Here is a 57,671-nt window from a genome sequence, read left to right as displayed (position 1 = left end):
CTCCTGGGGGCCGACGCCCCCTTTGAGCTGGAATGGGTCAGTATTTACACCTTTGCCTGCGAGCGCATGGAACGCTTCCGCCATGGCCGTATTCTGTTTGCCGGGGACTCGGCCCACCGTGTCTCGCCTTTTGGCGCACGCGGCGCCAATAGCGGTATCCAGGACGCCGACAATCTAGCCTGGAAGCTGAATCTGGTTCTGAATGCCCAGGCTCCCGACAGCCTGCTGGACAGCTATAGCCATGAACGTGAACTGGCCGCGGACGAGAACATCCGCCACTCCAGCCGTTCAACCGATTTCATTACCCCTAAAAGCGAAGTCAGCCGCCTGTTCCGTGATGCGGCCCTGATCCTGGCACGTCGCCACGCCTTTGCCCGTGTACTGGTCAATAGCGGCCGCCTGTCTTTGCCCAGCGCCTATCCGGACAGCCCCTTGAATACGGCTGACACACACGAGTTTTCTGCAAGTGCCACCGCGCTAGGCGCCTGCGTGCCCGATGCACCTGTTCAAAAGAACGGTCAGGACGATTGGTGGCTCGCTCAATTAGGAGCCGGTTTCACCCTGCTGGAGTTTGGCGAAGGCCAGGTCAAACAACCTGAAGCAATCGAGGAACTGGTCGCCCAAGGGCTGTTGACCCGCCTGCGCGTCTGGCCCGCAGGCACTAGCGCAGCCCAGGCCCAAGGCGGCATCATCGACAGCCAGGATATGCTGCGCCAACGTTACGACGCTCAGCCCGGTTCCTGCTATCTGATCCGCCCTGATCAACACCTGTGCGCCCGCTGGCGTCATCTGGACGGACAAGCTGTCCAGACTGCCATACACAAAGCCTGTGGCCATTTCCTGGAGAGTGCTTCATGTCTACACTGAATACCGATACCCCCCTGGAACGGGCTGACGATTTCTACCAAATGTTGATCGATGCCCACCAAGGCCTGAGCACGGCACAAAGTCATGCCATGAATGCCGCTTTGGTACTTTTGCTGTGCAATCATGTCGGCTCGCTGGATGTGATCAAGCAAGCCTTGGATGCCGCCCGCCAGACCTGCCTGGAGCAGGCTGCCTGAATCTGGAGACCCCTAATGAGCTCGTTGAACTATCAGATTGGTTTTGGTAACGCTTTTGCCACCGAGGCGCTGCCCGGTGCGCTGCCCATTGGACGCAATTCGCCCCAAAAGTGTCCGTATGGCTTGTATGCCGAGCAGTTGTCCGGCACAGCCTTTACCGCGCCGCGTGCCGACAACCGCCGCTCCTGGCTGTACCGCATTCGCCCCAGCGCCAAGCAAGGGGCATTTACGGCCTTTGAAGGCGCTCCTTATTGGAATGAAGACTTCGGACAAGGCCCGGCCAACCCCAACCGTTTGCGCTGGAACCCGCTGAATCTACCCGGCAAGCCAACCGATTTTCTGGCCGGCGTCCATACCTGGGCAGGCAATGGCAGCAGTGATTCGCAAAGCGGCATTGCCATCCATCTGTACGCCATCAACCAGTCCATGGGACGGCGCGTGTTCTATAACGCCGACGCCGAAATGATGTTCGTGCCTGAGCAGGGTCGCCTGCGTCTGGTCAGCGAACTGGGCATCATGGAAATCGAGCCTTGCGAGATTGCCGTCATGCCGCGTGGCGTACGCTTCAAGGTCGAGTTGCTGGACGACGTGGCACGCGGTTATCTGCTGGAAAACTTCGGTGCTCCCCTGCGTTTACCTGAACTGGGCCCGATCGGCTCTAACGGCCTGGCCAATGCCCGTGACTTCAAGACACCCGTGGCCTGGTATGAGGACGTGAACGAGCCTCATGAGCTGGTCACCAAATTCACAGGCGGCTTCTGGGTTGCCCAACTGACGCACTCACCGTTGGATGTGGTGGCCTGGCATGGCACGCACGCCCCCTACAAATACGATTTACGCGACTTTAACGTGATCGGCTCGATCAGCTATGATCACCCCGACCCGTGCATTTTCAGCGTACTGACCTCGCCCTCCGACACCCCCGGCACGGCCAACCTGGACTTCGCCATTTTCCCGCCACGCATTCTGGCCATGGAAAACACCTTCCGCCCACCGTGGTTCCACCGTAACTTCGCCAGCGAATTCATGGGACTGATACACGGTGTGTACGATGCCAAGGCCGACGGCTTTGCACCGGGCGGCTCCAGCCTGCACAATTGCATGAGCCCGCATGGCCCCGACGCCAACACCTTTGACAAGGCCAGCTCTGCGGACCTGAGCAAGGCGGACTATCTGCGCGGTACCATGGCCTTTATGTTCGAGACACGCAAAGTTATCCGCCCCTCGCCACAGGCCTTGCAAAGCGGCAGTCTGCAAGCCAATTACGATGCCGTCTGGGACGGACTGGAAAAACACTTCTCTACGGAACAAAAGGCATGACCCGACCTTATCTGAATGACACTCACGACCCCAAGCTGCAAAGCTGGGTGCCCGGCGCGAACGAGGCCGATAACGGTTTCCCCATCCAGAACCTGCCCTTTGCCGTGGCCCGTCGCCGTGACAGTCAGGAGGACTTTCGCGTCATGGTGGCCATTGGCCCTTACGCGCTGGACCTGGGGCTGTTGGCCAGCGATACTCCCTGGCACGGCCAAGCCGCCGACGCCTTGGCCGCTTGCGTCAAACCTGCACTCAATGAGCTGATGGCCTTGGGCCAGGAATACTGGAGCGCGCTACGTGCGGCCTTGTCGCATGACCTGCGCCAGGGTGCTTCGGCCGAGTCGCGCCTGCGCCCCATGCTGATCGAGCGCAGCAAGCTGGAATACGCCCTGCCCGCCCAAATTGGCGACTACACCGATTTCTACATTTCCGTGCACCACGCAACGGCGATAGGAAAACAGTTCCGCCCCGATGCGCCCTTGCTGCCCAACTACAAGTGGGTCCCGATTGGCTACCACGGTCGCGCCTCCAGCATCGGCGTATCCGGCCAGCAGTTCCCACGTCCTGTCGGCCAGACCCGCCCACCCGAGGGGCAGGAGCAGCCCAACTTTGGTCCTTGCCAACGCCTGGACTTCGAGCTGGAAATGGGCATTCTGATTGGCAAAGGCAACGAAGCGGGTCACCGTATCCCTATCGCTCAGGCAGACGAGCACGTTTTTGGTCTGTGCCTGTTCAATGACTGGTCGGCCCGCGATCTGCAGGCTTGGGAATACCAACCTTTGGGCCCTTTCCTGGCCAAGAACTTTGCCTCGACGATCTCCCCTTGGGTGGTGACGCTGGAAGCCCTGGCTCCCTTCCGTCGCCCATTCAACCGCCCCGAGTCCGATCCTCAGCCTCTGCCCTATTTGCAGGATCAGGCCAACCAAGAAAGTGGCGTTCTGGACGTGGAACTGGAGGTGTACCTGAGCACCGAGCAGTCTCGTCAGCAAAAGAAAGATCCGGCCTTACTCTCGCGCAGCAACTTCAAGGAAGCCTATTGGACCGTGGCCCAACTGGTCGCCCACCACAGCGTCAACGGCTGCAATCTGCAAACCGGCGACCTGCTGGGTACCGGCACCTTGTCCGGCCCAGCCAAAGGTCAGGAAGGCTCTTTACTGGAGATGAACCAGGGCGGTAAAAACCCCATTGATCTGCCTTGGGGCGAACAACGCAAGTTCCTGGAAGATCAGGACGAGATCATCTTGAAGGGCCAGTGCCGTCAAGAGGGCTACCCGACCCTGTCTTTCGGTGAGTGCGCCGGACGCGTATTGCCTGCCATACCTTAAGCACAGGCGGTCCATGCCTGCCAAGGTCTGATTGGCAAGAGACGCTTGCTTGTGAACGACACCCCGAAGCCCGCATCTGGCTTCGGGGTGTTTTTACGTACCAGCTCTCAAAAACAGGACTCGTTAAAATGACAAAGGGGACTTGACGTCCCCTTTTGCAGATTAAAAACCACTAAGCAGGCAATTGCTTGCGTCTGGCCCAAGACCACAGGATATAAAACAGCCCACAGCCGTACAACCCTAAAACAGCACCGGAGGCCAGCACTTGGCTAATGAAATGGTAGCCCTGCATAATGCGCAAAAAACCAAACAGCAAACCTGCGCTGATACCCAGCACAAAGCCCCCGATGGCCAACTTGCGGCACCCTATCATGAGGCCTACAAAAAACAGGGACAAGAGCACAAAGCCAGATGCGGCATGGGCACTGGGCAAGGCATTGCCCGCCTGCGCCCAAGAGTGCGCCCAAAAATAGTCAGGCATGGATTCTGTACCACCAAACATGGCCAAATTAAAGGGACGCGGCATAGCGGTCAGATGTTTCAGCACACCCACTAACAAGGGGCCACTGCCCATGAAGAAAGCCGCCCCCGCCCAAGCCAATTGGCGGCACGAGCCCTTGGGCTGGCGCCAAGCCACCATCGTCCATATGACTGCACCGCCAAAAGGGACGAACCACACCAGTCTGCGCCCGAACAAATCCACAAAAGGCTGCAGACGCCAGGAGAAGTCCTGGACTTGCGAATCATAGAAATAGGCGCTGAGTGACAGATCCGTTGCCGAACCCATCGTCACTGCCGCGACGATTCCCAAAACCGTAAACAAGACGGCACTGGCAACGATATAAGGACGAAAAAACATCTACACACCAAGTAACTTCGGTCAGTCGGGCAATACCTTACCGGGGTTCATGATTCCCAAAGGATCCAGCGCCGTCTTGATTTGCTTCATCAAGGCCAGGGAAACGGGATCTTTATAACGTGGCAGCAGTTGGCGCTTGAGTTGACCCACACCATGCTCGGCGCTGATCGAACCATTGAAGCGGTGCACGCTGTCATGTACCAGGGCGTAAATCTCGTCCTGGCGCTTTAACAGCTCTTGTTCCGTGAAAGCCGTCCCACGCGCCACGTTGTAGTGCAAGTTGCCGTCGCCCAAATGCCCGAACGTTACGTTTTCCAGACCGGGGAAGGCTTCCTGCAAGGCCTTGTCCGTCTCATGCACAAATTGGGACATCACAGACACGGGAAGGGAAACATCATGCTTGATGCTTTTGCCATAGGTTTTTTCAGCCAGCGGAATGCTTTCACGCAAGTGCCAGAGCGCCTTGCTTTGTGCAATGGTCTCGGCAATGACGGCGTCTTGCACCAAGTCTTGCTCCAGGGCCTGACCGATCACGCTTTCAAAGCGCTCGCGGGCATGCTCCAGGCTCTCGCTGTCGGACAGCTCCAGCAAGGCATACCAGGCCGCTTTTTCTGCCGGGCCCTGGAAAGGCATGCGTTGATCAGGGTAGCAATGCAGCACGGCTTGCAGGCAATTGCCTGCAATCAGCTCAAAGCCGGTCAAGGAAGCGGCCAGACCCTGACGGGCCAGCGCCAACACTTGTATGGCATCTTCAATGGTGTTCAGCGCCAGCAAGGCGGTACATGCCGCTACTGGCTGGGGATAGAGCTTGATGGTGGCGGCGGTGATGATGCCCAGGGTACCTTCGCTACCAATGAACAGGTTGCGCAGGTCGTAGCCGGTATTGTCTTTACGCAAGCCAAGCAGACCATGCAGGATCTCGCCCTGGGCCGTCACGACCTCCAGCCCCAAAGTCAGGTCACGAGCATTACCGTAACGCAGAACCTGTGTACCACCCGCATTGGTGGCCAGATTGCCACCAATGGTGCAACTGCCTTCTGCGGCCAGACTTAAGGGAAACAGGCGCTGATGGTCGCGAGCAGCTTGCTGCACGTTTTGCAAAATGCAGCCTGCTTCCACCACCATGGTGTCGTTTTCCGTATCCACACTGCGAATCTTGTTCAAGCGCTCCAAAGACAGCACTAGTGCTGTCGCGCTATTGTCCGGCGTCGCCCCCCCACACAAGCCGGTATTGCCGCCTTGAGGGACGATGGGCACACGATGCTCGGCGCATAGACGCACGACCTGGGCCACTTCTTGCGTCGTTGCAGGCCGGGCCACCGCCAAAGCAGTACCGATATAGCGTCCACGCCAATCTTCCAGGTACTGCTGCATGGATTGTCCCGTCAGCACGTGTTGCTGACCAATACGCTGTTCAAGTTCGTTCAGAAAAGTCATGACCCAAGCCACTCAAGAAAAACAATCAGGCGCTCTTGCTGTCGCGCTACAGCTCTTAATGGTAACTCACGAAAGCCGGGGACATTCGCGCTAAACTGCTTTCTTTGTTTATCCCCTTCAGGACGCGACGTGACCCAACTTCCTGCCCTACCGACTGCCGTATTCAAAGCCTACGATATTCGAGGCACGGTCCCCGAACAACTGAATCCTGACTTTGCCTACCAGCTCGGCCTGGCGTTGGCCGCCTCTGCCCGTGAACAAGCCGTCCAAACCTTAGTCGTGGGCTATGACGGCCGTCACAGCAGCCCGGCCTTGTCTCAAGCCCTGCAAAAAGGCATTCAGGCCGGTGGGGTCAATACCGTAGATCTGGGCATGGTTCCTACTCCCGTCGTCTATTTTGCGGCCAATGTGCTGGAAACCGGCTCGGGCGTGGCCATCACGGGCAGCCATAATCCGTCCAACTACAACGGCTTCAAGATGATGATGGCTGGCAAAACCTTGCACGGCCAGGACATCCAGAGCCTGATGAAGCGCATGCAAGCCGGTATTGAACCAACGGCTCAGGCAGGCACGGGCGAGAAAAAGGACTTGCTGGGCCAATATGTCAACACGATCGCTGAACGTGTCAAACTGGCCCGTCCCATGAAAATTGCCCTGGACTGTGGCAACGGCGTGGGTGGCGTTGTGGCCGCCCGCCTGTTCAAAGCTCTGGGCTGCGACGTGGATATGCTGTTTGAAGAGGTAGATGGCAGCTTCCCCAACCACCACCCTGACCCGGCCGAGCCGCACAATCTGCAAGACCTGATCGCCCATGTTCAAAACACGAACTGCGAAGTGGGCCTGGCCTTTGACGGCGATGCCGACCGCCTGGGTGTGGTGACACGCTCCGGTCAGATCATCTGGCCCGACCGTCAATTGATTCTGTACGCACGCGACATTTTGCAGCGTGAACCCGGCTCCACCATTATTTTTGACGTGAAATGCAGCCGCCACGTTGCCCTGGAAATTGCCAAGGCCGGTGGTGAACCTTTGATGTGGCAAACCGGCCATTCGCTGATCAAGGCCAAACTGGCCGAGACAGGCGCTCCTTTAGCTGGCGAGATGAGCGGCCACGTGTTCTTCAAGGAAGGCTGGTACGGCTTTGACGATGGCCTGTATACCGGCGCACGCCTTCTAGCGATTCTTTCACGCGGCGACAACCCGACGGCCGAGCTGGAAGCCTTGCCACAAGACCTGTCTACACCGGAACTGAAGCTGCCTCTGGCCGAGGGCGAGCCGCATGCCTTGATTGCCCGCCTGCAAAAAGAAGGCCGTTTCCCCAGTTCCAATCAACTCAATACGATTGATGGTGTACGTGCCGAGTACCCGGATGGCTTCGGCCTGGCTCGTGCCTCCAACACCACACCGGTCATTGTGCTGCGCTTTGAAGCGCAGTCCCAAGAGGCGCTGGATCGAATTCAGGGTGAATTCCGCGCGGCACTGCTGGCCTTGAAGCCGGATGCTGCTTTGCCTTTCTAAGATTGCTGCCCCCAAGGGGGCACTTTTTACCAGGGGCGACTAGCCTTGGCGCGACCCGGCGGTAAGAAAAGAGCTGAACTGTCTCTGAAACCGTGGATTCAACCCCAAGTCACAGCAAACAGTTCAGCCCGTTTTTGATGCCTTGGTCCAGAACCAAGGCAGTCCAAGTCTTAACGACTCAAGTACTGATACAGATTCAGATGAGCCGCACTGATGCGGTCAATATCAAAAGCCTCTTGCGCCAGGCGGCGGCTTTCCGCCCCCATGGCTTGTCGCTTGGCCGTATCCTCGCCCAGTTCCATCACGGCTGCCGCCAAGGCCTGTGCATTACGCACTGGTACCAGCACACCCGTTACTCCAGGCTCAATGGCATCCCGACAACCGGGTACATCAGTCGTCACCACCGCCCGCCCGCAAGCCGCAGCTTCCACCAAGGATTTAGGCAAACCTTCACGATAGGACGGCAGCACGGCAATGTGCGATTGAGCATACAACTGCGCAATATCGCTACGTTCACCCAGGCACTGCACCACACCCTGCTTTTGCCAGCTCTGCCACTCCTGCTCGCTGATACTGGCGGGGTTGCCGGGATCCGGGCTGCCCGCCAATACCCATTTCACCGGGCTGCCTTGAGCAGCACTGATGCGTGCTGCTTCAACGAACTCTCGAACCCCTTTGTCCACCAATAGGCGCGACACCATCAAAGCGACGGGGGGGCCTTCTGGCTCTGGCACCGCCTGAAACTCGTTCAGATCTACGCCGGAACCACGAATCAGGACACACTGATCGCGTTTGACCACACGATCCTCCAGCAAGACATCACGGTCATTGCTGTTCTGGAAAATCACTCGGCTATTGGGATGTCCCAGAGCAATGCGATAAAGCTGCAGAGCAATCCAGCGCACGGGATCAAATGATTTGTCGCGCTTGGTAAATACATAACCCAAGCCAGATACGGCAGCCAGAAAACCCGGCACACCGGCCAGTCGCGCAGCAATACCGCCGTACAAAACAGGTTTGATGGTGACCGCGTGTACCAGTTCGGGGCGCTCCCGACGAAACAGACGCCACAAGGCCCAGATGGTTTGCAATTCTTGCAAGGGATTGGTTCCGCTACGCGTCATGGGCAAAGCATGGTGGTGCAAGCCGTGACGCTCGATCTGGGCGACTGCCGGGCCATCCATGGTGGCCACATGCACGTCATAGCCTTCACGCTGCGCGGCTTGCGCCAAAGGCAAACGGTGTGACAGGAAAAAAGCGGGGTTATTGACCACGAACATCAGCATGCGTGTTTTCTTGCTGGAATCGTCCGTCAACACATTCAAGGCTTGCCGACTACGCTTGCGTTTGGGCGGATACTGCGCTGTCAGTGTCTTCCAGGCCTGTGTGTAGTTCTTGACCATGCCTTCCAGAGAAAACAGACGGGCAACCCGTTCACGGGCATGCTCATGGCGAGCCTGCCAGGAAGGCGCACCCAGCTCATCAACCGCACTATTGATGGCACCAGCCAAGGCTTCGGCATTACTGGGAGGCACAATCCAGCCCTCATTGCCCACGATCAAGGCAGCATCGCCCACATCGGTAACGACATTGGACACACCGGCAGCCATGGCTTCACATACCACGTTCGGAAAACCCTCCGCCGAGCTTGACAGTACATGCACGTCCAGCGCATTCATCAAGCGGGGTACGTCGGTGCGTCGCCCCATCAGGATGACGCTCTCGCGAAGTTGATGCTGATCCAGCAAGCGCATCAAGGTTTCGTTATCGCTGTCCATACCGTCACCAATCAGCAGGCAACGCAAGCCAGGATGACGATGCAGACTACGGGCTAAAGCGGCCAGCAAATTAGGGTGGTCTTTCAGTGGATTCCAGCGGGCCACACTACCGATAACAGGCGTATCCAGTGACAACCCCAATTCATCACGTACTTCCTCGCGTGCTTGCTGATCGGGGTGCCAACGGCTCAGGTCGTAGCCATTGGGGATTACCTTCATGATGTCGGCGCGATAACCCCATTGCTTATGGCGTCGGGCAGCGTTTTCTGCGCAGGACACAATCAGGTTAGGGATAAAGCGTGACAAACGGGCACACAACCAGGCCACCATACGGGCCTTCGGGCTGCCTTGATACAGATTCGCGCCGGAGTTGCGAATACCCCAGGACACTGCGGGAATGCCAACCAGTCGGGCGGCGGCGCCACCAATCAGGTCGGAGTGATACATCCAGGTCTGCACCACATCGGGCTGCACCTCACGCAACACGCGTGTCAAGGATCGCAAGCCCTTCAAAAAGCCCAGCGGCGAGTGCATATGCAGGCAGTACAAAGGAATGTCAGCAGCACGCAATTGCGGTCCAAAAACATCCTCCTCGCCCAGAGAAATCACAATATGTTCGGTATCTTGGCCAGGAGCCGTCACCAGACGGAACAAGACCGTCTCTGCCCCGCCCTGCCCCAGTCCCGCAATAATGTGCACGACACGCAAAGGCGGCGTTGTTTTCTCCAGCGCGCCATCCACGGCGTTTGTTTCCTGATTCAACGACCTTGGCTGCAATGCACTCATGCTTTGGCTCCTTCTTCTATACCGCCACGGGCGGCCTGAAAGACCTGGTCCCAGTTACGCAAAACCTGCTCTAGTTCATAACGCTGGCGCACCGCTGCAGCGGCACGTCGGCCCAATACACCCCGAAACACGCCATCACCCATCAATTCGGCCAGGGCAGCGGTCAAGGCGCCTTCGTCCCCTACCGGAACCAACAAGGCGTCTTTGCCATCGGAGCTGATCTCGCGCGGGCCGCTGGGGCAATCAACCGTCACGGTGGGCAAGCCCATCGCCATGGCCTCCAGCAGCACGTTCGGGAAACCTTCCACTTCCGAAGTCATAACAAAAGCATGGGAGCGTGCCATTTCCTGCCAGGGCTGGGCTGTTTTTCCAGCCAGCTCGATACGGTCAGCAGCACCGGACATGGCAATCTGCTGCACCAATTGGGCCCGCTGCGGACCATCGCCCCAGATTTTCAATTTCCATTCCGGGTACTCGGCAGCCAGTCCTGCAAACACGCGGATCAAAACATCAAAGCGCTTGGAAGGCACCAGACGCCCCATCGCCATCAAGGTGCAGTGTCGGTTCTCTTCTACCCGTACCTCGCGTTGCACGGCATCCAAAGCCTGCGGCAAAGGGTTGGGCACGACCATGACCTGTTTCATGCCCGGCACCATGGCCTGAAACGCCGCGACACTGGCTCGGGTCTGAACGGTGACCACCTGAGCCTTGGGATACAGACGACGGCGCAGACTTTGCAACAGCTTGCCCGCACTGCTGCTAAAGGCCGGGTTGGTACGCTCGCCCACCACAATAGGGACGCCCATGCCGCCCAGTCCCAGCAAAACATTGATATTCACATTGGTCAGAAACGACACGATGACATCGGGCTGTTTTTCACGCACCAACTTGCGCATGGCGCGCAGCTTGGTCAAAGGTTTAGGCAGCCAACTGCCACGCATGCGGTGGGCCAACCACACCAGCTCCACCTTGGAGTCGATAGGGTAAAAGGCACTGCCCCCACCGCTGTAGGTCGGCACCAGGGTGACCTGATCGCCTCGCAGCCCCCAGGCATTGGCCAAGGTAGAAGCGACACGCTCGGCACCGCCTGCGTTCAGGGAGCTGACGAAAAACAGAATATTCACTGGGCCTCCATGGGCTCATCGACCAGGTAGTTTGAGCCTGCTGGCACTAAGAAAAGCGCCATTTTAAGGCCGACGCCAACACTGTTCCAACACTTGCTGCCACAGCGCCAGAACGCGGGCCGAGGAAAAGCGGTCGCGCACATCTATGGCACGACGCGCCAACCTCTGGCGTTTGTCCTCGTTGGACATCAGATCGGATAAATGGGCGGCCAGCGCTTCCACATCTTCGACCGGACGTACCAAGACACCGTCGATATTGGCGCGAATGATCTCACGCGGGCCGGTGTCGCAATCAAAGGCTACCGCCGTCAAACCACTGGCCATCGCTTCCAACAAACTGTTGGACAAGCCTTCCATTCGGGAACTGAGCACATACAGATCAGACTGCTCGTACCAGTCCGCCATATTGCCGACCCGACCGGGCAGCGCAATCCGCTCTTGCAGCTCCAGCTCTTCAATACGTGCTTCCAAAGGAGCGCGCTGCTCGCCTTCGCCCAGAATCACCAAATCCCAATCGGGGAAATAGTTGGACAGCATGGCAAACGATTCAATCAGGGTGTCAAACCCCTTGACCGGGTGCAGTCGCCCTACGGCCAATAAGCGTTTACGCCCTTTTGGCAGCTCGGGCACGGGCACAACAGGTTCGGTGCTGTCCATAGGCCAACGCACGGCATTGGGGATCACCTGCACCTGACTGCCGGGCACATGCTCGCGCAGCCAGTCTGCCGTACCGGCAGTCAGGGCAATCACCGCATGGGCTTGGGGATAAGTACGCAAACGGGCCTTTTGCCAGAAAGAAGACATGGACTGGGAGGGAGGATGTGTATGCTCGGTCGCAATCACCTTGCAGGGCAAGCCTTTGGCGGCAGAAATGGCCAGAACCGAGGAGGTTGTCATCATACCCAGCACCACATCGGGCTTGGTTTTGCGTATCAGCGAGCGTACTCGACGTACTCGGCGCCAGTTCTTCCACAAGGCATCCAGACGCCCACGACTGCTACCTGCCGTCCCGAGCACATGGCGCTCCACGCCTTCTGCCACGGTATACGCATCTTTATCACGGCCAGCCTGAGTCACCAAAGACACTCGATAGCCACGCGCCACCCAGGCTGCGCTTAAATCGACGGCAACACGTTCTGCCCCGCCTCCACCCAAAGAGTGGATAAGCAGCATGATATGAGGGCGAACGACCGAATGACTACTGTGCACGTTTTCCTATTCCTGCGAACCAGACGCGAAGGCACTGGCTGGCCTCAAGGCCAAGATGAAATAACAAGTGAAAGAAGCCGCATACATCAGACTGGTCGCCAGCATGATGCCCGACGGGCCCATGCGCGCCGCCAGAATCGGGTTCAGGGCCGCTTTCACCAAAAAATTGATCACGGCAATGATTGCCATGGATTTATAACGGTTCTGACTGGCCAGCAACTGCACCAGAATCAGCACCCCAAAATAAAAGGGCAGTTGCACCAACCCCCAGCTAAACACCTGGGCGACAGTGGCCGTATCCTGCGCCGTGAACGCACCACGCTCAAACAGCAGTGCCACCCCCCAAGGAGCCAACAGAACGCCAATAGCGGCAGCCACCCCACCGGCCAGCAACATCATGACCGACCACTTCAAGGCCATGGAGCGAGCACGGGCGTTATCACCCCGACTTTGAATATCAGCCAGTACAGGCAAGGCAGCACGGCCTACGGAGGCAGCACCCACCCCCAGCACCAGAGCCAGCAAACGAGTGGCGTAGCCCAACGTCGCGTTGGCATTAGCCCCCAAATTGGCCGCCGTATATTGGTCGATAGGGCCGACAAAGCTCATGGCAACCTGCCCCACCAGCATGATGGTGGCGGCCTTGAGCAAATCCGGCCACTGCTCGGCACGCAGGCTGATTGTGGGGCGAGCCCAGATCTGATCGGCCCGTGAGGCCAGAATCATCAGCCACACCGCCTGAATGGTCATGCCCAGTAAGGTGCCCCAAAGCAAGGGACCAATACCGGCATTCCCGCCCGCTGCCAGCACCCAGATCAGAATGACAAAGGCTGGGACACTTTCCAGCAAGGTATTGATATGCCGCTCATGTGCCCGCAAGCGGGCGGCACTCAGGCCAATCATCAGCGTTAGAACCGCCGCAGGCGCAAAGGCAAACAACAACTCCCGGCTCATTTCATGAACGGCAGGGCTTAGCCCTTGTCCGGTCCATTGCAGCACCCAGGGCCAGCTAATCCAGATCAAGACTCCCAATACGCAGCCCAGCACAATGCACCAGGCTTTGAGCTCACCCAGAAAACGGCTGCGCGCAGCCGGTTCCAGACGATGCAAGCGCACCAGCACGGGAATCAACACCACAGACATAGAGCCGACAATCGTCACTGGCAACCAGTTGGCCATGACCATTGTGAACTGGTAGGCATCGACGACATCGCTTACACCGTAGCGATAGGCCACCGCCATTTCTTTGAAAGCGCCCGCTGCCTTGCCCAGCAATAGAAAAAACGCCACCCGCATCGCCCCCAGGGCGATGCGGCGGTGGTCGTCATGCAGACTAGACAGACGTGCTTTCAGGCCGGCCCAAATCAACTCAGGAACGCCACGTACCAGGGCATGGCTGTATTCAAGCCCTGCAACATCGTGTGAGTCGGCTCGTAACCCAATTGTGTACGAGCCTTGGTGATATCCGCTTGGGAGTGCAGTACATCACCGGCGCGAAAATCGGCATAGATGGGCTGCTTGGTGTAATTCACACCATTGCTGCTCAAGGTCTGCTTCAAGTGCTCGAACAACTCGTTCAGGCTGGTGCGGGCATTGACAGCGACGTTATACACCTCAGCCACAGCCGGCTTTTGCTGCACGGCGGCCAGGATATTCATTTGAATGACGTTGTCGATAAAGCAGAAATCGCGGCTGGTTTGGCCATCCCCATTGATTTGCACATCCTGGTTCTGGATCATGGCCGAGACCCATTTAGGAATCACTGCGGCGTATGCACCGTTAGGGTCCTGACGTTTACCAAACACGTTGAAGTAACGCAGGCCCACGCTGGAAAAGCCATAGGCACGGGCAAACACATCCGCATACAGCTCGTTCACGAATTTGGTGACCGCGTAGGGGGACAAAGGGCGACCAATCGTATCTTCCACCTTGGGCAAGCCGGGGTGATCACCATACGTAGAGCTGGAAGCCGCATACACAAAGGCTTTAACCTGTTCGTCACGCGCTGCCACCATCATATTCAGGGCACCGCTCACATTGACCTCGTTGGACGTGAGCGGATCGTTCAAGGAACGTGGTACCGAACCCAGAGCCGCCTGGTGCAGCACATAGTCCACGCCCTTGACGGCTTCGCGACAGGTATCCAGGCTGCGAATATCGCCTTCAATAAAGCGAAAACGGGCCCAGCGCTCGGCACCGACCTGATCACGCACTTCATCCAGATTGTATTGGTGGCCGGTTGCAAAGTTGTCCAGACCCACCACCTGCTGATCCATTTTCAGCAGAGCTTCCAGCAGGTTGGACCCGATAAAGCCGGCACAGCCCGTCACCAGCCAGGTTTTGGGCTGGTGACGCAACTGCTGGTTCGCCTGTTCAAATGTAGAGCTCATAATGCTTTCCGAAATTAAAGGCGCAGATCAGACTGTTCGCGATCGAACACATACTTCAAGTCATAGAGTACATGCTCGGGCTTGCCCCATTGGCGCACGCCTTCCACACCCATCTCTTTGAACTGCTTGTGGGCAACAGCCACGATCACGCCGTCGTACTCACCTGCTTGGGGAGTCTCGACAGGCGTAATACCGTATTCGTGCTGGGCTTCTTTGGGGTCAACCCATGGGTCATACACGTCTACATGGACATCGTATTGCTTGAGTTCATGCACGATATCGACAATTCGGGTATTACGCAGATCCGGGCAGTTTTCCTTAAAGGCCAGACCCAACAACAGGACGCGCGCACCTTGCACCTGGATGCGGCGCTTGGTCATAGCTTTAACCAGTTGTGAAGCCACGTAGCCGCCCATCGAGTCGTTCAGACGACGACCAGCCAGAATAATCTCGGGGTGGTAGCCGATGGCTTGCGCCTTGTGGGTCAGGTAATAGGGGTCTACGCCAATGCAGTGACCGCCCACCAGACCGGGACGGAAAGGCAGGAAGTTCCACTTGGTGCCCGCCGCTTCCAGCACGTCCAGGGTATCGATGCCCAGACGGTTGAAAATCAGGGCCAATTCGTTGATCAGAGCGATATTCACGTCACGCTGGGTGTTCTCGATCACCTTGGCAGCCTCAGCCACACGAATGGAGCTGGCCTTGAAGGTGCCCACCACAATGATTTCGCGATACAAGGCATCCACTAACTCAGCCACTTCAGGCGTCGAGCCGGACGTTACTTTTTTGATGGTGGAAACGCGGTGTTCCTTGTCACCCGGATTGATACGCTCCGGACTGTAACCGGCGTAAAAATCCTCGTTAAAACGCAGACCCGACACTTGTTCCAGCACGGGCACACACACTTCTTCGGTAGCGCCAGGGTAAACCGTGGATTCGTATATGACGATATCGCCACGCTTGAGCACTTTACCGATCGTCTCGGAAGCACGGACCAGCGGGGTCAGATCAGGCTGCTTGAATTGATCAATAGGTGTCGGCACGGTCACGATGAACACATTGGCCTGAGCCAGCTCATCAGCCTCGCAGGAATAGCTCAGACCACTAGCCTGGGCCAGCTCTACGCTCTCGACCTCCAAAGTACGGTCTACCCCTTCCTTGAGTTCGGCGACACGACGCGCGTTAATGTCAAAACCAATAACGGAACGCTTTTTGCCAAACTCTACCGCCAAAGGCAAACCGACATATCCCAAGCCGACTACGGCCAGTTTCACATTCTCAAGTTGCAACTTCATTCTCCAGTTAGCGCTATGCGCAAGGAATAATCTTGAACGCCTGACAGTATCAGTCCCTGTCTACTCGCCGCCGTACCGAGGGCAACAGCAACCAGGAAGGGCGACGCCACGAAACCAGACGTGAATAGAGCCAGATATAAACCAATGAGAAGGCCAGCATGCTGGCACACAACGCCCAGGTATTGTCCCACCAGATCGTGGCCGGAACCAAACCGATCAAGGCCAAAACCCATAAATAAGGCGAAGTCATGGCATTACAAAACGTGGGCAAGGCCCCACCGCTGTCACGACTGAACGTGGAACGCACCAGACGACGAAACACCAGTTGGTGCAGATGCAGTGCATCGGGCTGATCCACGGGCACGCCACGCTTGAAGCGGCGCCGCCAGATCGAAAACATCGTTTCAAAAACAGGATAAAACAGCACGGCCAAGGCGTAAAACGGCGACACACTGGGGTTGCGCACCACCAGTTGCACAGCCAATTCAGCCAGCATGAATCCCAGGAAATACGCGCCGCCATCCCCCAGGAAAACTCGTCCGAATGGAAAATTCCACACCAGAAAGCCCAAGGTGGCCGAGGCCAGTGAGGCCGCAATCAGGAAAATAGGAATGTCCTGCACCTGCAAAGCCACCAACGCCAGCGACAGAGCCATCAAGGTGGCGATCATGCCCGCCAGGCCGTTCATCCCGTCAATAATATTGAGGGCATGTGTACAGCCGCCCACGGCAATCATGGTAAAGAGCAGCGAAATGGGCCAGAAGCCCAGAACCCAATCGGCCCAGCTGACTCCAACGCGCGACACGCCACCCAGCAACCACCAGGCAATCGCCGCCGACAGGAAGGCAGCCAGCAAACGCTTCAAGGAGCCGACGTCCTTGGTAATGTCCTCGACCAGACCCGCCACAAAGACCGGCATGGCTGCCAGAAACAAGACCGGCCACAGCCAGGTCAGTGTCATATTGCTGGGACCCAGAACCAGCAAACCGGCCAAACTGCCTGCAACCACGGCCAGCCCACCCACGCGAGGGGTCGGGCGGGAGTGGGACGCTTGAGGTTTACTAAGGTCGCTGTCCCCAGTCAGACGGCCATGCCAACGCTCGGAGGCCACAATAAGCCCGCCGACCATAAAAGCCACGACACAGATATACAACCAAGTTAGGGACTCCCCCATCTGAGGTAAAGACACCGCAAAACACCCTGCAAGGTTAGGAACTACATCATTATCAACCTGCCTTCCGGCTTGTGTCCGTGACCAGTCGCTTTAAATGCAACAATTTCCGTCAAGTTCCGTATCACTTTTGTGTCGGCAGGAGTAGCTCGCTAATTTGCCCGAGCACGGGCCTGAAAGCAAGTATTTTAGGGGTTTAGGGCTCAGGAATCGGGTTGCGACAACGGTTCTGTCGAGGCCAACTGATTCCCGCACTCGGTCAGGAGCCGCCGTAACCAGCGATGGCTGGGCGAATGCCGATTACGTTCATGCCAGAGCTGATAAAAACGCATGGGAGGAAACTCCAGCGGTGCCTCCAAAATAGCCAGGGGCAATAAACGGCAATAGAACTCGGCAAAATGACGTGAAGTCGTAAAAATCAGGTCTGTATTCTGTAGCAAATACGGCGCTGCCGAGAAGGACTGCACCGCTACGCTTTCATCGCGCTGAATACGCAAGCTGGCCAAGGTCGTGTCGATCACACCGCGTTGGTTGATGGAGTACGGCATGGGCACCACGTGACGCGCCCGCACGTAATCGTCCATGGTCAAACCCTTACGCGCCAAAGGATGCGTCGCGGCAACCAGGCAGACGATCTGATCTTCCAGCAACACGGACAAGTGCATGCGATCCGGCGGTTCGGGCCAGTTGCCAATGACCATATCCAGATCGCCTTCAGCCAAAGAACGCTCGAAATCAAAACTGGCATCCAGAGAGTGCAGATTCAAACGCGCGCCCGGTGCCTCACGGCGCATGCGCTCGACCACACCACCGATAAAGACAGGGGCCAGATAGTCCGGCGCTCCGATATGAAACTCATTGCGGCTGACCTGAGGATCAAAACTGTCTGGCGCGTTGACCATGCAGTCGATCTCGGCCAAGGCTCCTTTGGCATGAGCCAGCAGACCCATGGCACGCTCGGTGGGCACCATGCCCCCATTTTCGCGCACCAGCAAAGGATCGCCAATAATGTCACGCAAGCGTCGTAAGGCCGCACTGATAGCAGGCTGCGACTGGTTCATTTTGAACGCGGTACGCGAGACGCTGCGCTCGGTAACGAGTAAGCAAAATACCCTCAAGAGATAGGTATCAAGCGGGTTATCCCCACGTCGGGCGGCCATCTTATTCTCTCCTTCTTATGCTTTTTTCCAGCATGATAATGACATACATGCACAATACGAGATGGCGTATATCATTTATACGCCTAATTCTATTTTATTTATAAACAGAAAACTTAAACTGGTCCCATATAAGAAAATCATAGCCCACAGGCGGTGGTTTATAAGGGTTTGAATACATCAAACAGACTGTATAAACGTCCACCCACCACCCTTGATAAAACGGTCCCCAGGCCTGATCCTGGAGCCGCCTGGGCTCGCACTCTTTACGCTTAGACAATCGGACTGACACATGACCACTCAAACCCTTACCACCACACATGCGCTAGCTGAACTCTCCAGCCTGGATCAGAGGCAATTTGTGGATAGACTCGAAGGTATTTTCGAACACTCCCCTTGGGTCCCTGAGCGTAGTTGGAACCAGCGTCCGTTTGACAGCGTGGATCAACTGCATGCCTGCATGGTGCAGGTGGTCCAGGACGCCTCGTACGAAGAACAAAAGAACCTGATCTGTGCTCACCCCGAACTGGCTGGCAAAGAAGCCGAGCAAGGGACACTGACCAGCGCGTCAACCGGAGAACAACGTGGCGCCGGCCTGGACCAATGCTCGGCCGAAGAATTGGCCCGCCTACGTGGCCTGAACGCCCAGTACCGTGAGCGTTTCGGCTTTCCCTTCGTGATTGCCGTCAAGGGTTTGAGCCGTTACCAAATCATGGATACAGTAGAAGCCCGCCTGAACAACGATGCTGAGCTTGAGTTTCAAACTTGTCTGACCGAAATCGGCAAGATTGCCCGTTTCCGTCTGGATGCGCTGCTGGCCTGATTTTCCCGCCTGCTGGCTCGTCCAGAAGATCCATCCCGTTCACGGGGTAGCACCAGCCTTCGGGTACGCTCCCCCTTGTTTGCTCTGAGTTTTCGTGGCGCGGCTGCCTACCGCCCCACGCGAGTCTGTCTTATCAAGGACCTCTGCCATGACAATCACATTGAAGTTGGAAACCCTGACAGCCGAAGCCTTCGCCCCTTTTGGTGATGTCATCGAGGCCTGCGACACGGTTCAGCACTTCACCATCAACGACGGCAATACCGAGCGCTACCACGATCTGGCCAAGATTGAACCGGGCCCAGAGGGTCACGCGATTGTGTCCATTTTTCGTGGCCAGCCACGCACCCTGCCCTTTACCGTGGAAATGATGGAGCGCCACCCCAAGGGGAGCCAGGCCTTCATTCCCCAGTCCGGCCAGCCATATCTGGTGATTGTGGCCCCCGCCGGCCCCACTCCCAAGGCAAGCGATCTGCGCCTGTTCCTGGCTCGTGGCGATCAGGGCGTGAACTACGCAACCGGCGTATGGCATCACCCCTTGATGGCCCTGAATCAAGTAGCCGACTTCATTGTGATTGACCGCAAAGGCCCTGGTGACAACTGCGATGTGATTCAGTTGGAAGAAAAAGCCACCATCGCTGAACTGGAAACCACGACAGCGTGAGCCAGTCCTGTCCTATCACGCCGGACATCGAGGCCATTTATGCCCATCGTCCGGCGGATATTGATCCCGAGCACTGGCGCGCCCGCGTCAATCTGGCCGCCGCTTACCGGCTGGCGGCCCGCCAGGGCTGGGACGATATCATCTACACCCACCTTTCCCTGCGCCTGCCCGGCCACGACGACATTTTCCTGATCAATCCCTTTGGTCTGCGCTTTGATGAAATCTGCGCCTCCAATCTGCTCTTGATTGATACCCAGGGCCAAGTTGTGGACGGCACAGGCCGCCGTGCCAACCCCAGCGGTTTTGCCATTCATGGTGCCGTCCACCGCGCTCGTGCCGATGCACACTGTGTCATTCATTTACATACAGATGCCTCGATTGCGGTCTCGGCCCTGTCCTGTGGATTGCTGCCCCTGTCGCAACACGCCATGCGTTTCTGGCAGGATATTGGCTACCACCCTTACGCCGGCCTGGCCTTTGCGCCCGACGAGCAACAAGCTCTGCTCCAGCACTTAGGCAAACACCCCGCCCTGCTTTTACGCAATCACGGGGCGCTGACCTGCGGGCGTACGGTGGCCGAAGCCTATGTCCTGATGGACGCGCTAGAGCGCGCCTGCCGCATTCAACTGTCTGCCATGGCAGCAAGCCCCCAATTGCACCTTCCTACCCAGGATGTACTGGCTTTGACACACCGCCAACTTTTGCCGGGGAACGAGCCAGAGGGCTTGTTAGAATGGCCAGCCTTGCTGCGCAAGCTCTACCAGAGCGAGCCGGATTTTTGCCGCTAATCCCATCCCCCTTACGGAGTCTCTATGCCTTCTATTAACGTACAACTATTCGATGGCCGTCCTGTGGAAATCAAACGTGAACTTGCCCAGGCCCTGACCAAAGAAGCCTGTCGCGTGCTTGGCTGTACACCAGAGGCAGTTGATATTGTCTTTACCGACGTCAAACGCGAGAACTGGGCCACGGCCGGTGTTCTGTGGTCGGACAAATAAGCAGATTTCCCAAAGCGGCTGACAAGCCGCTTTTTTATCCCTATCAGTTTCGCCGCCCCCGCTAAAACCATGCACCAACCCGTAGTTTGGCGGCTTCTAACACAGTTTTTGAGACTGGACTAGGTGGGCAATACCCCTAGCGGCGTAAAACACATGAAAAAAGCAGGAATTGGCTCGTCCCTGGCTTGAACACAGCGCCCCGTCTACCGGGCTTATCTCCTTTCACCATTACACCAATCAGCCTGCCATACGCTTTTACGTATTCTACTTATCAAGCCGTACTGCCTTCCAGTGATACAGCCCATCCGATAACTTTATGCTTACGCGCCCAGGCATCGGCTGCGCATAACGTATTAATAAAGGAGACCCGGATGTCCGCCAACCCAGAAGTGTCCACACCTGTTGCTTGTGACGGTGTAGATGAACGCCTACCAACGGGGCGCCTGGCAACCCTTGGTTTGCAACACGTCATGGTGATGTACGCGGGCGCAGTTGCTGTCCCCCTGATCATTGGCGCGGCTTTGGGCCTGTCCAAAGAACAGATCGCATTCCTGATCAATGCCGACCTGTTGTGTTGTGGCCTGATTACCATCATTCAGGCTCGCGGTCTGGGCATGTTCGGCATCAAGCTGCCCGTCATGATGGGTGTGTCGTTTGCAGCGGTCAGCCCCATGATCGCCATCGGCCTGGACCCACAACTGGGTCTGCCCGGTATTTTTGGCGCCACGATCCTGGCCGGTATCTTCAGTATTCTGATCGCTCCGGTATTTAGCCGTCTGATGGGCCTGTTCCCCCCTGTTGTGACCGGCATCATCATTACCGTCATTGGTGTAACGCTGATGCGCGTGGGTCTGAACTGGATTGGTGGCGGCGCTCCCACCATTACAGATCCGGCCACCGGCATGTCCATCCCCAATCCCGACTACGGTTCGTTGGAAAACCTGGGCATTGCCCTGATGGTGCTGACCGTCATCTTGCTGATCACCAAGTTTGCGCGCGGTTTCCTGGCAAACGTGGCGGTGCTGATTGGCCTGCTGGTCGGTTTCTTCGTTTCCTTGGCCATGGGTCGCATCACCTTTGAAGGTCTGGATCAGACCAGTTGGTTTGCTGTGGTGACTCCATTTCACTTTGGCGTACCGACTTTCAGCTGGGCCCTGCTGGGCGCAGCGGCGGTCCTGTCGCTGATCATGGTGGTGATCATGGTTGAATCGCTGGGCATGTTCCTGGCACTGGGTTCCATCTGCGGCCGTCCTACCGACCGTGAAGCGCTGGTGCGTGGTCTGCGCACCGACGGCCTGGGCACCCTGGTGGGCGGCATCATGAACACTTTCCCGCACAGCTCTTTCTCGCAGAACGTAGGGTTGGTCAGCGTGACCGGTGTGCGCAGCCGCTGGGTATGTGTCATGGGCGGTGCCTTCCTGATCATGCTGGGCCTATTTCCCAAAATGGCGTTCATCGTGGCCTCCATTCCCAACTATGTTCTGGGTGGTGCTGGCATCGTGATGTTTGGGATGGTGGCTGCGACTGGCATCAAGATCCTGATGTCGGCCAACCTGAACCGCAACCCTTACAACCCCTACATCGTGGCCATCAGCCTGGGCTTTGGCATGATCCCCCTGGTTGCCGAGCACCTGCTGGACAAGATGCCACCCGCGCTGGCTCCCTTGCTGCATAGCGGAATCTTGCTGGCCGCCGTCTCTGCCATCTTGCTGAACCTGTTTTTCAACGGCATGGAAAAGTACGCCGACCAAGGCCACGCTGTTGAGTCCACCGCAGCCACCCAGGCTCGCAAACAGGCCAACGCCCAAAAAGCGGCTGAAGAAACCAGCAATCAACTAGCCTCACAAAACGGCTAAGTCCCCCTTTTGAATAGCCGCCCGGTTTCACGCGTGGGCGGCTATTCAAATTTCTGCAATACCTTCATAAAAGTATCGACTGTCCATAATTAATCTAAGCAAGGTCAGTAGCACCCACGCAAAAAAACTACAGCAGCAGGCCACAAGGGACACCAGATCCCAGGGACCTGTTTGCGCCCATTCAAAGAGGAGACACCATGAAACACCGACACCCTGCTCGCTGGGCATACGCCCTGCTAGCCGCCCCCCTGCTGTCCAGCCCCGCTTTCGCAGCCGACTGGAGCGACACCTTTTTAGGCTACCGCTTCAGCACGCAGTACACCGAGCCGATGAACGACCGGACTATCCAGAAGCACATCCTGAGCCTGACCCACGTCAATGGCTACAGCTTGGGGCAGAACTTCTTTAACCTCGACATCCTGCAATCGGACCGCTACGACCCCTCCAATGGCAACGGCAGCAATGGCGCCACCGAGTTCTACGCCACCTATCGCCACCAGCTCTCCATGAGCAAGGTATTCGACAAGAACATCAGCTTTGGCCCCGTGAAAGATGTAGCCGTCACAGCGGGTTTTGACCTGAATACCAAAAACACCGCCTTTGCACCGCGCAAACGCCTACTGGTGCTGGGCCCTACCTTTAAATTCGATGTGCCCCGAGGCTTTGTAGATCTGAGTCTGATGGTTGGGAAAGAGTGGAACCACTGCGGTCTGGGCGCTCCCGCCTGCCCGGACAGCCGCCGCTCTTTCGACACCCAGTTTCTGGCCAGCCTGAACTGGAATCTGCCCTTTGATGTGGGTTCAGTGCCTTTGAAGTTCCAGGGCTTTGCCAACTATGCCGGCCCCAAAGGTGACGACTACGCCGGTATCAGTACCAAGTCTGAAGTGCTGGTTCGCACGTCTTTGATGGCTGACGTGGGTAAAGTGGCTTTCGACAAGAAGAACACCTTGTGGGTGGGAATTGGCTACGAGTACTGGTACAACAAGTTCGGCAACCGCTACAAGGCAGACGGCAGCCTGAAACCCGGTATCAAAACCAGCGCCCCGACCGTACAGTTGGAATGGCATTTCTAAGTCGTACGCAGCAAAAAAACCGCTTTTCGAAGCGGTTTTTTACAGTCGAAATACGCAAAAACGCTAGAACTTCACCTCGCCATCCCAGTAGCCCGGCGTGTTATAGATGGCGCGCAAATAGTCAATAAAACGCCGCACCTTGGCCGGTAAATAGCGCTGCTGCTGATACACCGCCTGGATATCGTAGCTGGGAATCTCGAACTCATTCAGCACCGTTACCAGCTCGCCCCGCTTGAGTTCTGGCTGAATTTCCCAGGTAGATCGCCAGCCTATGCCCCAACCTTGCTTGACCCAATTAAAAAGCAGTTCACCGTCATTGCAATCCAGGTCCCCATCGACTCGTACCGCCAAAGGCCGGCCATCACGCAGGAAGGTCCAGCCGCGTTGCTGACCGCCTTGCAAGTTAAAGGCCAAGCAGTTGTGACGCGCCAGATCTTCAGGCACGCGCGGTACACCATAGCGCTCAAAGTATTCAGGCGTGCCGCATACCACACGCCGGTTCGGATACAGGCGAACGGCCACATAGTTGGGGTCAGTCACTTCACCAATCCGCAAGGCCATGTCATAGCCCTCACGCACCAGATCCACCACGCTGTCGGTGAAGTTAAAAGACAGCTTCAGCTCGGGATAACGCTTTTTGAAGGACAAGGCATGGGGCGCTACATGACGGCGCCCAAAGGCCGCCGGAGCCGATACCACCAGGTGTCCGCGCACCACTTTACGCTGGGCGCTGATACTGGCTTCGGCCTCTTCAAAGTCCTTCAGAATTTGTTTGCACTGCTCCAGAAACTGCTCGCCCAGATCGGTCAATGTCAGCCCGCGAGTGGATCGGTGCATCAAGCGCACCCCCAGACGCTGCTCCAACGCATCCAGGCGGCGACCCATGACCACGGGGGTGACTCCTTCGACCACGGAAGCGGCCGCAAAACTGCCTTTTTCAGCGACCAATGCAAAACTTCTAATTTCGGTGTAACGGCTCATTCAATACTCCAAGTATCGATAGAAACAATCGTACCACCATTTCTAGGCAGGTCCATCACTCCTTATTATCGAGTTGTGAATTTCGTCAAACGATGATCTAGGAGATATCAATGGCTCGAATGAGAGCAGTGGACGCCGCCGCCGCAATTTTACGTAAAGAAGGCGTGAGCACCGTATTTGGCGTGCCCGGCGCCGCCATCAACCCCTTCTACTCCGCCCTGCGCAAAGAAGGTGGCTTTGATCACATTCTCGCCCGTCACGTGGAAGGCGCTTCCCACATGGCCGAAGGTTTTACCCGTGCCAATCCCGGCAATATCGGCGTATGTATCGGTACTTCCGGCCCCGCTGGCACCGACATGATCACCGGCCTGTACTCCGCATCGGCTGACTCGATCCCAATTCTGTGCATTACCGGTCAGGCCCCTCGTGCCCGCCTGTACAAAGAAGACTTCCAGGCGGTGGACATTGAATCCATTGCCAAGCCTGTGACCAAATGGGCTGTAACAGTTCGCGAACCCGATCTGATCCCACGTGTGTTCCAGCAAGCCTTTCACATCATGCGCTCGGGCCGCCCCGGTCCTGTGCTGATTGATATGCCTATCGATGTACAAATGGCCGAGATCGAATTCGATCTGGACACCTACTCACCACTGGAAGCCTACAAGCCAACCGCCACCCGCGCCCAGGCTGAAAAAGCCATCGAACTGCTGAACGCTTCCGAGCGTCCGCTGATCGTCTCCGGTGGTGGCGTGATCAACGCCAACGCATCCGAGCTGCTGCAAGAGTTTGCCGAGCTGGTCAACGTCCCTGTTATTCCAACCCTGATGGGCTGGGGCACGGTTGCCGACGATCACCCGCTGATGGCCGGCATGGTGGGTCTGCAGACCTCGCACCGCTACGGCAACCAGACTTTGCTGGCTTCGGACTTCGTATTCGGTATCGGTAACCGCTGGGCCAACCGCCACACCGGCTCGGTAGACGTCTACACCGAAGGCCGCAAGTTCGTGCACGTAGATATCGAACCCACACAGATCGGTCGCGTATTCGGCCCTGATCTGGGCATTGCCTCGGACGCTGGCGCTGCACTGAAGCTGTTCATTGAAGTGGCCAAAGAATACAAGGCCGCCGGCAAGCTGCGCGACCGTGCCGCCTGGGTTGCCGATTGCCAGAAGCGCAAAGCCACCTTGCAGCGCAAAACCAACTTCGACAACGTGCCCTTGAAGCCTCAGCGCGTATACGAAGAAATGAACCGCGCCTTTGGCCCTTCGACCACCTACGTCAGCACTATTGGTCTGTCGCAGATTGCGGCCGCCCAGTTTCTGCACGTGTACAAGCCACGTCACTGGATCAACTGCGGTCAGGCAGGCCCATTGGGCTGGACTATTCCCGCCGCTCTGGGTGTGGTTGCGGCTGACCCCGGCCGTGAAGTAGTGGCCATTTCGGGCGACTACGACTTCCAGTTCATGATTGAAGAGTTGGCCGTGGGTGCGCAATTCAAGCTGCCTTACATCCATATTCTGGTCAACAACGCCTACCTGGGTCTGATTCGTCAGGCACAGCGTGGCTTCGAGATGGACTATTGTGTACAACTGGCCTTTGACAACATCAACGCCCCTGAAACCGAAGGTTATGGTGTGGATCACATCACTGTGGTGGAAGGTCTGGGTTGCAAAGCCCTCCGTGTACACAAACCCGAAGACATCCAGCCTGCCATTGAACAGGCTCGTGCATGGATGAAAGAGTTCAGCGTGCCGGTTGTGGTCGAACTGATTCTGGAGCGCGTCACCAACATTGCCATGGGCACCGAACTGCACAATGTGACGGAATTCGAGTCCCTGGCCGAAGCGGGTATTGACGCCCCCACCGCCATCTCGCTGATGGACTGATTGCTGATTTAAAAAACGGAGTAGCACTATGCCAAAATTTGCCGCCAACCTGACCATGCTGTTTAACGAGCACGACTTCCTGGATCGCTTCCAGGCAGCGGCCCAAGCCGGTTTCAAGGGAGTGGAGTACCTGTTCCCCTACGCCTACGACAAACAGCAACTGGCTGACAAACTGCAACAACACGGTTTGACCCAAGTGTTGCACAACCTGCCTGCGGGCGACTGGGACGGCGGCGAGCGCGGCATTGCAATCCTGCCCGAGCGTGTGGGCGAATTCCAGGACGGCGTTGGCCGTGCCATCGAATACGCCACGACGCTGGGCTGCAAGCAAGTCAACTGCCTGGCGGGCAAGCTGGCCGAGGGCGCAGACCGTGAACTGGCTCACAAGACTTTGGTCAGCAATTTGCAGTTTGCTGCCGCCAAGCTGAAAGACGCTGGTCTGCGTCTGCTGGTTGAACCCATCAACACCTTCGACATCCCCGGTTTCTACCTGAATCGCACCGAACAGGCTGCGGCTCTGTTGCAGGACGTGGGTTCGGACAATCTGTTCATCCAATACGACGTCTACCACGCCCAGCGCATGGAAGGCGAGCTGGCCAACACACTGAAAAAGCACCTGGACAAGATCGCACACATCCAGATCGCGGATAACCCAGGTCGCAACGAACCGGGCACAGGCGAGATCAACTACGCCTGGCTGTTCAAGTACATCGACAGCATTGGCTACCAGGGCTGGATCGGCGGCGAGTACAAGCCCGCTGGCGTGACCAAGGATGGCCTGGGCTGGATGACTGAACTGACTGAAGTCACCGCCTGATCGTCAGATACCTGCAAATAATTATTAGGAGATTACACAATGGCTAAAATCGGTTTTATTGGTTTGGGCATCATGGGCGCACCCATGGCCGTCAACCTGATCAAGGGTGGTCATGAGCTGTTTGCCTACACCCGTGGCGACTTCCCCAAAAGCGTGAAAGAAGCTGGTGCAACGGTTTGCTCCAACGGCACCGAAGTCACCCGTCAGGCTGACATCATCATCACGATGGTGCCTGATACCCCTCACGTAGAAGACGCACTGTTTGGCGAAGACGGCGTTGCCGCCGGCCTGACCGCTGGCAAGATCGTGGTGGACATGAGCTCCATCTCCCCCGTGGCCACCAAAGGCTTTGCCGAGCGCATCGTCAAGCTGGGCTGCGAATACCTGGACGCTCCGGTATCCGGTGGCGAGGTCGGCGCCAAAGCCGGCTCGTTGACCATCATGGTGGGCGGCAAGCAAGAAGCCTTCGACAAGGTCAAGCCGCTGTTTGAACTGATGGGCAAGAACATCACCCTGGTCGGCGGCTACGGCGACGGTCAGATCACCAAAGTGGCCAACCAGATCATTGTGGCCTTGACCATTGAGGCCGTGGGCGAAGCCCTGTTGCTGGCCTCCAAGGCCGGTGCCGATGCAGGCAAGGTTCGTGAAGCGCTGATGGGCGGTTTTGCCAACTCGCGCATTCTGGAAGTACACGGCGAGCGCATGGTCAAACGCACTTTTGATCCGGGCTTTCGCATTGAACTGCACCAGAAAGACTTGAACCTGGCCCTGACCACCGCGCGTCAGTTGGGCGTGGCTTTGCCCAACACCGCAACGGCCCAGGAACTGTTCAACACCTGCGCCGCTCACGGTGGCGCTGCACAAGACCACTCCGCCATGGTCCGTGCTCTGGAAATCATGGCCAATTACGAGATTGGTCAATAAGACCGGTTCAAGGATGCTCCCGTCCGGGCTGGTTTTTCTCTCCATTCAACCAGCACGGCTGGGACGTCCGGCAAGCGGGCTGCTGCCCGCTTTTTTACCGCCAGGTCCCCCCATCTTCGGAGCAGCAAGTCGAAGCGGGGATGTGAAGGCGTGTTGTCGCGCAGTAAGATGGCCTGTTGCCATCGCTCTGCTTTAGGATTGCCCCATGAAGATCGAGCCACAAGACTTACTCAGCAAAATGTTTCAGGCTGCCGTCAACGCGGCTCAACCCGAACACTGCATCCCGCCCTACCTGCCCGATGCTCCTAAAGGGCGCACCATTGTGATCGGCGCGGGTAAGGCATCAGCAGCCATGGCCCAGGCCCTGGAGCGTCACTGGGACAAAGGCCCTATCAGCGGCGTGGTCGTGACCCGCTATGGCTACAGCGTGCCGTGTGATCACATCAAGATTCTGGAAGCGTCCCACCCTGTGCCCGACCAGGCCGGCGAAGACGCAGCCCGCGAAATTTTGCGCACGGTCAGCAATCTGAACGAGGACGATCTGGTGATTTGCCTGATTTCCGGAGGTGGCTCGTCTCTGCTGCCTCTGGCCGCAGAAGGCATCACCCTGGCCGACAAACAAGCCATCAATAAGGCGCTGCTGAAATCGGGCGCCTCGATTGGCGAGATGAACACCGTCCGTCGTCACCTGTCTGCCATCAAAGGGGGGCGTCTGGCTGCGGCTTGTGCTCCTGCCCGTGTTCTGAACCTGCTGATTTCCGATGTTCCCGGCGACAAGCCCATGGACATCGCTTCTGGCCCCACGGTGGCCGATCCCACCACGTGCGAGCAAGCGCTGGAAATCATCACCCGCTACGGCATCGACATTCCCGCCGCAGCCCGTGCCCTGCTAGAGAGCGGTGATGGCGAAACCATCAAACCCGACGATCCACGCCTGACTCATGTCACCACCCATTTGGTCGCCACACCACAACTGGCCCTGCTGGCTGCCGCTCGTGTCGCTGAGGCCCGGGGCGTGCGTCCCGTCTTGCTGGGCGACAGTATTGAGGGCGAAGCCCGCGATGTCGGCAAAGTCATGGCCGGTATCGCCTTGAGCGTTGCCCAACATGAGCAGCCTGCCCAAGCTCCCTGCGTGCTGCTCTCGGGCGGAGAAACCACCGTAACCTTACGCGGCCAGGGCCGAGGCGGTCGCAATGTGGAGTTTCTGCTGTCCACCGCCATCGCCTTGAACGGGGCACCCGGTATCTACGGCTTGGCAGGCGATACCGACGGTGTGGATGGCCAGGAAGAAATTGCCGGAGCCTTCTGCGGTCCGGACACGTTGGAGCGCGCCTGGCAACAAGGTATACGCCCCAGGGCCAGTCTGGACAATAATGATGGTCATGGCTTCTTTGAAGCCTTGGATGACGCCTTGGTCACGGGCCCGACCCTGACCAACGTCAACGATTTCCGTGCCATTTTGGTTTTATCCCCTAGCGATTAACGCTTTTCATAAAGGACTGGACATGAGAGACACAAAAGTACTGACCCTGGCCGATGTTAAAAAAATAGCTGCCGCTGCCGAGCAAGAAGCGCTCAAGAACAACTGGGCTGTCAGCATCGCCATTTGCGATGCAGGCGGTCACGCGCTCTGGATGCAGCGTATGGACGGCGCTCCCTTGATGAGCGCCCAGGTTGCCCCCGCAAAAGCACACACCTGCGTACTTGGTGGTGGCAAGCCCAGCAAGGTATTTGAAGACATGGTCAACAATGGTCGCTTTGCCGCTCTGTCCATGCCCATTACGCCACTGGAAGGCGGCGAGCCGATTGTGGTGGACGGTCAAGTCATTGGTGCCGTCGGCGTGTCCGGCGTGAAAGCACCTGAAGACGCTCAGATCGCCCGCGCCGGTATCGCTGCTCTTTGAGCTATCGATCCCCCTAAGGACAACAACCCATGAAACGTCAACGTCATTCCCGCATTCTGGCTACGCTGGGTCCTGCCAGCTCCACGCCAGAGCGCATTCGTGAATTGTTCGAGGCCGGAGCTGATGTATTCCGCCTGAACTTTAGCCACGGCAGCCACGAGGACCATGCCGCGCGCTATCACACCATTCGTCAGATTGAAAAGGAAACCGGTCGCAGTATCGGTATTCTATTGGACCTGCAAGGCCCCAAGCTGCGCGTTGGCACAATGAAAGATGGCCGCGTGACATTGGAAACCGGCCAGAAGTTTCGTCTGGATCTGGACCCTGCCCAGGGAACCAGCCAGCGTGCCTACCTGCCCCACCCCGAAATCTTCGCCGCTCTGGAAGACGGGACAGACCTGCTGCTCGATGACGGCAAGCTGCGTCTGCGTGTGGACAGCTTTGGTCCGGATTTTGCAGAAACCACCGTCATGGTTGGCGGCCCCCTGTCCGATCGCAAAGGCGTGAATGTACCCGGCGTGGTACTGCCTATCTCGCCCTTGACCGAGAAAGACCTGGTCGATCTGAAGTTTGGACTGGAATTAGGCGTGGATTGGGTTGCGCTGTCCTTTGTGCAGCGTCCTGGCGACATTCGTGAAGCCCGCGAGCTGATCGGTGACAAGGCCTGGATCATGGCCAAGCTGGAAAAACCACAAGCGTTGGAGCACCTGGAAGAAATCGTCCAGCTGTGCGACGGCGTGATGGTGGCACGTGGCGACCTGGGCGTGGAAGTCCCACCCCAGCGCGTGCCTGTGTTGCAGCGTCAAATCGTGCGTACAGCCCGTGCGGCAGGACGACCGGTGGTCGTTGCCACACAGATGCTGGAATCCATGATCTCCTCGCCTGTCCCTACTCGTGCTGAAGCCTCCGACGTGGCCACCGCCATTTACTCGGGCGCCGACGCCGTCATGCTGTCTGCCGAGTCGGCCGCAGGCCAGTTTCCACTGGAGGCTGTGTCCATCATGGACAGCATCATCAAAGAGATCGAAAACGATCCTAGCTGGCGCACCATTCTGGAAGCCAACCACAGCGCCGCCGAAGCCAGCACCGCTGACGCGATCTGCTGCGCCCTGCGTCGTGTGGCCAGCATTCTGGAACCAGCAACAAACGTGGCCTACACCACGACCGGCTTTAGCGCCTTGCGCGCCAGCCGTGAACGGCCCATCGCTCCTATCCTGGCACTGACACCCCGTGTGGAAACCGCACGCCGTCTGACCTTGGCCTGGGGTGTACATGCCGTGCCTTGCGAAGACGTCAGCGATCTGGGCGAAATGATTGATCACGCGACCGATATGGCAGCGCAGCATGAGTTCGCTCAGGCTGGCGACACCATCGTAATGATTGCCGGTGTTCCTTTTGGCACCAGTGGTCGCACAAACTTGCTACATGTGGCTACCGTTCCACAAAAGTAAGTTCACCCAAAGCAGGTAAAAAAACCTTGTCCATCAATATGTTGGACAAGGTTTTCTACATTCAGGCTCCCGCTTCATAACCGGGCTCAGCCCCCAGATCAAGCTTGCACATCCACACTTACTGCGACACCCGCCTAAGGAGGCCCTGGCACAGGCTTTCACGCTGTACCAAGCGTTCCGACACACACAGGCAAAAAAAAACCCGAGATCTAAAGATCTCGGGCAAATCCACCAAAGGAGGAGGGTGGAGGAGACAATCGTGGCAAGTTGGGCTACTAGATAAAATATCGAGCCAGAAAGCTAAGGGTTATTACGCTTGTGCTTTTGCTTATTCCCACTTTCTTTTCAACATCCAATAACTGCAGTCTACCTACAAAAATGCTGCGATGCAAGATAAATGCTGAGGAAAACCCTTAGATCACCATCTTGTCGCTTTAATACATCAATTTGCTAGCGCAAATCCTTTGTCAGGTATCTAGTCGTTAACCCTAGGCCGTCTATCAGGCCTTGAGGCTATAAATCAAAACGGGCCAACTATTGGCCCGTTTTACCCGCTACTGCTCTGAAAACTCAGTGCTCAACGATGAGCGACTTGGCCGAGAAACTTCTTTTACAGGCGATAAGCCGTAGTTGTCATCACCTTGGACATCATACGCATCAAGGTTTTTACCGGAGGCGGCAAACCGGCTGCACCATGATTCTCGGCGGTACGACGATGTTCAATTTCGTCATCGCGCATTTTTTCTACAATGCGGCGCGAGCGATTATCGGTGGCAGGCAAGGACTGCAGATGACTTTCCAGATGCTCTTCAACCTGACGTTCAGTCTCGGCCATAAAACCCAGGTTATACGGCACCCCTGCCCGGCTGGCGAGCAAGCCCAGCGCAAAGGATCCGGCATACCACAAAGGGTTGAATACGCTGGGACGGCTGTCCAGTTCACGCAGCCGGTCATCGCACCAGGCCAGATGATCAACCTCTTCCTGCGCGGCTTGCAACAGCACTTCCGTCGCCTGCGGATCTTTACACAGCATGGCCTGGCTACGGTACAAGGCTTGGGCACAAATCTCGCCCACATGGTTCACACGCATCAAACCTGCCGCATGACGGGCTTCGTCCGCCGTGATCTCGGACACTTCCTTACCCGCGGGATTCGGGCGCGAAGCACGTGCGGAACGTCCCAATACTTCCAAAGCCCGATTCGTCTCGCTCAGAATCTGGTCAAAAAAGCTGTTGCGCCGGTACAGGCGATTATCGCTATTGGAAACGGTATGGCTCATGAGGACACCTGCAAAACAAAATGGATGGGTATTATTGCCGCAAAAAGGCGATCACGGCCTTGCTCTCGGACAAGAGCCAAAGCAATGGCAGCACACAAGCCATGATAACCAGCCCTATGCCGGCAATCTCTTGGTCGGACTGTAGGTAGAAATTACAGAGCCGAACCGGATTGTCGTAATACAGCAAACCCACAATGGCCATCATCCAACTGAAGTTGCCAAAGAAAAACAGGCGAAACACCAAGTGGGCACGTCGCCAGGACTCCATAAACAACATGCCCATCAGCACTAGACCAATATATTTGGCAGTGGCCATCGAAGGCGATACCAGAACATCATCCAGCGCCTTGGGAACCATCCAGTAAGCCGCAGCAAAACTGACCAGGATCAGGCCGGGCAAACCATATTCATTCATGGCGTAATAAGGGCGCAGCAAGGCCTGCATGGCAGGCGAACGGCCTACCCCCTGATAGCGCAATGCCAGTTGCAAGGCAACGCCCGAGAGCACCAGCAGCGGAATATGCACCAGCATGTGCAGACTCATGGATACCGTCAGGGGACGATCCCAAAAAGCAGCACACGCAAACAGCACGGCAGCCAGCAAGGCCAGCGCGCTACCTAAATAGGGACGTACCGTGGAGGGCGCAACAACACGTTTCAACGACATTACAGCCCCTCCGTCTTGTTCAGGTTCTCTAAGGCCCGTTTGGCGTAGGCCAGGGCCAGCATAGGCTCACCATAATCCACGATACGCCCCAGGCGCGGCTCGGGGCTGACGACGTGGTAGGCCGCGTTATGCTCGTACTCGTCAAAGGGGGCAGGAATCACGATGATGCCAAAATCATCCAGTACACGCTGGCGCTGGTCCCCCGGCATCATGGTGACAAACTGCCAGACGTCGGGATTGGCCTTCATGGTTTTGCTGTAACGGCGCAAGTGATCGGGCGAGTCGGTGGGATCGAAGCTGATGCTCAGCAGACGTATGCGATCCTGCAAACCTTCGTCCACAATGGCTTTTTGCAGTTGCTGATACTCCGAGCCCATCGCCAGACATAGCGTGACGCAGCGGGTATAGATGAAATTGACGATGGTGATGCGGCCATCATTTTGCAGCAGAGAACTTAGCTGGGTACTGCCCCCGGCTGGGAGCAGTACTTCGACATCGGATATCAGACGCGGCGAAGCGGCGACATCATTGCGACGGGCCGTCTCGGCGGTCAGGGCAGTGAACCCTTGTGTCAGATGAGCCAGAGCCCCAATACCCAGGGCAAAAACCAGGAGAATACTTATAAATAGTCTCATCGCTGGCCCATCATTTCAGTCCTACTGTTCCATGGGAGCCAAGTCGGCGTCCCCATTCCAAGGATCGGTTTTATCAGCTGTTTTTTCACGTTCGGCTTTGACAAAGGCCACGTCTACAGGATCGGCGCTATTGCCACCCAACTCTGTACGCAGGTAATTAACAACAGCCGTCATTTCCTCGTCGTTGAACTTCTCGCGGAACTCAGGCATTGCACCATTGTACTTATTACCCTTGACGGTAAGCTCACCGGTAATACCATGCAGCATGATCTGAACCAAAACTTCTGGCTTGCGCAGCACCCACTCGGAACCAACTAGTGGAGGGAACACGCCTGGAACACCTGCGCCCGTTGCCTGGTGACAGGCGGAACATTGGGCTACGAACAACTGCTGACCATCAACCGCGCCTTCAGGCAATTCGAAGTCGGCAACGATACGGTTGTCACCTACGGTTGAGTCATGGCTCAAGTCGCTGCTGAAAATATAGTAGATGCCCCACAGGAACAGACCCGCAATGATCAGCAGAACTACCCAAGGAATCGGCGCTGCATTTTCTTCCGGATCAGCATTCTCACGCAGCTGCGCGTCATATTTACGTTTGTCGCTCATTCTAATTCTCCGAGGCGCCCCGCCTTGCGGGGCGCGCTAGCTCAGCAATGCCTGTTTATTTGATAACGCTGGCTGGCGATACGGGATACGTACGATCCAGCGCCAACAGGTATTGAACCAGGTCCAGGGCCTCTTGCTTGGCCACAACCACCTTACCCTCAGGCGCAAATTCACCGGGTAGATTGACAACTTTATCGCCTTCCTCTGCCTTGTCCTTGAGCTCGAACATGAAGGGGTAAGAAGGCATATTGCTGCCAGGGGTGTAGGCGCGAGGCTGATACAAGTGACCCAGGTGCCAGTCCACGCTAGGCTGACGAGCACCAATATTGAGCAGGTCAGGACCGGTACGCATGGTGCCGAGCAAGTGAGGTGTGTCGTAGTAGTAGTCGCCTGCCACCGAGGCACGACCCCAGCCACGCTGGAAGTCGGGAGCCTGGTTTTGGCTGCGTGGCTGCTGCGAGTGACAGTAGACACAGCCCATATCGATATATTCCTGACGGCCGCGCAGTTCTACCTCGGTGTAAGGCTTGAGCCCTGGAGAGGGCTCCACCCTTTTCACCTGCAGATAAGGGACAACGACCAGAGCCGATGTGGCCAGGGCCAGCGTCACCATGGCGCCGCCCAATAGTTTGTATTCGCTTTCCATGACTAAATCATGCCTCCACTACATTGCGAGTTGCCGAGCGCTGGTGAAACAGGGCTGGACCAATACGACGGCTGCCATAGCGCAAAGCCATTGCCACAAAGTGGAAGGCAAACACAAGGTGACCCAAAGTCATCAAACCGCCACCAATCGAGCGCGACTTCAGGTAAGGCATCGTGACAAACACCGACTCCATGAAAGACTTAGCCGGATCAAGCATGGCCACACCTTGCAACCAGCCGCCAATGCTCAAACCGATGGCGTAAATGGAGAAACCAATCACGACCAGCCAGAAGTGCAGGGAGATCAGTTTGGGGTAAGGCCATTCCCAGGACATCACACGTGGCATCACATAGTAGATGGCGCCGAACATCACGATGGTAAAGAAGCCATACAAGCCGATATGGGCGTGGGCAACCGTGAAGTGCGTGAAGTGGGTAATCGTGTTGATGCTGCGCAGCGCTTCAAAAGAACCTTGAATGGAGCTGACGGTGTACATCATGCCACCCAGCACGATAAAGCGCAGAGTAGGCGAGTGAATCAGGGTACGGAAGTGCCCTTTCATGGTGTAGTGCTGGTTAATCGAGAACGCCAGCACAGGGATGATCATCATCATGCTTTGCACGATGGACAGTGTGATCATCCACTGCGGCACAGGACCACCGACCAGGTGGTGACCACCGACCTGACCGTAGAAAAATGCCAGGCCCCAGAAACCCACCAGAGACAGGTTGTAAGAGCTGATAGGCTGGCCAATGATCTTGGGCAGGAAGTAATACACCGTAGCCAGGGCCATCGGCGTGTAGAACAGACCCAGCACGTTGTGACCAAACCACCAGTTCATGGTTGCTTGCTCAACACCCACGTGCACGGCAGGCAGGTTACCGACCAGGAACAGGATGGGGAACCAGAACAGGGCTGCGCCCATGTACCACACCGACACATACAGGTGGTGAGCACGACGGTTTTGCAAGGTGAAGACCAAAGGCAAGGCAGCCAGAGCACCACCGATAACCATCAGGATATCAACCTGCCAGGGCATCTCCAGCCATTCCATACCGTCGGTGATACCCATTGCGATACATGTCAGACCGATAGCCAAGCCGATATTCCACAAGATCCCGCCCGTAATGGCATAACGCGCACCGATCAAAGGAGTCTTGAGCAAACGCGGCAGCATCCACATGGCAACGCCGAAAGCGGCCATTGGCGCCCAGCCATACGCCACACCGTTCAGGTGCAGCGTACGCATGCGCCCGAAAGTCATCCAGGCGTGCTGCGTCAGAAATTCGGGATCGTGCAACTTGATCGAGCTGATCAAACCTGCCGTCGAGGCAAACAGCAGCCAAAAGACCGAACAGGCCAGCAAAATGAACGTGACCGAAGCGGTGGAGCGGTCAGCTTCAACGCGTTCTGCCAACTCAAGACTGAGCGCCTGACGGTCTTCAGCAGAAATCGTCTTGCGACCCATTTCTTCTTGAAGTGCCTGACGTTGTTCAGGGGTGGCGGAAGGGTCATCTACCTGCCCGATTTCGCCTTTGGAGAAGATCTCACGCGAGGCAGCGGGACTGTGGTCAAAGAAGTTACGTCGTAACGACCAGATGAAAACAAAGAGTCCTGTAACGGACAATATGAAAGCTAGTAGCAGTATTGAAACGGTATTCACAATGATCCAGGCCTGGTTAATGTGAAGCTGCCAAGCAGCTCGGCGGCACTTGACGCGTCGCAGATCGAAAGAGCATGGACGCAAAAAATCTGCGACTGCCTAGGTCGCGAGAGCCGTCATGTTAAAACACCCGTCTGTTACGTCTGAATAAAGCCCCCATTGAAAGCAGGGTTTATTGAGGCAGAACAAATACGAGCACGACATTTTTTGGTATACGGGCGACAGTCATTATAGGCGAGGGTAAACCCCTGTGACATATCTGTTTCAAAATGCCGTGTACCGAACAGCAGTTTATCCTAGGACAAATAACAAAACCAGTCCAAATCTTACAAAGAGCACCGTTCTGTTCTGATTTGTCTATATGGAATTTCTTATACGGGCACGGAACACACGCCACAAAATCGCAAGCAGCTGTAACAGATCCAGCCCGTAGGCATCGCCCCACAGACTATCTACAGACGCTGCACGCAAGCGCGTCAAAAAGTACAATCAGCGCTATCTATCTACTGACGAGTCTTGGCTCGCACTGCAAACAAAGGAATTCTTATGGAATGCACAATCGACTGGGGCGGCAAAGACGGCATGTTGTTCCTTGCCCGTACCGGCAGCGGTCATGTGACGGCCATGGACGGTGCACCCGAAGGCGGCGGCAATAACCTGGCTCCCCGACCCATGGAAATGTTGCTGACCGGCGCGGGTGGCTGCGCGGCCTACGACGTGGTGCTGATTCTCAAACGCGGCCGTCACGCCATTACCGGCTGCCAAGTCAAGCTGACCGCCGAACGCGCCGACACCGATCCCAAAGTCTTTACCAAGATTCATTTCACCTTTGTGGTCACTGGCAAAGACTTGCCCCAGGCGGCCGTGGAACGTGCCGTACAACTGTCGCACGACAAATACTGCTCGGCTTCGGCCATGCTGGGCAAAACTGCCGAAATCACCTACTCCGTCGACATTCAGCAAGCCTGAGACCACACACATGTCCCTTTATCCCTACGAAGACCTGCTGCGCCTGGTCTACACCCAAGGTACCCCCAAAGGGGATCGCACCGGCACCGGCACAAACTCGGTATTTGGTCACCAAATGCGCTTCGATCTGTCGCAGGGTTTTCCGCTGATCACCACCAAGAAGCTGCATACCCGCAGTATCTTTATTGAATTACTGTGGTTTTTACGCGGTGAGTCCAATGTACGCTGGCTCCAGGAACGCGGCGTATCCATCTGGGACGAATGGGCCGACGAGAACGGCAATCTGGGCCCGGTCTATGGGGTGCAATGGCGCTCCTGGCCTACGCCCGATGGTCGTCACATCGACCAGATCAGCCAGTTGGTGGAACAGATCCGCAAAAATCCCGATTCGCGTCGCCTGATCGTCTCGGCCTGGAACGTGGCCGATGTCGGCCAGATGGCCCTGCCTCCTTGCCACGCCCTGTTCCAGTTCTATGTCGCCGACGGCAAACTCTCCTGCCAGCTCTACCAGCGCAGTGCGGATATTTTCCTGGGAGTGCCCTTCAATATTGCCAGCTACGCCTTGCTGACCCACATGATGGCCCAGCAATGCGATCTGGAGGTAGGCGACTTCATCTGGACAGGCGGCGACTGCCACCTGTACTCCAACCACTTCGAGCAGGCCGAACTGCAGTTGTCACGTGAACCGCGACCCTACCCCAAGCTGACGATCAAACGCAAACCTGCCAGTCTGTTTGATTACGAGTACGAAGACTTCGAAATCACCGACTACGACCCACATCCCCATATCAAGGCGCCTGTTGCCGTATGAGTTCCAGCCCTATTATTCGTCTGGTCGTTGCCTATGCCGCTAATCGCTGCATAGGCAAGGATAACGACCTGCCCTGGCGTCTGCCTTCAGACTTGCAGCACTTCAAGCGCGTGACTATGGGTTTGCCCATCATCATGGGTCGCAAGACCTGGGAGTCGCTGGGCCGTCCCCTGCCCGGCCGCCCGAACCTGGTGATCAGCCGCAATGCGGATTACCAGGCAGAAGGCGCACAGGTATTCAGCAATCTAGACGACGCGCTGGCCGCCTGCCCTGGCTTCGACGCCGCTTGCGTGATTGGTGGCGAGCAGCTCTTCCGTCTGGCCCTGCCTATGGCGCAAGAGCTGATCGCAACCGAGATCAAGGCTGAGGTGGACGGCGACACCTTCTTTCCAGAGCTACCCGTTGGCCAATGGCAGGAAGTAGAACGTCTGCCCCAGCCCGAGGAAAATGGCTTCACTTACGACTATGTGACCTATCGCCGCCGTCGTTAGGAGCAAGAGCGACGCCGAAACCCCACCAATCTGGAGATCAATGGACACGGGAACTCAAGCCCACCCGTGGCTAAATTTCAGGTTCTCTGACAGAAGCCAGGCACGTGTTTCAAGCAGCCATCTGCCCCGTCCCAAGCTCAGACTCGCAGGCTAGAACCACATAAAAGGCCTGAATCCGTGAAATCGGATTCAGGCCTTTTTGTACGATCAGCCCGACTGGAACAAGCAGGGCCAACACGCCTTCCTGTCAGATCAATATCTGAACTTATTCGGCCACAGCCGCATAGGCGGGGCCATCCAGCAAGCCTTGCAGATCGGCTGGATTGTCAGCCTTGAGCTTGAAAATCCAGGTATCAAACGGAGCTTCGTTGATCAGATGCGGGGCATCGGATAAGGCTTGGTTGAACTCCACCAGCTCGCCCGCCACAGGCGCGTAAATATCCGAGGCCGCTTTCACCGACTCCACCACACCCGCCGTTGCACCCGCAGCCAAACGCGTACCTGGAGTGAAGTCACCCACAAATACCAAATCGCCCAACTGATCCTGAGCAAAATCGGTAATGCCAACCAGCACAATACCGTCCTCATCCTTGGCCCACTCATGGCTTACTACGTACTTTCTATCTCCTGGCAACTGCATATCGCCTCCCAGACTCACCAGCCCACAATCCTGTTAATGTCAGAAGCGACCGCAAAGACTGCGTCTTGCCGCTTCCACTCGCTTTCCTAGCTCTGACCTGCCTGCACCTTCAGTGCGCGTGCACACGCTGCTGCAGACGCCCAGGCCCATTGGAAGTTATACCCACCCAGCCAACCGGTGACATCCACCGCTTCACCAATAAAGAACAGGCCAGGTACTTTACGTGCTTCCATGCTTTTCTGATTGAGCTCGCGTGTATCCACGCCACCGCTCATCACTTCCGCCTTTTTATAGCCTGCGGTGCCACTGGGTTTCAACTGCCAAGCGTTAATAACCTGCCCTACTGCACGCAATACGCGATCGGGCAGATCCGCCAGACGTTGTTGCCCCACGCCTTTAGGCAACAAGTCCGAGGTATCCAACCATTGCTCGACCAGACGGCGTGGCCACAAGGTGGACAAGACCGTGACCAGTTGCTGGCGGTTACCCGCCTTCAAATCCAATAACTGCTGAGCAATATCCTGACCGGGGGCCAGATCTACACTAATACTTTCACCCGATTGCCAGTAGCTAGAAATCTGCAAGATACCCGGCCCGGACAGGCCACGGTGCGTGAACAGCAAATCTTCCAAAAAGGCTTGACGCTGCTTGCCCTGCCCTGTGCTGACTTCCACTTCCAAAGCCATACCGCTCAAGGCCGAAAAGGGTTTCCAATCCCGGCCATCAAAGGTCAAGGGAACCAAGGCCGGATGCGGTTCAATCACTTTCAAACCAAAGTGACGTGCCATACGCAAAGCGTAGTCCGTGGCACCGAGCTGCGGAATCGCCATGCCGCCTGTGGCAATCACCACCTGCAAGGCATTCAAATCGCCCTGGCTGGTACGCAGCACAAAACCTTCTTGCGTGCGGCCAATGGACTGCACCGAACAGGGCATGCGCCAGGATACCTGCCCTTTCAAACACTCCTGACGCAGCATCTGGATGATGGACTCACTGGAATCATCACAGAACAACTGGCCTTTATGCTTTTCATGAAAACCGATGCGGTACTCTCGCACCAGTTGCAGAAAATCCTGGGGGGTATAGCCCGCCAAGGCGGAACGGCAAAAATGCGGATTCTTGGACAGGAAGTTCTCTGGCGAAGTCCCCGTATTAGTGAAGTTGCAACGCCCTCCACCTGAAATACGGATTTTCTCGGCCAGCTTCTCAGCGTGATCAATCAATACCACTCGCAGACCACGCTGGCCTGCGATACTGGCAGCCATCATACCGGCCGCACCTGCGCCGATGACGGCAACATCAAAAAAAGGAATCACGCGGGTTTACTCGTTGGTTTCAGACTCAAGCACGCAATCTACGTAGTAGCGCGGCAGTCCATCGGGGCCAATATCCTGCGCCAGTCCATGCACATAGGTTTCAAAGCCAGGGAAGCGGGCATTGAACTCGCGCGCAAATTGCAGATATTCCACAATACGCGAGTTAAAGCGTTCGCCAGGAATCAGCAAAGGAATGCCGGGTGGGTAAGGCGTCAATAAAACACCCGTCACACGACCTTCCAGCTCGTCAATACCAACACGCTCAATGTCGCCATGCGCCATCTTGGCATAGGCGTCCGAGGGTTTCAGAGCGGGAATCATGTCGCTCAGGTAGACCTCGGTGGTCAGGCGGGCCAGATCGTACTTGCGGTAAGCCTGGTGAATCTGCTGACACAGGTCACGCAAGCCCATGCGCTCGTAGGTGGGCTGGGTTTTGCAAAAGTCCGGCAAAATACGCCACATGGGCTGGTTGCGGTCGTAATCATCCTTGAACTGTTGCAAGGCCGTCAGCAAGGTATTCCAGCGACCCTTGGTAATGCCAATGGTGAACAGAATAAAGAAGGAGTACAGGCCGGTTTTCTCGACCACCACGCCGTGCTCGGCCAGATACTTGGAAACCAGAGCCGCAGGAATACCCTGCTCGGCAAAGGTGCCGGAAATATCCAGGCCGGGAGTCACGACTGTGGCTTTGACCGGATCCAGCATGTTGAAGTTGGTCGACAACTTGCCAAAGCCATGCCATTGCGCATCAGAGCGCAAAATCCAGTCATCGCGCTCGCCTATGCCCTCTTCGGGCAGATTGTCCGGCCCCCAGACCTTGAACCACCAGTCGCTCTCGCCATATTCCTTGGAGACCTTGCGCATCGCACGACGGAAGTCCATGGCCTCGCAAATGCTTTCCTCAACCAGCGCGGTGCCACCGGGCGGCTCCATCATGGCCGCAGCCACATCACAGGACGCAATAATCGCGTACTGCGGGCTGGTGCTGGTATGCATCAGGTAGGCTTCGTTGAATACGTTGCGGTCCAAAGGGCGGTTTTCCGCATCCTGCACCGTAATTTGGGACGCCTGCGACAAACCAGCCAGCATTTTGTGCGTGGAATGCGTGGCGTAAATCATGGTGTCTTTGGTGCGTGGACGATCGGCACCAATAGCATGCATGTCGTGATAGAAGTCGTGGAAAGCCGCATGCGGCAACCAGGCTTCATCAAAGTGCAGCGTGGGGATCTTGGAATCCAGGGTTTCCTTGATCATTTCCACGTTGTAGATCACGCCATCGTAGGTACTTTGCGTTAGCGTCAGAATACGAGGTTTCTTGTTCCTGGCCTTGCTGGCAAAGGGGTTGGCCTCAATCTTGCGCGCAATGTTTTCTGGCAAGAACTCTTCTTGCGGGATAGGACCAATAATGCCCAAGTGGTTGCGCGTGGGGCGCAGAAAAACCGGGATAGCGCCCGTCATGGTGATGGCGTGCAGAATCGACTTATGGCAGTTGCGATCTACAACCACCACATCGTTATTGGCCACATTGGCGTGCCAGACAATCTTATTAGAGGTGGACGTGCCGTTGGTCACGAAAAAACAGTGATCGGCATGAAAGATACGGGCCGCGTTGCGCTCGGCATCGGCAACCGGGCCAGTGTGGTCCAGCAGTTGCCCCAGCTCGTCGACCGCATTACAGACATCGGCACGCAGCATATTTTCACCAAAGAACTGGTGGAACATCTGACCTACCGGGCTTTTCAGAAAAGCGACGCCACCCGAGTGCCCTGGACAGTGCCAGGAGTAGGAACCATCAGACGCGTATTTGACCAGTTCGCGGAAAAACGGCGGTGCCAGGCTTTCCAGATAGGAGCGGGCCTCACGGATGATATGGCGCGCCACGAACTCGGGCGTGTCCTCGAACATGTGAATAAAGCCGTGCAGCTCGCGCAGAATATCGTTGGGGATATGCTGCGAGGTGCGTGTCTCGCCATACAAATAAATAGGGATGTCCTCGTTGCGAAACCGCAGCTCACCAATAAAGGAGCGCAGGTTCTTGATCGCGTTGGCAACATCCTCCGGGGAATCCACATCGAATTCCTCATCATCAATCGACAAAATGAAGGCGCTCGCGCGGCTTTGCTGTTGCGCAAAAGAACTAAGGTCACCATAACTGGTGACCCCGAGAACCTCTACGCCTTCGGCCTCTATCGCCGAGGCCAGGGCTCGAATGCCCAGGCCCGACGTATTTTCGGAACGGTAGTCTTCGTCGATGATGACGATAGGAAAACGAAACTTCATCCAGAACTCCTAGGTACGGGGCAAGGTAACGCCCTGTTGACCCTGATATTTGCCGCCGCGGTCGCGGTACGACACTTCGCACACTTCATCGCTTTCAAAGAACAGCATCTGTGCGCACCCTTCACCGGCGTAAATCTTGGCTGGCAGCGGGGTGGTGTTGGAAAACTCCAAGGTGACATGGCCTTCCCACTCGGGTTCCAGCGGAGTCACGTTCACGATAATGCCGCAACGGGCATAGGTGCTTTTGCCCAGACACATGGTCAGCACACTGCGAGGAATACGGAAGTACTCAACCGTGCGGGCCAGCGCAAAAGAATTGGGCGGAATAATGCACACATCACCGACGAAATCCACAAAGGACTTTTCATCGAAGGCCTTGGGGTCCACGATGGTCGAATTGATGTTGGTAAAAATCTTGAATTCGCTGGCACAACGCACATCGTAACCATAGCTGCTGGTGCCGTAGCTGACGATACGTTGTCCGTCTACATTGCGCACTTGGCCTGGCTCGAAAGGTTCGATCATGCCTTGGGCAGCAGCCCGCCGAATCCAACGGTCGCTTTTGATACTCATAAGAAATTAGCCGCCTTAAATCAGTAACCGGTTATTTTATCGTTTAGATACACACACAAGCCAATTGCGGCGCAAATATATCATTTGCACCACAATTGGCTGCCCGTTTGAAGCCGGGCAGCCTGCATCAATCTTTCGAGAACCAGCGGTAAATCAGGGCCAGACCGTTTACCGTACCCGCGCTGACTTCAGCGGTCAGGCCCCGCGCCAAGCGGTAGCTGGCCCGACCTACCGTGCCGGTATCGGCCATGGCCTGCTCCAGGCTGACCGAAAAATCGGCCGTTAACGCCTTGGTAATTGCAATGAACTTACGCTCTTCATTGCTGGTGCCACTGTTCAGGGATTTGACCACACTTTCGACTGGCAAGATGCTACCAGCACTACCCAGGTCGCCTGAGCGCATGGCCACCTCATCAATACCGAACTTGCGGTAAAAGGGCTCGCCGTCCCCTAGAAAAGAGGTGCCCACACTGAGCAACAAGGCCATGTCGCCACCGGAGTCATCCGGGCCATGGCCCAACAAAAGCCAGGACAGCTTTTCAACTTCGCTGACTTCCGGATAGGACACCAAATCGATTCGGGGTCTGCGCGCCGTGCCAACCACCTTAACACCTGCTTCTACCGCCAGCCCGGTACGCACGGCTTCAATATCCAGGATGGGCGAGGTGATGTCGCCCTGAAACGTCACCGTACCGCGCTTGAGCAAGAGCTTCTGCCCATACAGTTCGATACGACCACCACGAGTACGCAAGGCGCCAATGCCGGTTAACTTGCCACCGGCCATGGTGATCCGCAGATTGCCGACCAAGCCCGAGTTCACACCATAACCGGTCAGATAAAAGCGTCGGCCCAAATCCACATCAATGTCCATACTCATATCAGTGGCGGCCTGAGATGGCTCGGCAGCAGGCTCATCGCCAGCCCGCACAATCACCACGTCGCTATCTACCGTGGGAATGCCGCCCAACATATCCAGATTGAACCATCCTGCATCAGCCACTACCTTGCCGGTAATCGCAATACGAGGCAGCTCCATGTCCAGATTGATATTGCCGGACATCATGGCGTAACGGTCAGAGCGTTGCAAAATGGGGAAACGGAAAATATCGACGCCAAATGCCCCTTGCTGAGTACTCAAGTTCCACTGCCCGGACACTGTCAGCTTGCCATCCTTGGCATCCGGACTCTCTTTCAGCCACGTAGCCGTACGCCACTCTTGCGGCTCTACCCGCAGACGGGCCGGGAAAGTCAGCGAATCCAAGCGGAAAATATCGCCATCAAAACTGGCATCCAACTGCCCGTCAATCAAACGGATACCGTCATCGAGACGAGTAAAGCGCAACTCGCGGCCCGTTACCGTGCCTCGGCTGGTCCAGGCCCATTTCGCGCCCACATCAATATTCACGTCCGCATTCAGACGGCCGCCCAATTCCATGGCATCACCCAGGAACAGGCGCGTCCAGCTCAGGTCATCAATATTGGCTTGAATGCTGACCGTTTTGCGATCGTTCTCGTCCAGGGTCAGCCCGTGAATGGGGGTTTGAGCCTTGGCAGTGACGTAGCCCATGTCCTTGGTACGCACATCCATCTGAGCATCCAGACGGCTGGTAGTACCCGAGGTAGGTTTCGCATCAATGACGATGCTCAGATCCTCCAGGCCCAGAGACATGGGAGGTTCGGCAAAAACCTGGACATCACCCGCGACACGATCCACACGCACTTGCCCAGCCAAGGCGCCATTGAACTTCAGGTCCCAACGGGCTTTGATATCAATTTCAGGCGGCTGGGTTTTCTTGTTCCTGGCAATCTTGACCCCGCCCCCTTTGGCTTTCTCCGGATCTTCCCGCACCCCTACCTTGCGCAACAAACGCGCGATGCGAGGTTCGGACAAGACCAGATCCAGCAATTCACCCCGGCTGGCCCACTGTCCCGGCTGATACGTGGATTCCTGATGACGCAGATTGATCCAAGGCTCGCCGTCGACGGAGGTGCTCAAGGTAGCCGCACCCACGCGAACCGACCAGGGCTCCAAAGGTGGCCGGGCAGCGCGCGCTGCGGCTGCACCACCCTCCATCGATGCCGCTTTGTCAGTTTGTGCCGCTCCGCTACCATCTGCCGCATTGACTACCGAGCCAGTACCCGCACCCTGTTGTACTTCGTCGACCGGCCTGGCTCCTTCATTCGCCAAAGCCGGGGCCGGAGCCACGCCAGGCTCTACCGCCGGCTGTTCTGCAGACGTCGCATCTGTCTTGGCAAGGGATTCTTTTCGCGCTGGCTCGGGTGCACGCAGTGCATCCGTAAAACGCAGTGGCATAGCCGACTGCAAACGCACAGCCAGACCTGCATGGTCAGCCTGCAAACGGCTTAGCTGGCCATCCCAGTAGGCTGCCTTGCCTTGATCGGCGAAATGCCAGCCGCCTTCCAAGGCCAGATCCGCTTGCGCGATGCCCTGACCCAGCTGAGTACTGTCTTTGCCACCCAGATCGTATTGGCCTTGTAGCTGTAAGGTGTGGCGCGACACGTCGCCACGCAGTTGGCCTTGCGCCGATGCCACACCCAACTCCAGGCCGGGCCACAATTGTTCTGCTTTGGGCATCTTGACTTGCAAATCCAGCGCCGCCGTGCCGCTTATACCCAAATCGCCCTTTAAGAGCACCTGGTTATCGCCCACTTTCAAATCAGTCAGCACATCGCTCAAGTGCAGTTGACGCCACCAGGTCGGCTCACCCGGCTGCGCTGGTGCGGCCGCTTTCGCCTTGATCTGCCCAATCGCCGGTTGTTTGTTCCAACGGCTGCCTTGCAGCAGTTGAATATCGACATCCGCAGAAAGTATTTGTTCTTTATCCGCCAGCACCACATCAAACTTGCCCTGACTATTGAGCAGAGCGTCAGGCAAGACATCGCCTAATAATGCATGCAAGTCCAGCTTGTTGCTGCTGAACTGACCTTTGAAATGATCCTTAACGTGCACACCCTCCTGTGTGGCATCCCAGGCAAAGTCTGCATCCAGCAAGGACTCGTCTGGCAATTTCACGGCCAGCTTGGCCTGACGCACGGGTACGGAATCCAACGGGCTCAATTCTGCACTGGCGTCCAGGCTATAACCCTGACCATGCCCCTTAAGTAGCAAGGTGACTTGTTCCAAAGAGCCATTCAAGGTGATTTGCGCATTGACCACACAATCGGGCAAAGGCTCGGGCTCAGGAACAGCAACCGGCTCCTGGATACGCTCTTCATCAACAAGACCTGCACTGCCCCCGGGCTCGGAGCTGATGACTCCGGCGGCACTAGGGGTATCTACAGGCTGATCGACCGATTGGCTATCAGGGGCGAGCTGGCCCTGCGTGTTGGCCTTGGTTTGGCTTTGCTGAGGAGTTTGTGCCGCAACAGAGGCCGCCGCAGCCTTGGCATTGGCATTGGCATTGGCTTTCAGCGTTTGTGCAGCGGCTGTCGTTGTGGACTGAGCAACGGCGACTTTTGCAGCAGGCCGGTCGGACTTCGATTGCTCCGCATAAGCGGGCAAATACTGCTTGGCGCAAATCGGAGAATCCGCCGTCAAACCACGAGCAATGATTTGGATATCGGCTCGTGCCGGATATGGCGCTTCCAGGCCCGCCAGCTCTACTTCACCCTGAAAACCAGCGCGAATGGACTCATTGGCCACCATCAAATCGTACAGACGCAACTGTGCGCTGTCGGAATCCACAGCCAGAGCCGAGGACAAATCCGCAATGGCTACCGGCAAGGGCGTACCATCTTGCGTCAACAGGAACTGACCCAAGGCCAGTTTGTCCACGGCAATACTGATAGGCAACTCAGGCATTTTGAAGGGGGCGTCGGACTTGGGCTCGTCCGAGGATGTCAAGGCCACATCCACTTTATGGGCACTGAGCTCCACCACATGCAAGCGTCGCTCCCAGAGCTCTTTCCAGTTGGCCTGCAGGCGCAAACGTTCGATATCGACATGGGTATCGGGCAGGGCCAACACCAGGTGGTCGATACTCAGACCGTCCCAGATCGTTCCGCGTACGCCTTGTGCACTGCCCTGTGCATAAGGCAAGGCCGTGCGCAGCGCCCAACGGGTACCAACCTGACTGGCCAGCACCCAATACACAAAACCACACACAAGCAGCAGGGCCACCACCACAAAGGGGATGCCCCACAATGCAAAATATCGGAACCAGCGCCGAACCCAAGCCATTAAAATGCGATTCCCAAAGAAAAGCTCAAACGTAAACGTTTGTCCCGCTGACCATAGGCCAGATCAAGATTGAAGGGCCCGGCAGGGGTTCGGACCACCGCTCCCAAACCGTAACCCCAGGCCAAGTCCATATCACCAAAGCTGGACGCCGCATCGCCCACGTCCACAAAAGCACGCATGCCGTACATGCTGGTGAAAAAATGCGTGTACTCCACACTAGCAACTGCCATGGCCGGCGCGCCCACCACGGCGTCGCTGCGCTCAAGACCAATACTTTGATATTTATAGCCCCGGATACTGCGCGCGCCCCCAGTGCGATAACCGAAATCAGGCGGCGTCCGATCCGTCATCCCCCACACTTTGCCGACTTCCCCGCGTACGGACAAGACGTCCCGATCCCCAACCGGCCACCATTGTTGGAGTCGCAAATTGCTGCGGTAGAACCTTTCGCCCCGATCCAGCGTGACACCGGCACCGACACCAAAATCAATCAAATTGCCTTCACGCGGATCATATTTCTTGTCCACATCCCGGCGCAGCCACTGCCAGGTTGCAATGGCAGAAGGGGTTTCACGAGTGGGCAAGCCAGAAATCTTGGTCTTGTCCCAGGCCCCCAGCACACCCCACTCAGTTTCGTACTCTACACGGCTATTACCCGCCGCCTTTCGTTCTTGGCGCAGCTTCCAGCCCAAGGCCAAACGCTCAGTGTCCAGGCCTTCAACGTCAGAGCGATCATACAAAACACCGAAACTGTTCTTGTAGCCACGAATCGTGGGCGGCAAATGGATGTCATAAAAAGCCCTCTGGCGGTTTTTATCCACCCCAAGACCGGCCTCGGACCAGATGGGCAGGCCAAACACAATATTCTTTCGGTACAGGGCTTCGGCACGCGCTCCGTGGTCGCTGTCAAAACCCAAAGAGCCGGTGAACTGCTTGGATGGTGCTTCGGTCACTCGCACCCTTACAGGCAGCTCTACATCACCATCAGGAAGCTCTTTCTTTTTGCTGGCCTGCTCATCCAGAGTGACAAAAGCACCCCGAAAAAAAGTGGTGGCCGCCAAAGATTGCTGCCACTCGTCCAGCTTGTCCTGATCGTAGGGGTCACCGGGGGTATAGCGCACGTAGCGGTCCACCAGTGACTGGGGGACTCGCTTCAAGCCGGTGGTCTCCAGAGGCCCCATGCGAACCCGTGGCCCGCTATCGACATTCAGGGACAGGTCGGCCACCCCTTCGTCAGCCAGTACCGTCGCCCGCGTGTCTATATAACGAGCGTAGTAAAAGTCCTGGCGCTGTACGCTTTCCAACAAATCCGCCTTGGCCGACGACCAGACTGAATTTAAAAAAGGATCGTCCACTTTCAGGGGAAAACTGGCCTTGATCCCTTCCAGACGCACTTGGTATTCCGGCTCCTGGATCTTGCCTTTGAAGTCCAAGGCAATGTCGCGCACACGCGTGATTTCACCTGGCTGAATAATAATGTCCCAATATTCCCCGCTGGAATCTTCACCCACCTCCAGCGTAACCACAGAGTCAAAATAACCCTGAGTCTGCAAGGCGGAAACGGTCGCATCATGGGCCCTGCGCCGCAGACGCGAGACCTCTCCCAAGTCCTGATCTTCCGCCAAACGCGTAATGGCACTGACCGCACGCTGAATTTCTTTCAACGCCTGGGGGGGCACGCCCCCCGGATCAATAATGACATCAGGAACGGAAGACTGAGCCCACACGGCAGGGCTCAGGACTATCGAGAACAACAGGCAAAAGCCGGATTTGCGCATACGTACTCAAAGAGGACGAGGAACAACCTTGGGGCGCTGCCCCGACGTGTCTGGAGGTAGTTGCGACAAGTTAGCCGAAACGCGATTGGCAATCTCATGATAGAGCCGAGCCTCGGGGCTGTCTGCGCTGGCAATCACGGTAGGGGTACCGGAGTCGGTCTGAGCCCGAATGCTCATTGCCAGCGGCAAGGCACCCAGCCAAGGCACGTTGAATTGGCTGGCCATATCGCGGCCACCGTGTTGGCCAAAGACCGGGTCAGCGTGACCACAGTTCGAGCAAATGTGAACCGACATGTTCTCCACGATACCCAAGACTGGCACATTGACCTTCTGGAACATGTTCAAGCCACGCTTGGCATCGATCAGCGCCAGATCCTGCGGAGTGGTCACAATCACAGCGCCCGTCAGCGGGACTTTCTGCGACAGGGTCAAGGCAATGTCGCCCGTGCCCGGAGGCATGTCGATGATCAGGTAATCCAGATTGTCCCAACGCGTTTGTGTAAGCAGCTGTGTCAGCGCCTGGGTTGCCATCGGGCCGCGCCAGATCGCTGGAGCGTCCTCATCCAACAAGAAACCAATCGAGTTCGCTTGCAGACCGTGGCCAATCAGCGGCTCCATCATCTTGCCGTCTGCACTGCGCGGACGCTCGTGCAGGCCCAGCATGGTGGGCACGCTAGGGCCGTAAATATCCGCGTCCAGCAAACCGACACGCGCACCTTGCATATGCAAAGCCAAGGCCAGGTTCACCGACGTCGTACTTTTACCGACCCCGCCCTTGCCCGAGGACACCGCAATAATGTTGCGGATATTGGGCATGGGGCGCAAGCCTTCCTGCACGGCATGTATACCAATGCGAGGGTTCAAATGCAGCTTGGACAGGGTGGCACCCACGCCCGCCAAAGCTTGCTCGATACGTTCGCGCAGTTGCCCCTGAATGTCATAAGCCGTGTAGGGCAGATGCAAAGTCAGCTCAACCTGGTTCTGGTCAATGCCCAGTTCGCATCGACCCGCATCGACCGATAACTTCTTTAACGTGTTGGGATCGGTCACACTCGCCAGGGCTTGCAACACGCGCTCGGAACTCACTGTCATTTATACAAAACCTTGATATAAAGAAACATCACCATACCTTTAAACCAGAAATTTAGCGGTTCAAGAGGAATTTTTTTACACTTATGGTGTCATACTAAACCTATGAGCACATTTAACCAGATTATCCGCACAGCCCTCTTTGTCTTGCTGACAATTTTCGGTGCAATCATGGCGTTTATCTTCATGGTTTCCACCGCGATTGCGATCGGCATTTTATACATTGTGGCGCGTATTAGTGGCCGTCCTTTCGGCGTTAAAGCCTATTGGGACCAGCGCCGCCGCCCCACTACTGCCAGCAAACAGTCGACAGCACCACGTTCGCGTGATGTCACCGACATCGAGATGCGCGAGATTCCTTAACAGTTCTTGACTGTGCGCCAAGCAGTTGGTTCACAGCAACGCTGAATAGGTATTGCCCCCGAACACCCTGAGTCGTCATAGGCTCAGGGTGTGTGCATTTGTATCATTCGCAATTCCTCCTCAGCACTTTACCCGTGGACATTCCTCGGTCTGGCGCTGCACAAGTGTCCAATAGACCGTAGAATCCTTGTTCCCTTTCTCTTTTATTTTGTTAAGTCATGTCACGAACGATATTTGTTACGACCGCCCTGCCGTATGCCAATGGCTCGTTTCACATCGGCCACATCATGGAATATATCCAGGCCGACATCTGGGTTCGGTCCATGCGAATGTCGGGACATACGGTACATTTTGTGTGTGCGGACGACGCCCATGGCGCCCCCATCATGCTCAAGGCAGAAAGCGCGGGCATTACCCCCGCCCAGTTGGTAGACAAGATCGCGGCCGAACGCCCCACCTACCTGAACGGCTTTAACATCAAGTTCGACCACTGGCACCGTACGGACTCGCCTGACAACGTCGAGCTGGCCCAGGATATCTACCGTACGCTCAAAAGCGCCGGTTTCATCGATACACGCACCATCGAACAGTTCTATGACCCGGTCAAAGGCATGTTCCTGCCCGATCGTTACATCAAGGGCGAGTGCCCCAAGTGTCACGCCAAGGACCAGTACGGCGACAGCTGCGAGGTCTGTAGCGCGGTTTACGCCCCGACCGAGCTGATCGAACCCTACTCCACCCTGACCAATGCGCGTCCGGTGTTAAAGACCTCGGAACACTTCTTCTTCCGTCTGTCCGACCCGCGCTGCGTGGCCTTCCTGCAAGAGTGGACCACAGGCAAGAACGCCCAGGGCAAGCCACGTCTGCAATCGGAAGTGCTGGGCAAAACCCGCGAATGGCTGGGTACAGGCGAAGGGGCCGAAGCGTCCCTGAACGACTGGGATATTTCGCGCGACGAACCTTACTACGGCATTCCGATTCCCGATGCGCCCGGCAAGTACTTCTACGTCTGGCTGGACGCGCCTGTTGGTTACCTGGCTTCCTTGAAAGCCTACTGCACCAAGGCCGGTCTGGACTTTGATGCCTTGCTGGATCCGGAAGGCAGCACCGAGCAGGTGCATTTTATCGGCAAGGACATCGTGTACTTTCACGCCCTGTTCTGGCCTGCCATGCTGAAATTCTCCGGCCGTAAAGTGCCTGATGCACTGAACGTACACGGTTTCATCACGGTTAGCGGCGAAAAAATGTCCAAGAGCCGTGGCACAGGCATTTCACCCCTGCGCTACCTGGAACTGGGTATGGATGCCGAATGGATGCGCTACTACATGGCCGCCAAGCTCAACTCGCACGTTGAGGACATGGACTTCAATCCTGATGACTTCATTGCCCGCGTCAACAGCGACCTGATTGGCAAATACGTCAACATCGCCAGCCGTGCCGCCAACTTCATCAGCAAGCATTTTGATGGCAAGCTGGCCTACCAGGGCGACACCTCCGAGCTGCAAAACCAGCTCAAGGAAGTCGCCGAGAAAGTCCGTGCCGATCTGGAAAGCCGCGAGTACGGCCGTGCTGTGCGCCAGATCATGGCTCAAGCCGACATCATCAACCAGGCTTTCGATACAGCCCAGCCCTGGGTCATGGCCAAAGGCATTGCAACTGCCGAGCAAGCCCAGAAAGATGCGCTGCAAGACATTTGCTCGCGCACCCTGGCTGGCTTCAAGGGTCTGTCTGTCATGCTGACCGCCATTTTGCCTACCCTGACCGATCGCGTTGCCCGCGAGCTATTCGGTCTGGATCGCAGCTTTGTCTGGGATGACGTGGCTGCCTTGCCTGATCACATCGCTCCATTCAAACACCTGATGCAGCGGGTAGACAGCGCCATGGTGGACGAACTGCTGGCCCCCCCGCCAGCCCCAGTCGTCCTGCCCGGTGGCGAAGCGATTGCCGACACCATCGACATCAAGGACTTCATCAAGGTTGATCTGCGCATTGCCAAGATCGTCAGCTGTGAAGCCGTAGAAGGGTCGGACAAGCTGCTGCGCCTGAGCCTGGATGCTGGCGAAGGTCGTTTGCGCCAAGTGTTCTCTGGCATCAAGTCGGCTTACCAACCCGACGACCTGATCGGCAAGCTGACGGTTCTGGTAGCTAACCTGGCTCCTCGCAAGATGCGTTTTGGTGTGTCCGAAGGGATGGTTCTGGCTGCCAGCCATGCTGATGACGCCGTGGATCAAGGTATCTATATTCTAGAGCCCTTCCCTGGCGCCCAGCCCGGCATGCGCATCAATTAAGACGCATTCCTGATACGCCCAAAAGCCTCGCTCAAAAGCGAGGCTTTTTTGTATCCATATACCAAAGAATAGGCTCAAAACAGCCTGCCAGGCCCCTTTCAGCACCCTACAGGCCGGGAAAGTCGATACACTCTTTATCTTGAAACTGCTGTATTGATACACAGCCTGCCGCTTTGCTTGCAAGGACCGTTTGGCATGAAAAATACCCCCCCTTCTGATCTGGACCGGCACCGCGGCGCTCAACGCTCCACCTGGGTCAGCGTCCTTGTCAATATTGGTTTGAGCGTGCTGCAACTTGTGGTGGGCCTGTTTGCCCATTCTCAAGCCCTGATTGCCGACGCCATTCACTCTTTATCTGACCTGCTGTCGGACTTTGTAGTGCTGATTGCCAACCGCCATAGCCGCCAAGGCCCAGATGCAGACCACCCCTACGGCCACTTGCGCTACGAAACGGTCGCTACCTTGGCCATTGGAGGCCTTTTGCTGGCTGTGGGCGCCGGGATGTTGTGGAATGCCGTCTCTGCCTTGCGCGACCCCAGCAGCATCGAGGCTGTACACCCCATTGCCTTGGCCATTGCCTTGACTGCGCTCTGTAGCAAAGAACTCCTGTTTCGCTACATGTTGCGTGTAGCAAAACGGTTACGCTCGACCATGCTGGCTGCCAATGCCTGGCATGCACGCTCGGATGCCGCATCCTCCTTGGTTGTCAGTGTCGGAGTCATGGCGAACTTGGCAGGCCTGCCCTTGGGTGACCCCTTGGCTGCCAGCATTGTGGGCTTGATGATTCTGCGCACGGGCTGGAAGTTTGCGATAGGCGCCTTCCACGATCTGACAGATAAAGCGGTGGATCAGGAAACGGAAGAGCGCATTGCCAAGCTCTTGCGCGAGACGCCCGGCGTAGAAGGGATACACCAGTTGCGCACCCGCAAGCTGGGCGACATGATCTGGGTAGAGGTAGACCTGGAAATGGATGGCAAGCTGACCATCAGTCAGGGACACGAGATTGCCGTGGCTGCACGGGCGCGTGTGATGGCCGAAGAACCCGTGCTGGATGTAATGACGCACTTTGATCCAGTCACGCCCAAGCACTAAAGCCTGACGCGTCTTTGCCACTCTCGCAGGCCGAACACCCAGGTATCAAACGCGGTGCTCACTCTCGGGAGCCAACATTTCTACCAGCACACGGGATAAGGCCGTCACCATCTCATTGGCGTGGGGCCTATGCAAAATTGCCAGTTCAAAAGCATCAATCCGGGGCAGGCCTTGTGCTTGCCCCAGTTCAATATGGTCGTCCCGCACAGCACGCCGTGGCAACAGGCTGATGCCCATCCCGTCTGCCACCGCTCCTTGAATGCCGCTCAAGCTGGAACTGGTAAAACTGATGCGCCAACGCCGCCCCAAGGACTCCACTGCACTGATAATCTCCTCACGGTAAACACCACGGCGTGGGAAAGTAACCAGGGGGATAGGGTCCAGATGAAAGACCGGATCGGTCGCGCTATCAACCCAGGCCGTCTGCTCAGGTAAACAGACCACCGCTTCGCGGGCATTATGACGCTGCTTGACCAGCACCAGATCCAGCTCACCCTGATCGTAGGCGGCCAGCAAATCGCTACTTAAACCGCTGCTGACTTCCAGCCGCACCTGCGGAAACCGCCGATTGAAACCAGCCAGGGCCCGCATGGTCTGGCCGTTGGTAAAATCCTCTGGCACACCCAGCCGTACCGAGATAGTCACCAACGAACCCGACAAGGCTTCTGACAACTGATGATTCAGGGCCAGCATCTGGCGGGCGTAACCCAGCAAGGTCTGCCCCGCTTCGGTCGTGCTGACTCCCCGGCTGGCCCGATCCAGCAGACGCAGTCCGGCCAGCTCTTCCAGACGTCGTACCTTCTGGCTGATCGTGGACTGGGTGGAATGCAAACGCGTCGCTGCTGCCGTAAAGCTGCCGCAATCGACCACCGTCAACAAGGCCAGCAACAGGTCCAGGTCGTACAAGGGCCGATTCAGGCTGGGACTGCTCGATAGTTGATGATCCATATCTTCAAAATCCTTCTGACATCACGCCTTTGGCCCAAGCAAAGTGCTGGCTATTGCCTGTGGATACTAGCTGTGCATCAAAGATGGCTCGTGAGGCCCCAAGCTACTGGGTGTGGGCACGGAGCGTAGATCAACCGCTGCTCCAAGACGGACGCGACATCAATGAGCATCAATATAGGTAGTAACACTGCTGCCTGCTTCGGCATTGGCATTGGCATTAAAGCACTTGCAGCAGTTGTTGCTGTTGCTGTTGCTGTTGCTGTTGCTGTTGCTGTTGCTGTTGCTGTTGCTGTTGCTGTTGCTGTTGCTGTTGCTGTTGCTGTTGCTGTTGCTGCCAACAGGCTCCACAGCTCAACACATTCAAAAAACAAATACTAGAGATTTATACATTTAATTTGTAAATATCACCAGCAATCGTTACTGTGTATTGGTCCCGCGCATTACAACGACATCCCGCCTGTGCCTTTTGCCAACCGCCGGGATTGCGCCATGCCGTTCGACAGATTTTTCCTTACTGAATGTCAATGGGAATCAACATGTCCAAAGTCAATTACTACGCCCCTCCCGGTGGCCATCCTCCTCAGACTCAGTTGCTGACAGATCGCGCCATGTTCACCGAGGCCTATGCCGTGCTGCCCAAAGGCGTGCTGCAAGACATCGTGACCAGCTTCCTGCCCGGTTGGGAAAATACCCGCTTATGGGTATTGGCTCGTCCTCTGTCCGGCTTTGCCGAAACCTTCTCCCAATACATCATGGAAGTGGGTCCTCAAGGCGGCAGCAACAACCCTGAGTCCGATCCCGAAGCCGAAGGCGTGATTTTTGTCGTCAAGGGCCAATTGGAACTGGTTCTGGAAGGCACCAAGCACATCCTGGAAGAAGGCGGCTATGCCTTTATTCCTCCTTCCACCAACTGGACCTTGCACAACCGCACGGGCGAGTTGGCCAACTTCCACTGGATCCGCAAGCGTTATCAGCGTGTGGAAGGCCTGGAAGCACCTGAAGCCTTCGTGACTAACGAGAAAGACGTCACCCCCATGGTGATGCCCGACACCGAAGGCCGCTGGAGCACCACGCGCTTTACCGATATGTCCGATCTGCGTCACGACATGCACGTGAACATCGTGAACTTTGAACCCGGTGGCGTCATCCCCTTTGCTGAAACGCACGTCATGGAACACGGTCTGTACGTTCTGGAAGGTAAGGCCGTTTACCGTCTGAACCAGGACTGGGTTGAAGTGGAAGCTGGTGACTTCATGTGGCTGCGCGCCTTCTGCCCACAAGCGTGCTACGCGGGCGGCCCAAGCCGTTTCCGCTACTTGCTGTATAAAGATGTGAACCGTCATGCCAACCTGACTATTGGCGGCCATCGCTAATAGGACCCGAAACAAAACAGCCGCTGCCCGTGAACTGCACCCCAAAAGTTGGACACTCATCCAACCTTTGGGGTGTTTTTCATGACGAAATACGATGTACGGTTCAAAGTCAACTTGGTCGAGCAGTATCTGTCGGGAAGCAATGGTTATCGAGGG

At 56.6% G+C, this 57,671-nt stretch carries 50 protein-coding genes and 1 pseudogene (1 of these 51 running past the window's edge); 25 read left to right on the top strand and 26 right to left on the bottom strand.

Translation table 11 applies throughout. From position 1 onward, the window contains the following. The 4 genes in view from AB7E06_RS14955 to fahA are tightly spaced (at most 15 nt apart) and all read left to right on the top strand, a layout consistent with a single transcriptional unit that may run on beyond the window. Positions 1–867 carry the 3' portion of an FAD-dependent oxidoreductase gene (locus AB7E06_RS14955; RefSeq protein WP_125277090.1) on the top strand. The gene continues 807 nt to the left of window position 1, outside the view, so only the last 867 of its 1,674 coding nucleotides appear in the window; its start codon lies off the left edge, out of view; it ends in the stop codon at positions 865–867. Then, positions 855–1,064, top strand: coding sequence for a DUF2783 domain-containing protein (locus AB7E06_RS14950; protein ID WP_009461092.1), 210 nt, complete (start codon positions 855–857; stop codon positions 1,062–1,064). The genes AB7E06_RS14955 and AB7E06_RS14950 overlap by 13 nt, the downstream gene beginning before the upstream one ends. Before the next feature lie 15 nt (positions 1,065–1,079). After that, the gene (gene hmgA, locus AB7E06_RS14945; RefSeq protein WP_094195604.1) at positions 1,080–2,384 is read left to right on the top strand and encodes a homogentisate 1,2-dioxygenase; all 1,305 of its coding nucleotides are present in this window, start codon (positions 1,080–1,082) and stop codon (positions 2,382–2,384) included. Next, positions 2,381–3,706: a fumarylacetoacetase gene (gene fahA, locus AB7E06_RS14940; RefSeq protein ID WP_094195603.1), complete on the top strand. Its 1,326-nt coding sequence runs from the start codon at positions 2,381–2,383 to the stop codon at positions 3,704–3,706. Before hmgA ends, fahA begins: the two co-directional genes overlap by 4 nt. 172 nt (positions 3,707–3,878) lie before the next feature. Here the strand turns inward: fahA and AB7E06_RS14935 are convergent, their stop codons facing one another. Together AB7E06_RS14935 and AB7E06_RS14930 are read right to left on the bottom strand one after the other, a co-directional pair. Then, positions 3,879–4,565, bottom strand: a complete 687-nt coding sequence (locus AB7E06_RS14935) for a phosphatase PAP2 family protein (protein ID WP_108728125.1) — start codon at positions 4,563–4,565, stop codon at positions 3,879–3,881. 21 nt (positions 4,566–4,586) lie between these two features. Beyond that, positions 4,587–6,002, bottom strand: a complete 1,416-nt coding sequence (locus AB7E06_RS14930) for an FAD-binding oxidoreductase (RefSeq protein WP_108728126.1) — start codon at positions 6,000–6,002, stop codon at positions 4,587–4,589. A gap of 129 nt (positions 6,003–6,131) precedes the next feature. On the opposite strand from AB7E06_RS14930, the gene AB7E06_RS14925 reads away from it, so the two are divergent. Beyond that, on the top strand, positions 6,132–7,520 hold the full coding sequence (locus AB7E06_RS14925) for a phosphomannomutase/phosphoglucomutase (protein ID WP_346549025.1): 1,389 nt from the start codon (positions 6,132–6,134) through the stop codon (positions 7,518–7,520). 170 nt (positions 7,521–7,690) lie between these two features. Here the strand turns inward: AB7E06_RS14925 and AB7E06_RS14920 are convergent, their stop codons facing one another. From AB7E06_RS14920 to AB7E06_RS14880, 9 genes and pseudogenes are all read right to left on the bottom strand, one after another. Then, positions 7,691–8,806 (bottom strand): glycosyltransferase family 4 protein, encoded by a 1,116-nt coding sequence (locus tag AB7E06_RS14920; protein ID WP_319802202.1) that lies wholly within the window; start codon positions 8,804–8,806, stop codon positions 7,691–7,693. Between the two features lie 207 nt (positions 8,807–9,013). Beyond that, a pseudogene (locus AB7E06_RS14915) lies at positions 9,014–10,084 on the bottom strand (glycosyltransferase); the annotation flags it as partial. Continuing rightward, on the bottom strand, positions 10,081–11,208 hold the full coding sequence (locus AB7E06_RS14910; protein WP_094195598.1) for a glycosyltransferase family 4 protein: 1,128 nt from the start codon (positions 11,206–11,208) through the stop codon (positions 10,081–10,083). The gene AB7E06_RS14910 and the pseudogene AB7E06_RS14915, both read right to left, overlap by 4 nt. 63 nt (positions 11,209–11,271) lie before the next feature. Next, positions 11,272–12,381, bottom strand: a complete 1,110-nt coding sequence (locus AB7E06_RS14905) for a glycosyltransferase family 4 protein (protein ID WP_108728761.1) — start codon at positions 12,379–12,381, stop codon at positions 11,272–11,274. A gap of 42 nt (positions 12,382–12,423) precedes the next feature. Next, the gene (gene murJ, locus AB7E06_RS14900; RefSeq protein WP_094195596.1) at positions 12,424–13,785 is read right to left on the bottom strand and encodes a murein biosynthesis integral membrane protein MurJ; all 1,362 of its coding nucleotides are present in this window, start codon (positions 13,783–13,785) and stop codon (positions 12,424–12,426) included. Beyond that, the gene (locus tag AB7E06_RS14895) at positions 13,782–14,807 is read right to left on the bottom strand and encodes an SDR family oxidoreductase (RefSeq protein ID WP_125277095.1); all 1,026 of its coding nucleotides are present in this window, start codon (positions 14,805–14,807) and stop codon (positions 13,782–13,784) included. Before AB7E06_RS14895 ends, murJ begins: the two co-directional genes overlap by 4 nt. 14 nt (positions 14,808–14,821) lie before the next feature. Further along, positions 14,822–16,102: a Vi polysaccharide biosynthesis UDP-N-acetylglucosamine C-6 dehydrogenase TviB gene (gene tviB, locus AB7E06_RS14890; protein ID WP_427957451.1), complete on the bottom strand. Its 1,281-nt coding sequence runs from the start codon at positions 16,100–16,102 to the stop codon at positions 14,822–14,824. A 49-nt stretch (positions 16,103–16,151) separates the two neighbouring features. Then, positions 16,152–17,276, bottom strand: coding sequence for an MraY family glycosyltransferase (locus tag AB7E06_RS14885; RefSeq protein WP_094195593.1), 1,125 nt, complete (start codon positions 17,274–17,276; stop codon positions 16,152–16,154). Between the two features lie 200 nt (positions 17,277–17,476). Next, complete coding sequence (locus AB7E06_RS14880) at positions 17,477–18,433, bottom strand: LysR family transcriptional regulator (RefSeq protein WP_427957449.1); 957 nt, start codon at positions 18,431–18,433, stop codon at positions 17,477–17,479. A 289-nt stretch (positions 18,434–18,722) separates the two neighbouring features. Between AB7E06_RS14880 and uraD the strand changes: the two genes are divergently transcribed. From uraD to AB7E06_RS14850, 6 genes are all read left to right on the top strand, one after another. Next, on the top strand, positions 18,723–19,253 hold the full coding sequence (gene uraD, locus AB7E06_RS14875) for a 2-oxo-4-hydroxy-4-carboxy-5-ureidoimidazoline decarboxylase (RefSeq protein ID WP_094195591.1): 531 nt from the start codon (positions 18,723–18,725) through the stop codon (positions 19,251–19,253). A gap of 148 nt (positions 19,254–19,401) precedes the next feature. Then, positions 19,402–19,914 carry an ureidoglycolate lyase gene (locus AB7E06_RS14870; protein ID WP_094195590.1) on the top strand — a complete coding sequence of 171 codons (513 nt, stop codon included), beginning with the start codon at positions 19,402–19,404 and terminating at the stop codon, positions 19,912–19,914. After that, entirely contained in the window at positions 19,911–20,702 is a 792-nt protein-coding gene (locus AB7E06_RS14865; RefSeq protein WP_125277096.1) for a class II aldolase/adducin family protein, read from the top strand. Before AB7E06_RS14870 ends, AB7E06_RS14865 begins: the two co-directional genes overlap by 4 nt. A gap of 24 nt (positions 20,703–20,726) precedes the next feature. Then, a complete protein-coding gene (locus tag AB7E06_RS14860; protein WP_094195588.1) occupies positions 20,727–20,912 on the top strand; it encodes a 4-oxalocrotonate tautomerase in 186 nt (61 codons plus the stop codon). 371 nt (positions 20,913–21,283) lie between these two features. Then, positions 21,284–22,768 (top strand): nucleobase:cation symporter-2 family protein, encoded by a 1,485-nt coding sequence (locus AB7E06_RS14855; protein WP_094195587.1) that lies wholly within the window; start codon positions 21,284–21,286, stop codon positions 22,766–22,768. 197 nt (positions 22,769–22,965) lie between these two features. After that, positions 22,966–23,841, top strand: a complete 876-nt coding sequence (locus AB7E06_RS14850; protein ID WP_230019002.1) for a hypothetical protein — start codon at positions 22,966–22,968, stop codon at positions 23,839–23,841. Positions 23,842–23,904: 63 nt separating this feature from the next. Here AB7E06_RS14850 and AB7E06_RS14845 read toward each other — a convergent pair whose 3' ends face one another. After that, positions 23,905–24,822 (bottom strand): LysR family transcriptional regulator, encoded by a 918-nt coding sequence (locus AB7E06_RS14845; protein WP_094195585.1) that lies wholly within the window; start codon positions 24,820–24,822, stop codon positions 23,905–23,907. A 110-nt stretch (positions 24,823–24,932) separates the two neighbouring features. On the opposite strand from AB7E06_RS14845, the gene gcl reads away from it, so the two are divergent. The 6 genes from gcl to pyk all read left to right on the top strand — a co-directional run bounded on the left by gcl (position 24,933) and on the right by pyk (position 31,804). Beyond that, positions 24,933–26,708 (top strand): glyoxylate carboligase, encoded by a 1,776-nt coding sequence (gene gcl, locus AB7E06_RS14840; RefSeq protein ID WP_321267690.1) that lies wholly within the window; start codon positions 24,933–24,935, stop codon positions 26,706–26,708. 28 nt (positions 26,709–26,736) lie between these two features. Further along, positions 26,737–27,525 carry a hydroxypyruvate isomerase gene (gene hyi, locus AB7E06_RS14835; protein WP_395029125.1) on the top strand — a complete coding sequence of 263 codons (789 nt, stop codon included), beginning with the start codon at positions 26,737–26,739 and terminating at the stop codon, positions 27,523–27,525. Positions 27,526–27,564: 39 nt separating this feature from the next. Next, on the top strand, positions 27,565–28,449 hold the full coding sequence (locus AB7E06_RS14830; protein WP_264672415.1) for a 2-hydroxy-3-oxopropionate reductase: 885 nt from the start codon (positions 27,565–27,567) through the stop codon (positions 28,447–28,449). 205 nt (positions 28,450–28,654) lie between these two features. Next, entirely contained in the window at positions 28,655–29,932 is a 1,278-nt protein-coding gene (locus tag AB7E06_RS14825) for a glycerate kinase type-2 family protein (RefSeq protein ID WP_108728139.1), read from the top strand. 22 nt (positions 29,933–29,954) lie between these two features. Further along, positions 29,955–30,353 carry a GlcG/HbpS family heme-binding protein gene (locus AB7E06_RS14820; RefSeq protein WP_009461115.1) on the top strand — a complete coding sequence of 133 codons (399 nt, stop codon included), beginning with the start codon at positions 29,955–29,957 and terminating at the stop codon, positions 30,351–30,353. A gap of 29 nt (positions 30,354–30,382) precedes the next feature. Next, complete coding sequence (pyk, locus tag AB7E06_RS14815; protein WP_427957443.1) at positions 30,383–31,804, top strand: pyruvate kinase; 1,422 nt, start codon at positions 30,383–30,385, stop codon at positions 31,802–31,804. 610 nt (positions 31,805–32,414) lie between these two features. On the opposite strand, the gene coq7 is transcribed toward pyk, so the two are convergent. From coq7 to AB7E06_RS14785, 6 genes are read right to left on the bottom strand one after another with little or no spacing between them, the layout of a single operon-like run. Next, a complete protein-coding gene (coq7, locus tag AB7E06_RS14810) occupies positions 32,415–33,083 on the bottom strand; it encodes a 2-polyprenyl-3-methyl-6-methoxy-1,4-benzoquinone monooxygenase (RefSeq protein WP_094195579.1) in 669 nt (222 codons plus the stop codon). A 31-nt stretch (positions 33,084–33,114) separates the two neighbouring features. Then, entirely contained in the window at positions 33,115–33,750 is a 636-nt protein-coding gene (locus AB7E06_RS14805; protein ID WP_108728140.1) for a hypothetical protein, read from the bottom strand. Next, the gene (locus AB7E06_RS14800; protein WP_094195577.1) at positions 33,750–34,385 is read right to left on the bottom strand and encodes an SCO family protein; all 636 of its coding nucleotides are present in this window, start codon (positions 34,383–34,385) and stop codon (positions 33,750–33,752) included. The genes AB7E06_RS14805 and AB7E06_RS14800 overlap by 1 nt, the downstream gene beginning before the upstream one ends. A gap of 21 nt (positions 34,386–34,406) precedes the next feature. Further along, a complete protein-coding gene (locus AB7E06_RS14795) occupies positions 34,407–34,994 on the bottom strand; it encodes a c-type cytochrome (RefSeq protein ID WP_094195576.1) in 588 nt (195 codons plus the stop codon). Between the two features lie 55 nt (positions 34,995–35,049). Beyond that, on the bottom strand, positions 35,050–35,640 hold the full coding sequence (locus AB7E06_RS14790; protein WP_094195575.1) for a cbb3-type cytochrome c oxidase subunit II: 591 nt from the start codon (positions 35,638–35,640) through the stop codon (positions 35,050–35,052). Between the two features lie 7 nt (positions 35,641–35,647). Further along, positions 35,648–37,303, bottom strand: coding sequence for a cbb3-type cytochrome c oxidase subunit I (locus AB7E06_RS14785; RefSeq protein WP_094198253.1), 1,656 nt, complete (start codon positions 37,301–37,303; stop codon positions 35,648–35,650). Between the two features lie 546 nt (positions 37,304–37,849). Here AB7E06_RS14785 and AB7E06_RS14780 point away from each other — a divergent pair. Genes AB7E06_RS14780 through AB7E06_RS14770 form a run of 3 tightly spaced genes read left to right on the top strand, consistent with a single transcriptional unit; the run spans position 37,850 to position 39,574 of the window. Then, a complete protein-coding gene (locus AB7E06_RS14780; protein ID WP_162496913.1) occupies positions 37,850–38,272 on the top strand; it encodes an OsmC family protein in 423 nt (140 codons plus the stop codon). A 10-nt stretch (positions 38,273–38,282) separates the two neighbouring features. Then, entirely contained in the window at positions 38,283–39,083 is an 801-nt protein-coding gene (locus tag AB7E06_RS14775; protein ID WP_094195574.1) for a thymidylate synthase, read from the top strand. Further along, positions 39,080–39,574, top strand: coding sequence for a dihydrofolate reductase (locus tag AB7E06_RS14770; RefSeq protein ID WP_230018998.1), 495 nt, complete (start codon positions 39,080–39,082; stop codon positions 39,572–39,574). The genes AB7E06_RS14775 and AB7E06_RS14770 overlap by 4 nt, the downstream gene beginning before the upstream one ends. A gap of 265 nt (positions 39,575–39,839) precedes the next feature. Here AB7E06_RS14770 and gcvH read toward each other — a convergent pair whose 3' ends face one another. The 7 genes from gcvH to apbC form a co-directional block, all read right to left on the bottom strand. After that, positions 39,840–40,214 carry a glycine cleavage system protein GcvH gene (gene gcvH / locus AB7E06_RS14765; protein WP_086060363.1) on the bottom strand — a complete coding sequence of 125 codons (375 nt, stop codon included), beginning with the start codon at positions 40,212–40,214 and terminating at the stop codon, positions 39,840–39,842. A gap of 86 nt (positions 40,215–40,300) precedes the next feature. Next, the gene (locus tag AB7E06_RS14760; protein WP_321267679.1) at positions 40,301–41,530 is read right to left on the bottom strand and encodes an NAD(P)/FAD-dependent oxidoreductase; all 1,230 of its coding nucleotides are present in this window, start codon (positions 41,528–41,530) and stop codon (positions 40,301–40,303) included. Positions 41,531–41,536: 6 nt separating this feature from the next. After that, entirely contained in the window at positions 41,537–43,810 is a 2,274-nt protein-coding gene (locus tag AB7E06_RS14755; RefSeq protein ID WP_094195571.1) for an arginine/lysine/ornithine decarboxylase, read from the bottom strand. Between the two features lie 9 nt (positions 43,811–43,819). Continuing rightward, positions 43,820–44,383, bottom strand: coding sequence for a dCTP deaminase (gene dcd, locus AB7E06_RS14750; protein ID WP_094195570.1), 564 nt, complete (start codon positions 44,381–44,383; stop codon positions 43,820–43,822). A gap of 127 nt (positions 44,384–44,510) precedes the next feature. Beyond that, entirely contained in the window at positions 44,511–48,584 is a 4,074-nt protein-coding gene (locus tag AB7E06_RS14745) for a translocation/assembly module TamB domain-containing protein (protein ID WP_427957437.1), read from the bottom strand. After that, the gene (locus AB7E06_RS14740) at positions 48,584–50,362 is read right to left on the bottom strand and encodes an autotransporter assembly complex protein TamA (protein WP_108728146.1); all 1,779 of its coding nucleotides are present in this window, start codon (positions 50,360–50,362) and stop codon (positions 48,584–48,586) included. The genes AB7E06_RS14745 and AB7E06_RS14740 overlap by 1 nt, the downstream gene beginning before the upstream one ends. A gap of 6 nt (positions 50,363–50,368) precedes the next feature. Then, positions 50,369–51,454 carry an iron-sulfur cluster carrier protein ApbC gene (gene apbC / locus AB7E06_RS14735; protein WP_427957435.1) on the bottom strand — a complete coding sequence of 362 codons (1,086 nt, stop codon included), beginning with the start codon at positions 51,452–51,454 and terminating at the stop codon, positions 50,369–50,371. A gap of 102 nt (positions 51,455–51,556) precedes the next feature. On the opposite strand from apbC, the gene AB7E06_RS14730 reads away from it, so the two are divergent. The 3 genes from AB7E06_RS14730 (at position 51,557) to AB7E06_RS14720 (ending at position 55,194) form a co-directional block, all read left to right on the top strand. Beyond that, entirely contained in the window at positions 51,557–51,814 is a 258-nt protein-coding gene (locus tag AB7E06_RS14730; protein ID WP_094195566.1) for a hypothetical protein, read from the top strand. Between the two features lie 218 nt (positions 51,815–52,032). Continuing rightward, positions 52,033–54,102, top strand: a complete 2,070-nt coding sequence (gene metG, locus AB7E06_RS14725) for a methionine--tRNA ligase (protein WP_094195565.1) — start codon at positions 52,033–52,035, stop codon at positions 54,100–54,102. A 195-nt stretch (positions 54,103–54,297) separates the two neighbouring features. Next, entirely contained in the window at positions 54,298–55,194 is an 897-nt protein-coding gene (locus AB7E06_RS14720) for a cation diffusion facilitator family transporter (RefSeq protein WP_094195564.1), read from the top strand. Positions 55,195–55,239: 45 nt separating this feature from the next. Here AB7E06_RS14720 and AB7E06_RS14715 read toward each other — a convergent pair whose 3' ends face one another. After that, positions 55,240–56,142: a LysR family transcriptional regulator gene (locus AB7E06_RS14715; RefSeq protein WP_108728149.1), complete on the bottom strand. Its 903-nt coding sequence runs from the start codon at positions 56,140–56,142 to the stop codon at positions 55,240–55,242. A gap of 162 nt (positions 56,143–56,304) precedes the next feature. Between AB7E06_RS14715 and AB7E06_RS14710 the strand changes: the two genes are divergently transcribed. Both AB7E06_RS14710 and AB7E06_RS14705 read left to right on the top strand, forming a co-directional pair. After that, entirely contained in the window at positions 56,305–56,520 is a 216-nt protein-coding gene (locus AB7E06_RS14710; RefSeq protein ID WP_427957431.1) for a hypothetical protein, read from the top strand. Between the two features lie 158 nt (positions 56,521–56,678). Beyond that, positions 56,679–57,515 carry a bifunctional allantoicase/(S)-ureidoglycine aminohydrolase gene (locus AB7E06_RS14705; RefSeq protein ID WP_094198251.1) on the top strand — a complete coding sequence of 279 codons (837 nt, stop codon included), beginning with the start codon at positions 56,679–56,681 and terminating at the stop codon, positions 57,513–57,515. The last annotated feature ends 156 nt before the right edge of the window (positions 57,516–57,671 follow it).

Source organism: Alcaligenes sp. (assembly GCF_050255915.1).
Lineage (GTDB): Bacteria > Pseudomonadota > Gammaproteobacteria > Burkholderiales > Burkholderiaceae_B > Alcaligenes > Alcaligenes aquatilis.
The sequence above is the reverse complement of the archived record's forward strand: the minus strand, read 5'-3'. Positions and strand labels throughout refer to the sequence as shown.

Coding starts and splice junctions, on each gene's coding strand:
- AB7E06_RS14715 (WP_108728149.1), bottom strand. CDS start 56,142: ATGGATCATCAACTATCGAGCAGTCCCAGCCTGAATCGGCCCTTGTAC.
- AB7E06_RS14820 (WP_009461115.1), top strand. CDS start 29,955: ATGAGAGACACAAAAGTACTGACCCTGGCCGATGTTAAAAAAATAGCT.
- AB7E06_RS14905 (WP_108728761.1), bottom strand. CDS start 12,381: ATGCTGCTTATCCACTCTTTGGGTGGAGGCGGGGCAGAACGTGTTGCC.
- metG (WP_094195565.1), top strand. CDS start 52,033: ATGTCACGAACGATATTTGTTACGACCGCCCTGCCGTATGCCAATGGC.
- AB7E06_RS14740 (WP_108728146.1), bottom strand. CDS start 50,362: ATGCGCAAATCCGGCTTTTGCCTGTTGTTCTCGATAGTCCTGAGCCCT.
- AB7E06_RS14855 (WP_094195587.1), top strand. CDS start 21,284: ATGTCCGCCAACCCAGAAGTGTCCACACCTGTTGCTTGTGACGGTGTA.
- AB7E06_RS14710 (WP_427957431.1), top strand. CDS start 56,305: ATGAGCATCAATATAGGTAGTAACACTGCTGCCTGCTTCGGCATTGGC.
- AB7E06_RS14795 (WP_094195576.1), bottom strand. CDS start 34,994: ATGAGCGACAAACGTAAATATGACGCGCAGCTGCGTGAGAATGCTGAT.
- gcvH (WP_086060363.1), bottom strand. CDS start 40,214: ATGCAGTTGCCAGGAGATAGAAAGTACGTAGTAAGCCATGAGTGGGCC.
- AB7E06_RS14885 (WP_094195593.1), bottom strand. CDS start 17,276: ATGGGGGAGTCCCTAACTTGGTTGTATATCTGTGTCGTGGCTTTTATG.
- uraD (WP_094195591.1), top strand. CDS start 18,723: ATGACCACTCAAACCCTTACCACCACACATGCGCTAGCTGAACTCTCC.
- fahA (WP_094195603.1), top strand. CDS start 2,381: ATGACCCGACCTTATCTGAATGACACTCACGACCCCAAGCTGCAAAGC.
- AB7E06_RS14950 (WP_009461092.1), top strand. CDS start 855: ATGTCTACACTGAATACCGATACCCCCCTGGAACGGGCTGACGATTTC.
- AB7E06_RS14705 (WP_094198251.1), top strand. CDS start 56,679: ATGTCCAAAGTCAATTACTACGCCCCTCCCGGTGGCCATCCTCCTCAG.
- AB7E06_RS14790 (WP_094195575.1), bottom strand. CDS start 35,640: ATGGAAAGCGAATACAAACTATTGGGCGGCGCCATGGTGACGCTGGCC.
- AB7E06_RS14870 (WP_094195590.1), top strand. CDS start 19,402: ATGACAATCACATTGAAGTTGGAAACCCTGACAGCCGAAGCCTTCGCC.
- gcl (WP_321267690.1), top strand. CDS start 24,933: ATGGCTCGAATGAGAGCAGTGGACGCCGCCGCCGCAATTTTACGTAAA.
- AB7E06_RS14830 (WP_264672415.1), top strand. CDS start 27,565: ATGGCTAAAATCGGTTTTATTGGTTTGGGCATCATGGGCGCACCCATG.
- tviB (WP_427957451.1), bottom strand. CDS start 16,102: ATGAAGTTGCAACTTGAGAATGTGAAACTGGCCGTAGTCGGCTTGGGA.
- pyk (WP_427957443.1), top strand. CDS start 30,383: ATGAAACGTCAACGTCATTCCCGCATTCTGGCTACGCTGGGTCCTGCC.
- dcd (WP_094195570.1), bottom strand. CDS start 44,383: ATGAGTATCAAAAGCGACCGTTGGATTCGGCGGGCTGCTGCCCAAGGC.
- AB7E06_RS14895 (WP_125277095.1), bottom strand. CDS start 14,807: ATGAGCTCTACATTTGAACAGGCGAACCAGCAGTTGCGTCACCAGCCC.
- AB7E06_RS14935 (WP_108728125.1), bottom strand. CDS start 4,565: ATGTTTTTTCGTCCTTATATCGTTGCCAGTGCCGTCTTGTTTACGGTT.
- AB7E06_RS14755 (WP_094195571.1), bottom strand. CDS start 43,810: ATGAAGTTTCGTTTTCCTATCGTCATCATCGACGAAGACTACCGTTCC.
- hyi (WP_395029125.1), top strand. CDS start 26,737: ATGCCAAAATTTGCCGCCAACCTGACCATGCTGTTTAACGAGCACGAC.
- AB7E06_RS14880 (WP_427957449.1), bottom strand. CDS start 18,433: ATGGCCGCCCGACGTGGGGATAACCCGCTTGATACCTATCTCTTGAGG.
- AB7E06_RS14745 (WP_427957437.1), bottom strand. CDS start 48,584: ATGGCTTGGGTTCGGCGCTGGTTCCGATATTTTGCATTGTGGGGCATC.
- AB7E06_RS14850 (WP_230019002.1), top strand. CDS start 22,966: ATGAAACACCGACACCCTGCTCGCTGGGCATACGCCCTGCTAGCCGCC.
- AB7E06_RS14730 (WP_094195566.1), top strand. CDS start 51,557: ATGAGCACATTTAACCAGATTATCCGCACAGCCCTCTTTGTCTTGCTG.
- AB7E06_RS14930 (WP_108728126.1), bottom strand. CDS start 6,002: ATGACTTTTCTGAACGAACTTGAACAGCGTATTGGTCAGCAACACGTG.
- AB7E06_RS14920 (WP_319802202.1), bottom strand. CDS start 8,806: ATGCTGATGTTCGTGGTCAATAACCCCGCTTTTTTCCTGTCACACCGT.
- AB7E06_RS14720 (WP_094195564.1), top strand. CDS start 54,298: ATGAAAAATACCCCCCCTTCTGATCTGGACCGGCACCGCGGCGCTCAA.
- apbC (WP_427957435.1), bottom strand. CDS start 51,454: ATGACAGTGAGTTCCGAGCGCGTGTTGCAAGCCCTGGCGAGTGTGACC.
- AB7E06_RS14860 (WP_094195588.1), top strand. CDS start 20,727: ATGCCTTCTATTAACGTACAACTATTCGATGGCCGTCCTGTGGAAATC.
- hmgA (WP_094195604.1), top strand. CDS start 1,080: ATGAGCTCGTTGAACTATCAGATTGGTTTTGGTAACGCTTTTGCCACC.
- AB7E06_RS14845 (WP_094195585.1), bottom strand. CDS start 24,822: ATGAGCCGTTACACCGAAATTAGAAGTTTTGCATTGGTCGCTGAAAAA.
- AB7E06_RS14800 (WP_094195577.1), bottom strand. CDS start 34,385: ATGAGACTATTTATAAGTATTCTCCTGGTTTTTGCCCTGGGTATTGGG.
- AB7E06_RS14770 (WP_230018998.1), top strand. CDS start 39,080: ATGAGTTCCAGCCCTATTATTCGTCTGGTCGTTGCCTATGCCGCTAAT.
- AB7E06_RS14825 (WP_108728139.1), top strand. CDS start 28,655: ATGAAGATCGAGCCACAAGACTTACTCAGCAAAATGTTTCAGGCTGCC.
- coq7 (WP_094195579.1), bottom strand. CDS start 33,083: ATGAGCCATACCGTTTCCAATAGCGATAATCGCCTGTACCGGCGCAAC.
- AB7E06_RS14805 (WP_108728140.1), bottom strand. CDS start 33,750: ATGTCGTTGAAACGTGTTGTTGCGCCCTCCACGGTACGTCCCTATTTA.
- AB7E06_RS14775 (WP_094195574.1), top strand. CDS start 38,283: ATGTCCCTTTATCCCTACGAAGACCTGCTGCGCCTGGTCTACACCCAA.
- AB7E06_RS14780 (WP_162496913.1), top strand. CDS start 37,850: ATGGAATGCACAATCGACTGGGGCGGCAAAGACGGCATGTTGTTCCTT.